Origin of the sequence: Streptococcus mitis, assembly GCF_001579045.1 — a bacterium.
GTDB lineage: Bacteria > Bacillota > Bacilli > Lactobacillales > Streptococcaceae > Streptococcus > Streptococcus mitis_D.
The window spans coordinates 504,755-562,425 of the sequence record NZ_KQ970261.1; the positions used below are offsets into that span (position 1 = coordinate 504,755).

Sequence of the window (57,671 nt, forward strand, 5' to 3'; positions counted from 1 at the left end):
AAAATCAAGTAAACTTAAGCCACTAACTCTTGAAGATAAATCCTATAATCATGTGCTATCTAAAGAGAGAATCAAGATTGAGAATATTTTTGCCAAAGTAAAAACGTTTAAAATGTTTTCAACAACCTATCGAAATCTACGTAAACGCTTTGGATTACGAATGAATTTGATTGCTGGAATTATCAATCGTGAACTAGGATTTTAGTTTCGCAGGAAGTCTATTATCAATCACTAAATCAGTATACCTAGAACAATCACTATAATGAATGTCTATTTTATCAACAATAGAGGCAAAATCTAAATCACTAACCGAGTCAAATTCGTCTGTCTCCAAGCCAGTATTTAAAACAAATCGATAATCATTAAAGTCATAAAAATCAGGTTCTGACGAAGATGTTAAATTCACCATAATTCGAGATGCTTTCGCTAATAAACAAATATACTGAAAATCCCTATCAATATAGATGGTTTGGTTGTTTGGATGAGCCATGCTAAAGTGTTGATTCGGTGTAATCATGATAAGATTTTCCAAGTAATCAGCAATTTCAGGAAATTCTGATTGCGGAAAGATATGATGCGCTTGGGTTGCTTTAACTTGTTCTGTGACCTGATGAATTTCGGAAACACCATTACGCCATTTATCGTTAAATCGTCTAACTTGGCGTTTCGCCTTATTGACCGCATATTTCGCAAGAGCCTTGGCTTGATGCTGCTCAGCAGTCAAACTATATTCTGCTCTCGTTTCGTTTTTTTCTTTACCAGATAGTTCATCTCGCCAATTTACTCGGTTATACTGCAAATCATTTAGAGTGATTATATTTTTAGAAATCATCCCTCTAATAGTTCCCTGCTTCTTTAATTTGAAAGCCAGTGGGTTTAAGATTTTAGTGAAAATTCGTCCGCACTCTACATCGCCATTTATGGGCGTATTAGCAATAGTAAACTGAATAAAGGCGTCACGAAGCCGCTTGTAAACATCCTTAGTCTGCTCCTCAAAAAATCTCTCAAATTCAGAGTAAAGTCCACTATCCAATAAGACTTTCTGGATATATAAGAAAAGGAAGTTTAAAGCATTAGTTGGTCGAAGCGCAATATACTCTAACAACTTAAAATTATTAACCTGATAAAAATAGTGAGTTCCTGCTTTTCGCACACTTAAAACATGGCTATATCCCAATAACTTAATCGGCTGACCAAAATATTTATCATATTCATTACCTGCCTTTTTGGACTCAGTGTCAGGTTTAGTGAAAATTTCTAAAACATTATCTCGAGTATAATCGTTGTGCCAAATATCAGAAACGGTAAATTCTTTAATTGTATCCTCTCTGACATACTCTAAAATACAATCTGCGATAATTGAAAGTACGTCATAGGTACATTTTTGGTCTATCCATCGAGCATCATTAGTTTTTCTAATATCATAATCAAATTGTGATAAAAATTGTTCAATAGTCATAGATTAAATCCCTCTTCAAATATCCTAATAAAGCCATCAACCTCCAATCTCTCATTCCGTAGCAAATTTTCTAAAATTCCACAGACGGTCTCTATCGACGGAGGGAGGACAAATTCACTATACCTACCTGTTTGTGAAACGCTAAAATTATAATCCGAAATCAAGTGGTTAATAAATTCATTTGAATTAATCCTTGACACCACTCCATGAGTAGAACGACCTGCTGATTTGGCAGCGCTTAAAGATTGAGATAAATTTCTTAAGCTTGATTCATCTCTGAGATAATGAATTCGACATTCTCTGGCCCATGCACCATCAACATAATTACCTTCTATTTGTATTTCTATAGATCGATCATAATTAGAATAAGGCAATCCATTATAACTTTGATAATGACGATTATTAGTCAAAAAACCTAATACATAAACATACTCTTCTAGTGTCTCAAAAGAAATCCCAGAAACTCCCCACCGTGGATTATTTGTCCTAAAATCAATTCTCATTTTAATTTCTCCTTTTATTTTTTAAAGCTCCGAACCAATAGCTACTGGTTTTATCAATATTCAATGAGCGAGTCTGATAATTTCTGGCAATTTGATAAAATTCTCTATACTCATTTGTCGAAAAATATGACCGCTGTTGCTCCGTTAATGAAATATTTTTCTTAGGAATAAGAATTGCCAACGAGCCGTTTGTTACAACACCAGTTGGCTTTTTCATAACTCTTGGTTTATAGCTCATATTAGGTGCCAAATAAACCGAATTATCATTGATATATTTAAATGTAGTCATTTGACTGACTTTTTCTTGAGAAATATAAGCATCATAGTTCGGAATATCAACAATTTCTTTCCCATCATCACTAATATTTCGAGATTTCAAAACTCTTATATCATCGTTATTATTTAACTGTAATTCGGAATTTGAATTTGTAATTTGCCTATCTCTAAAGACATCGAAAATTCCAAAATCCATCTTAGCAAAAACATCGTCAAATTGAGCATTTCGATAAATTACCCAGTATGGAAGGTCTTTTGAAAAAATATACTTCTTACTCTGATGGTAGGTTATATTTCTAGTAAGAGATCTAACTTTTACACTATCAGCTTTATCTTTAATAGTCTTAATCGCTAAATTTATCGTCTCAACCAAAACACCTTTAAATCCCTTTTCTCCAAAATCTACAATGCCATAAACGTCGTATTCCTCTAAAAACAGTCGAGTTTTATAATATTCAGGGGTGTTTAGTATATTCTTAGGCATAATCATAGAAATATAATCAGCAGAACGAACAGCTTTTTCAAGGAAGAATTCCGCAAGATTAGTTGCTTCATCATTGAAATTATTTTTTTTATAGGATGCAGATTCTTTAGCATTAAGTTTTGTAAAAGGAGGATTGCCGATAATTAAATCAACCTTATCGTGCTCAAAAACCATATAGTCCGAATGAACATAGTTAATATGAACGTTTGATGGCGTATTATCATAAAGTAATTTTAACAATTCAAGCACATCCTTATCAACATCAACAATAGTCAAATTAATTTGTTTATCTGCATATTTGTGAAAGATAAAAGGTAAAAAATTACCTGAACCTACCGATGGTTCGATAATCGAAATGTTACTTTTTTCAAAATCAGGGAGGTCTTCTAAAATCTCTTGAATGATGAATTTATTAGTAAAGTAGGCTGAATTGTTTTGACGCTTAGAGTTAGCCAATTCAATAATTGAAGACAGTGTTGAGAGCGAGAATTTATTTCTACTTTTCAATACGAATGACTTTAAAGCTTCAAAACTATCCAACCCCTTATCATTAATCAACTTTTTTACATCAGCTTCCGAAAGAGAAACTTTACTCAGAAAGTCATTTATCTTTTTAGCTATATTTTGAAAAATCACTGTAGGAACCGCTTCGCCTATACTTTGACGAATATTCATTTCTTCTTTTTTAGATAACTTCCGTTTCTCGTCATAAGTCAGACTATTTAGCTCCTCCAATTCCTTGTCAATCCATCTAAATTGGTCAGGAATTGTCATTAGTTTCATCAACTCTCTAATAGAAAATACACGGTCTTGAGTTGGGTGTACCGTATTTTGACTAGCCATTTGGTCGTTTCGAGTATGGATACAGGCAGCAACTTTATCGTAAACTTGGCGAGTATATTTATCTGAATTCTTGGACTGATTAATAACTAACTTCCCATCAACTATTTTGTGAGGTTTCTTAGTATCGTCCTCATTATCAAAAGCACTCTTCCCCTGCTCAACATCATGAATCCAAGAACGCATATGTTCAGGGTATGTCCTAAAACTATGGTAAAAATCCTGCTGACTATATTGTCCCCAATCTAATTCTTCCATATCACCAATAATATCGAATAGTGATTTTTCTTCTACATACTCTGGAAACAGCTCACTTGGGACAATTTGGTTAACTAATTGCTTATCAACACCAATCACCAATGTCCGTGGTCGTGAAGAGTTGGAACCGTAATTTTTAAAATTAAGGATGCGATGCTCGAAGATATAAGTCTCCCCTAACTCTTCAGCAATCATATCTCCAATTGCAATAACTTCTCCATTTTTCGAAAAACATCCTGTTTTCCAAAATGCTGCAACATTCTCAAAAATAAAAAATCTTGGTTTAATAGTCTTTACAATTTCAACGCTCTCATTTACGAGACTATTTCGATTGATTTCATCAGATTTCTTCTTATGGTTCGCAACACTCATTCCCTGACAAGGAGGAGTAGCAACAACAACATCAACTCGGTCATTGCCCATTTTTTTCCATCTTTTAATTTCATTGTAAATTTTTTGTTTTATATCGTTTTCTTTGATATCACCAGAAATATAACCTGTCTCAAAATGGCATTTTTGATTATTTTTCTGAATAGCTAATCGACGCTCCACAATTTCATTGGTAGCAATACATTCAAAATTTTCTAACTTAAAGCCATAGCACCCAACTCCAGCAGATGAAAATAGGCTAATATAGGTTGGTTTATTTTTTATCATTATTTTTCCTCTCGTACAAACTCAACGACGTCTTCAATTTGACAATCTAACTCTTTACAAATTTTATCAACCATCCTCAAGCTAATAAACTTATTTTTTCCCATATTAGCAAGAGTAGCTGAATTCATTCCTGTTATATTTTTCAAATCAGTCTTTGTCATACTTTTATCTATCAGTAATTTCCAAAGTTTATTGTAGGTTATTGCCATAGTATTAACATTTACTTTCTTAAAGGTTGTCTTTAATTAATTATAGCACACTACATAAGTATTTCCTAAAATAAAATTAAACAAAAAACTCTTGAATCTTTTGCTCAAGAAAGTTATCTCTCTGAGAGAATCAACTTAACTTGAAAGGAGATTTTTATGGAAAAAAGAAAAAAGCTTGAGGAACCACATATTTCCTCAGGCTTTTCTTATCCTTTAAATGTCACAATAGTCGCACCACTGCCTCCAGCATTTTGTGGGGCATAACCGAAACTCTTGACATGTTTATTTCTTTGTAGGTATTTGGTGACACCTTCACGGATAACACCAGTTCCGATACCATGGATGATGTCGACTTGGGCCATATTGTTAAGCAAGGCTTGGTCGATAAAGGCATCTAGCTCATTCATAGCCTCTTCATAGCGTTTACCTCGAAGATCCAGTCTGGCTTGAGGTCCTCGACCAGAAGTTCGTTTCACAACATTGACTTGTTTCTTCTTGACTTGCTTTTCTTGCTGGGCTTGAACAAGGTCAAATTCTTTTTCTTCCAAGGACATCTTGATCAAGCCAACTTGGGCTTCCCAGCGGCCGTCCTTGAGTTGACTAGTCAAGGTACCACGCTGTCCATAACTGAGAACCACGATATCATCTCCCACCTTTGGAGCTCGTTTTTTCTTAGCCTTTTGAAGAACCTTGTTTTTAGACAAGTCCACTTTTTCAGGAGCCAATTTTTTCAGCTTGGCCTTGGCTTCAATGATTTCATGAGGTTTGAGCTGGGACTTACTGTGGAGGTTTTTGAGAATCTGGTCACTCTCACTTAGGGCCATGTCTACAATCTCAGCAGCCTGTTCACGCGCCTTGTTAAGCTCAGTTTCCTTTTCACGATTGAGCTCGTTGTAAAGTTTTTTTAGAGCACGGTTCATCTTGAGATTTTCTTGCTCCACCTCACGGATATTGTCCAAGCGTTTGCGACTCTCTAGCGTCTGCTCTTCCAGTTGTTCAATGATTCGGTTGACGTCATTGTCCTGATCAACCTGCTGGCTTGCATCCCCTACGATAACTTCAGATAGGCCCAGACGTTTGGCAATTTCAAAGGCATTGCTTCGGCCAGGAACACCCTGCATAAAGCGATAGGTCGGGCGTAGAGTTGCAGTATCAAACTCCATGCTGGCATTCTGCACAAAGACTGTCTCAATACCGTAAGCCTTGAGTTCTGGATAGTGGGTCGTCGCCATGGTCTTGACTTGACGCAGGCGAAGGTCCTCCAGAATAGCCATAGCAAGGGCGGCTCCCTCTTGGGGATCCGTACCAGCCCCCAACTCATCCAAGAGCAAGAGTGAATGTTGGTTGACCTTGCCAAGAATATCCACAATATTGGTCATGTGGCTAGAGAAGGTAGATAAGCTCTGCTCAATAGACTGCTCATCTCCAATGTCAGCAAAGATTTCTTCAAAAATACCAACACGACTTCCCTTGTCTGCTAAAATCGGTAATCCTGACTGAGCCATCACCTGTGTCAAGCCCAGAGTCTTAAGCATGATGGTCTTCCCACCTGTATTGGGACCTGTAATGACAATCGCTGTTAAATCTTGACCAAAATGGACATCATTTGCAACGGCATTTTTGACCAGAGGATGACATACATGGAGCAGTTGAATCTCTTGATTTTCTGATAGCTGAGGAACGACTGCTTGTCTTTCTTGGATAAAGCGGACCTTGGCACGAATCAAGTCCAGATGACCGATAATCCAAGCATCATTGGCAATTTCAGTCGCATGAGGACGAACACGCTCCGAGATTTCTTGGAGAATGCGAAGCATTTCATAGCGCTCATCTGCTCGCAAACTGGCAATTTCTTCGCTCAGTTTGACCACCTCACGGGGTTCGATATAGACGGTATTTCCACTAGCAGAAATATCATGAACGACACCTGCAATCTTATTACGGTAGGTGTTTTTGACTGGTAGAACCTGACGGCCATTTCTGCTGGCAACGATTCCTTCTGTCAACATCTGCGCTTTTTGCTTGAGCAGGTCCTGTAAAACATCGCGTACCTGACTCTCGCTATCATGGATTTTTCGACGGATGCGCGCCAATTCTTCACTGGCAAAATTTTCAATGAAACCTGCATCATTAAAGGCTTGTAGATTTCCTTGTAATTGCGGAAAATCGTGTAATTTTTCAAACCAGAGGGCTAATTCTGTCAAGCTGACATTTTCCAGATTGGCGTAAAAACTTTGCAGTTCTCTGCTAGAAAGAAGCACGCGCTTCAAGAGCAGGAACTCCTCGATATTGAGGTCCGCCCCCATCTCCAATCGCTTGCAGACTCCTGCAATTTCCTTAGTTGAGAGAATAGTGAAATGCGGTTGCTCAACAAAAAGAGCCTGCATTTCCTTCATCTCAGCAAAAGCCTGTTTGATTTTATCTGCTTTGGCAGTCGGAGCCAGCTGTCTCAATTGCTCCAAGCCCTGCTCGGTCAACAGATGGGGTTCAAACAAGGCCTTGACCTTATTGAACTCTAATGTTTCTAATATTTTCTTATTCATCGTTATTTCCTTGTCTTTGAATGTCTATACTCTTCGAAAATCAAATTCAAACCACGTCAGCGTCGCCTTACCGTACTCAAGTACAGCCTGCGGCTAGCTTCCTAGTTTGCTCTTTGATTTTCATTGAGTATTATGTGTAGTAACTTTTTACATTCAGTCAAATCTGTAAACAAAGGGCTAGGAAAATTCCTGCCCTTTTTATCCGATTAAATTTGTCACCCAGATTTGTTTGAGCCAACTGGTTGTTACTGGTATGCTCTGGATGATATGTTTTGCGACGATACTCTTTTCAAGAGGATTTTGTATAGCTGCCATGGGAATGGTTGCTAGTATGGTCAAGGCCATTTGTAAGACAAATAAGGTCACCAACATGGACAAGATACCTGCTGAAACTTGGAACAACTTACCACCCAGTTTTTTACTAGGAATCAAGTGTAACAAGAGACCAAGTAAACGACCGATGCTATAGACAATCCCAAATACAAGCAAGTAGCCGATACCTGCATAAAAGACCTTATCTAACTGAAAGAGTTGATCCGATGGGAAAAAGAAAGTCCCCTGACCTTCCTGTGGATTTGCATAAGGGAGTAATAAATGGAATTGCTCTCCAAGCCCCTTATAAAACTGGCCAGCCATAAAAGCCGATGCCATGGCTGAAATCAGGTAATAAACCTGTAAGAGCAGGCCTCTCCGATAGCCGATATAAAATCCCCAAGCCAAGACCAATAGAAGAAGGAGTGAAATCATAAGGAATCCTCAATCTTGCTCTGTTCTTGCTTGCAAGTCACAAGCTTGTGACGGAGTTCTTCTAGCTCTTGCTCCTTATCGTCAAATTCAATCTCACGGCTGAGCTGAGTTGACAAACAGTTGACTGCCAACAAAAGAGCGATTGTTTCATCATCTGCGCTTGGCATTTGTTCTTTAATTGCTTGGTATTTTTCTGTCGCAACCTTGGCGATTTCCTCCATAAAGAGATTGTCATGTTCGCTTGTCAAGGTTAATGATTTTTTCCCGAATGTAAATTTGAATCGATTTAGATTTGCCATAAAATTCACCTCACGATATTATACCAAAATTCGCTAATTTTGTCAGTTTTTACAAATTTGTCTGCTTTTATGGTACAATAGAAACTATGGCAAGTATCACACTCACACCAAGCGAAAAGGAGATTCAGGCTTTTCTTGAACACTATCAAACCAGTCTGGCTCCCAGCAAGAATCCCTATATCCGCTACTTTTTGAGACTACCTCAAGCAACGGTTTCTATCTATACTTCTGGAAAGGTCTTGCTTCAGGGTGAAGGAGCTGAGAAATACTCCAGTTTCTTTGGCTATCAAATTATAGAGGAAACCAGCGGACAAAATTTCCCTTTGATTGGGACAGATGAGGTAGGGAATGGTTCCTACTTTGGTGGACTTGCAGTCGTGGCTTCTTTTGTCACACCTGACCAGCATGCCTTCTTGAGAAAACTAGGTGTGGGAGATTCTAAGACTCTGACCGACCAAAAGATCCGTCAGATTGCCCCTATCCTCAAGGAAAAAATCCAGCACCAGGAATTGCTTCTCTCACCCAGCAAGTACAACGAGGTCATCGGAGATCGCTACAATGCTGTTTCGGTTAAGGTAGCCCTCCATAACCAGGCTATCTATCTCCTCCTTCAAAAAGGCATTCAGCCTGAGAAAATTGTGATTGATGCCTTTACCAGTGCTAAAAATTATGACAAGTACTTGGCACAAGAGGCCAATCGTTTCAGCAATCCTATCAGCTTGGAAGAAAAGGCTGAGGGAAAATACTTGGCTGTCGCAGTTTCTTCTGTCATTGCGCGTGATCTCTTTCTGGAAAATCTAGAAAATCTAGGACGAGAGCTGGGCTATCAACTTCCAAGTGGAGCTGGAACGGCTTCTGACAAGGTGGCTAGTCAGATTTTACAATCCTATGGTATGCAGGGACTCAACTTCTGCGCCAAACTGCACTTTAAAAATACTGAAAAAGCGAAAAAACGCTTAGAAAGGTAAATTATGAATTCATTTAAAAATTTCCTAAAAGAGTGGGGATTATTCCTCCTGATTCTGTCATTACTAGCTTTGAGCCGTATCTTTTTTTGGAGCAATGTCCGCGTAGAAGGCCACTCCATGGATCCGACCCTAGCAGATGGCGAAATTCTCTTTGTCGTTAAGCACCTCCCTATTGACCGTTTTGATATCGTGGTGGCCCATGAGGAAGATGGCAATAAGGACATCGTCAAGCGCGTGATCGGAATGCCTGGCGACACTATCCGTTACGAAAATGATAAACTTTACATCAATGACAAAGAGACAGATGAACCTTATCTAGCTGACTATATCAAACGCTTCAAGGATGACAAACTCCAAAGCACTTACTCAGGCAAGGGATTTGAAGGAAATAAAGGCACTTTCTTTAGAAGTATCGCTCAAAAAGCTCAAGCCTTCACAGTTGATGTCAACTACAATACCAATTTTAGCTTTACTGTTCCAGAAGGAGAATACCTTCTCCTCGGAGATGACCGCCTGGTTTCGAGCGACAGCCGCCACGTAGGTACATTTAAAGCAAAAGATATCACAGGGGAAGCTAAATTCCGCTTCTGGCCAATCACCCGTATCGGAACATTTTAAGAAACCTAAGAGGCCGAGAATCAAAAATCTCAGCCTCTTCTTCTATCGTGAGACGATGATTATTCACTACCTAGTCTAACTAGGATAGAAACAACCCCAGCTCTCACCTATTCATGCAAAGGAATTTTATGGAAGTTTATTTTTCTGGAACCATTGAACGGATTATTTTTGAAAATCCCAGCAATTTTTATCGCATCCTTCTCCTAGAAATCGACGATACGGACGCAGAGGATTTTGATGATTTTGAAATCATTGTTACGGGCACCATGGCTGATGTGATTGAGGGAGAAGACTATACTTTTTGGGGACAAATTGTCCAGCACTCCAAGTATGGGGAGCAACTGCAAATCAGTCGTTATGAACGCGCAAAACCAACTAGCAAGGGCTTGGTTAAGTACTTTTCAAGTAGCCATTTCAAGGGAATTGGTCTCAAGACAGCTCAGAAAATCGTGGATACCTATGGCGACAATACCATTGACGAAATTTTGCAACACCCAGAAAAGCTAGAAAGTATCGCAGGACTATCTGCCAAAAATCGCGAGGCTTTCGTCTCCACTCTCCGTCTCAACTACGGAACGGAGATGGTTTTGGCCAAACTAGCCAACTACGGCATTCCCAATAAACTAGCCTTCCAGATTCAAGACTTTTACAAGGAAGAAACCCTTGATGTAGTTGAAAATTATCCCTACCAACTGGTTGAGGATATCAAGGGTTTGGGCTTTACCATTGCTGACCAATTAGCAGAAGAACTAGGCATCGAAAGTCAGGCTCCTGAACGCTTCCGCGCCGGTCTAGTTCACAGTCTTTTTCAGGCCTGTATGGAAACAGGGGACACCTATGTTGAAGCACGGGATTTGCTAGAACAAACCCTTACTCTCCTTGAGTCTTCCCGCCCCGTGGAACTGGACCCCAGCCAAGTAGCCCAAGAGCTCTCCTACCTGATTGAAGAAGACAAGGTTCAGCAGGTTGATACCAAGATTTTTGACAACAGCCTCTTTTTCGCTGAGGAAGGCATCCGCAGTCACTTGGTTCGTATCCTTGAAAAAGGAAAACAGAAGAGTCATGATTTAGAAACCATTCAAAAACATATCGCTACTGTCGAGGAAGAACTGGGAATTGAGTACGATAGCATTCAAAAACAGGCTATTTGTGACGCTATCCAAAATAAGATCTTTATCCTGACAGGTGGACCTGGTACTGGTAAGACAACTGTTATCAATGGTATCATCGCTGTTTATGCCCTTTTAGAAGGACTCGACCTCAGGAAGAAAAGCAACCTGCCGATTCTTCTTGCTGCTCCAACTGGACGAGCAGCTCGGCGCATGAATGAATTGACAGGTTTGCCTAGCGCGACCATACACCGCCATTTAGGAATGACAGGTGATGATGATACTAGTCATCTGGAAGATTATCTGGATGCCGACTTTATCATTGTGGATGAATTTTCCATGGTGGATACTTGGCTGGCCAATCAACTCTTCTCCAACATCTCTTCTAACAGTAAAATACTCATCGTGGGAGATAGCGATCAGCTACCGTCTGTCAGCCCTGGACAGGTTCTAGCGGACCTGCTTCATATTCCCTTGATTCCTCAGACTCGCTTGGAAAAAATTTACCGGCAAAGCGAAGAATCAACCATCGTCACCCTAGCTAGTCAGATTCGACAGGGCATCTTGCCAGCTGATTTCACCCAGAAAAAAGTAGACCGTTCCTACTTTGAAATTGCTAGCGGCCATATTCCAGCTACGATTGAAAAAATCTTAGGCGCTGCCCTAAGAAGTGGTATCCCTGCCCGTGATATCCAAGTTCTGGCTCCCATGTATCGAGGAACTGCAGGGATTGACGCTATCAATCAGCTCATGCAAGACCTGCTCAATCCACCACAAAAAGACCAACTCAGTTTTGAAGCTCCCCAGTGTCACTATCGTAAGGGAGACAAGGTCATTCACCTGGTCAACGATGCTGAAATCAATGTCTTTAATGGAGATTTGGGAGCTATCACAGACCTGATTCCTGGAAAATATACCGAATCGAAACAAGATGAGATTGTCATTGATTTTGATGGCAACGAGGTCTCCTACCCACGTAACGAATGGTACAAGATTCGCCTAGCCTATGCCATGAGTATCCATAAGTCTCAGGGAAGTGAGTTCCCTGTTGTCATCCTACCTATCACTAGTGCTAGTAGGCGTATGCTGGAGCGCAATCTCATCTACACAGCCATTACACGTGCCAAAAGCAAACTCATCTTACTAGGCGAATTACAGGCCTTCGACTATGCTACACAGCACATCGGAACTGCCCGAAAAACCTATCTGATTGAACGCTTCAGTGATTTAATTGAAAATGTTGAAGAAAAGCAACAAGCTATCTCTGAAACTGCCACATCAAGTGACTCTGAACAATCCTACATTCTAACCGAAGAAAACTGGGACAGCATCCCAGCCATGATTGGGATTACAGAAGCAGACCTCAAAGAGATTTTTGGAAAATAGTGCATTAGAAAACCCACCAATTCAGGTGGGATTTTTGTCTATTAAGATTATTTAACTGTTGCTGTGCTTGTAATCAATTCAACAGCTTTTTTGATTGTGATATCGTGTTTCAACATATCAGCTGAAAGCAAGCTTTGTACTTGAGCAACTTCCATGTTGTAGTCTGCTGCCAATTGCTCGATTTCTTTTTGGATTTCTTCGTCAGTAGCGTCAAATCCTTCAGCTTTGGCAACTGCTTCGATAACAAGGTTAGTCTTAGTACGTGACTCAGCTTCTCCCTCGTATTGTTTGTGAAGGTCTTCTTGAGTAGTTCCAGTGATTTGGAAGTACATGTCAGGGTTGATACCTTGACGTTGCAAGTTTCCAAGGAATTCGTTTACTGAACGATGAACTTCTTCGTGAATCATTTCTTCTGGAAGTTCTACGATTTCAGCGTTTTCTACAGCTTTATCAATTGCTGCACCTTCAACTGCATCTTTGTAAGCTTCTTCTTTAGCAGCAGCCAATTCTTTGCGATATTTTTCTTTCAATTCAGCAAGTGTTTCAACTTCTTCATCGATGTCTTTTGCAAGCTCATCGTCAAGAGCTGGAACTTCTTTCGCTTTTACTTCGTGGATAGTTGTCACGAATTTAGCTTCTTTACCTGCAAGGTCTTCTGCTTGGTAGTCTTCTGGGAATGTTACGATAACGTCAACAGTTTCACCAGCTGAGTGACCTACCAATTGGTCTTCAAAACCAGGGATGAATTGACCTGAACCAAGTCCAAGTGAGAAGTTTTCACCTTTTCCGCCATCAAATTCAACACCATCAATAGAACCAACGAAGTCGATGACAACAGTGTCGCCGTTTTCAGCAGCAGCTTCTTTGATAACCAATTCAGCCAAGTTGTTGCGTTCGCGTTCGATACGCTCTTCAACGTCAGCGTCAGTTACTTCTTTTTCTACATCTACTGATACTTCAAGGTTTTTGTAGTCACCCAATTTTACTTCAGGTTTTGTCACGACTTCAGCTGTGATAACCCAGTCTTGACCTTTTTCCATTGAAGTCACGTCAATTTTTGGTTGTGCAACGACTTCAAGACCAGCTTCTTTTACAGCTGTTTCATAAGCGTTTGGCAAAAGAGCGTTCATAACGTCTTGATAAAGTGACTCTTCACCAAATTTTTTGTCGAAGATAGGGCGTGGAAGGTGACCTTTACGGAAACCTGGAACATTAAGAGATTTCTTCACTGAGTTGAAGACACGGTCCAATTCTGGTTTGATTTGGTCTTGAGAGATAGTGAAAGTCAAGACACCACGGTTTGTTTCTTTGTTTTCAAATGATACAGACATTCTGTCATTTCTCCTTAAAATTTTTTAAATACAGTCTATTATAACATAAATGGACGACTTTTTTCAAGTAATGACTGCGCTTTTCAATGATGCTGGAAGTATGGTTTCTTCTTGGTTTTCTTTAGGTTTCGAATATAATTTTATAAAAGATGTTTAGTAATGGCTGATTACAGTAAAAAACGAATCGCCTGTACATCCCTCGTTAGGCGATTCGTTTTGTCTTATTTTATCACAAGAACCTTGTAATATTCATACTTATTTGGCTGTGTAATCTTAATTTTTTGACCATAGAAACCATCGATTTCTTTGTCAAAATAATCTGAAAATCCTGTTGGCAAGCGTTTCATTTTAAGAATTTCACCAGATTGGTCCGCATATACAAGGAAATGATAGTGGGTTGTAGACATACCATCATCGATCAATACAAAATAACCTGTTTTGAGCTTACCTTGTCCATTATCTAAATAGTATAATTTATTGTTATTGATTGTGAAGTTAGTAGATGGAAGTCTAAGTCGTACGCCTGGGTCTTCTAGATAAAAATCATTTCCAACTTTTTTGATTTCTGATCTAGTTGTCATCTCTGGAAGTGGTAATACTCTACGACCATCTGCTCCAAAGTAATATCGACCTGGTAGATTTTGGAAATTACGAATGACAGCTTTAGGATCAATTTCTTGTCCTTCTTCTTTATTATCTACTAAAGCTAAGGTTGTATTTGCAACCTCATCCCCGTATTTGTCGGAAAACTTCTTGAACTCAGGTTTGATATACCAAGTGTTTTTATCCACGATAACATCAGTAAAGTTATTTCCGTCAAATTTTGCTGTAATCAGATATTCATATCCATCACCTAAACGAACAATGTCACCATTTTTATAAGGGCTATTTTGTAAAGTGAACATATGGCCATCCTTACTGAGAATATAGCCTGTCCCATCACTAGAATTTACAACTCTATCAGAGGCCATTGCACCTGATTGTTCAAAATAATACCAATTACCATCTATGAACACCCAACCTGTCATCATAGAACCACTAAAATGAAGATAGTACCATGTAGACCCTTCTTTGTACCAACCTGTACGCATGGCGCCACTATCTGCGAGCGAATACCATGTATTTCCGTCTTTGAGCCAGCCTGTCTGCATGTTACCAGTGCTGTCGAAGTGATACCAAGAACCAGCATTTTGTACCCATTTATTTTTAGCTAAGCTTCCATCTTGAGAAAGATTCCAGTCAGCACCATTTTTAACCCAAGTATCTGCAGCCTGTGCTTGATTGATAGACAAAAGTAGACCAGCACCTGCAAGTAAACCAAGTGTAAGTAGTTTAGATTTTTTCATAGCTATTTCCTCCTGTTCTATAGTGAAATGAACATGATTTCCTAGAAAACGAAGCTGTTCGCTTTTTATTTTACTCTGTCAGACGTCTTATTTCACAACAGAAACATTTCCTGTCTTACTATCAATTTTAACAGCTTGACCGTAGAAACCGTCAATTTCTTTATTAAGATAATCTGAAATTCCTGTTGGCAATCGTTTCATTTTAAGAATTTCACCAGATTGGTCTGCATAAACAAGAATATGATAGTGATGATAGCTTGGTCTATCATCAATCAATGCGAGATAGCCTGTTTTTAGTTTGCCATTAGCACCCTCTAAATAGTATAGTTTATTATTATTGATTGTAAAGCTGGTAGCTCCAAGACGAAGTCGTGCACCTGGATTTTCTAAATAGACATCATTGCCAACTTTTTTAATCTCTGAATAGGTGGTCATTTCTGGTAAATTTGTGACACGACGACCATCTGCCCCAAAGTAATACCTGTTCGGTAAGTTTTGGAAATTCTTTATAACAGCTTTAGGATCAATTTCCTGTCCTTGATCTTTATTATCTATTAAAGCCAACATCGTATTGGAAACGTAATCCCCATATTTATTAGAAAACTTTTTAAACTCTGGTTTGATATACCAGGCATTCTTTTCCACAACGACCCCATCTTTTCTATAAATAAGATGATAATCATACCCATCAGACAAAGTAACAATATTTGTGATAATTGTATCATCCGCTTGAGATTGTTCAACCTGACTAGGGAGTTTGGTCAACATATAACCATCCTTACCAATGACATAACTTTCCCCATCGCTTGCTGGAACAGCTCTATCTGCGATCATTGCACCTGATTTTTCAAAGTAAGACCATTGACCATTTGCAGTTGCCCATCCTGTTGCCATAGCGCCACTGCCTTTGAGGTAGTACCAAGTAGCCCCTTCTTTATACCAACCTGTACGCATAGCACCACTATTTGCGAGTGAGTACCATGTGTTACCTTCCTTGTACCAGCCAGTACGCATGGCGCCACTATCTGCGAGCGAATACCAAGTGTTACCGTCTTTGAGCCAGCCTGTCTGCATTTTTCCAGAACCGTCAAAGTGGTACCAAGAACCAGCATTTTGTACCCATTTATTTTTAGCAAGACTGCCATCTTGAGAAAGATTCCAGTCAGAACCATTTTTAACCCAAGTATCTGCAGCCTGTGCTTGATTGATAGACAAAAGCAGACCAGCACCTGCAAGCAGACCAAATGTGAGTAGTTTAGATTTTTTCATAACTCTTTCCTCCTGTCATGAAAATTTAAAGTTGCTGTATGATTTTAACCTCCTTTTGGATTTTTTATATTTTATAATATATATGTTAATCTAAATATTTCTAACTCTATTTTACTCCCCTATAAAATGAATGTCAACAAATAACATAAAAACATTGTGAAAAAAATATTTTACCGTACTAGAACTACTTACTCACTTCTTGGTACTAAATTAAGTCATTTCTCCGATATTATTTTATATAACTACTAAAAATCCTCATGCCCCACCAAGTGGTGCTGAAAGGCATAGACCGCTGCCTGGGTACGATCGCTGACCTCAAGCTTGGCTAGGATATTTGACACGTGGGTCTTGACCGTCTTGAGAGAGATAAAAAGTTCATCAGCAATGCGCTGATTTTCGTAGCCCTTGGCAATGAGTTGAAGCACATCTCGCTCACGCGCAGTCAGATCCTCATGTAATTCTATGTGATTACGGTGGTATTCGACCTTCTTGCTGACCTCTTGCTCAATGGCCAACTCGCCATCAGCCACCTTACGAACGGCATGGAGTAGTTCGTCTGCACTAGAAGTCTTGAGCATATAGCCTTTAGCACCAGCATTCAAAACCGGCATTATTTTTTCATTGTCCAAGTAAGAGCTCACAATCAAAATCTTGGCTTCAGGCCATTCTTTGAGGATAGTCAAGGTCGCATCAATCCCATTCATCTCAGGCATGACAATATCCATGACAATGACATCTGGACGCACTTCCAAGGCCAAGTCAATACCTTGAGACCCATTGGACGCCTCACCCACAACTTCTACATCATCTTGGAGGTCAAAGTAGCTTTTCAAGCCCAATCGGACCATTTCATGGTCATCTACTAGTAAAATTCTCATCTTTACTCCTTTATCATTCCTTATCGAGCAAGGGAATACGAATATCAACTGCCAGCCCTTGCTTGGGAGCTGTTAATAACTGAACCGTACCTGCCATATCTTCAACCCGCTCTTTGATATTTCGCAGTCCATAACTCAAGTCGTCTAAGTTCCCTAACTGGAAACCAATCCCATTGTCCACCACCTTCAGCTGCAATTCAAGATCCGTCTGATAGAGATAGACATCCAAACAAGAGGCCTGGGCATGGCGAAGGGTATTGCTAATCAACTCTTGCAGGATACGGAAGATATGCTCCTCGATTTTCTTAGGCAATTTCGTCACATTTTGCTTAAGACTAACTCTGAGATCACTCTTGTCCTCAAGCTCTTTTAAGAGGATTTGGATTCCCTCAACCAGACTCTTCTGCTCCAGCTCAACTGGTCGCAAATGCAAGAGCAAGACCCGTAAATCCTTCTGGGCAGTTTCTACAATAGCTGTGACACTCTGCAACTGGATCTGCATCTTTTCTCTATCCAATTTCAAAGCCTGTTGACTGACACCTGACAAAATCATGTGAGCCGCAAACAACTCCTGACTGACTGTATCGTGCAAATCCCGAGCAATCCGCTTTCGTTCTTTCTCGATGATTTCCTCTTCCTGATCAAGACTCTGATTTTCAGCTTTTTGAAGAGCTTCTGTCAAGAGGTTAAGTTTGCCAGATAAGGACTTGAAACTGGCATCCAAATCTGGATCTGCAACCTGAACTACTTCTTGCCCTGCCAATAAACGCTTGAGATTAGCCTGCATTTTTCTTAGAGAAAACTCTTCAATACCTCGCCAAAATAGGGCTAAGAGACAGGTCATGGACATGCTGAATACTAACAACAAAAAGACAAATTTTTCTGTTTTTTCGACATCGTGCAGGAAAATAGACCAGTCAAAATCAAGAATTTCCAATAAGCTGTGAGAGAAAAATAAGACAAACAGAAAGGAGGTGAGAGCAATGATTACATAGGCTTGTTTTTTCATCCTCTGACCACCTCCACATCGCCAATCATAGTAGTCAAGAAAATCTTGACACTCTTGTTACTCTTGAGATAATCTCTCGTTTCCTGATGATAGTGTTCATTGCGGAGGGCTCGCTTGGGCTGGTTGAAAAAAGTCAAATCCCCATAGAGACAGTTAACACTGAGACTGACTTCTACATCTACAGGTACAATGATTTTAGTCGTTCCTACCATCTTTCTGAGGATAATGACATTGTCATGATTGGTTAGAATCACCCTCTCCAGATGAATGGTGTCCTTGCCCATGAAACGAAAGAGATTGATATCATCAAACTGGCAAGTCTGGTAGCTTGAAAAATGATGGAGATTTCCAAACCAACGATTTTTCTCCTTCTTAACCGTCACAACCTCTTCAAAAACCAAATTGGTCTGCTCTTTTTCCTGATTCATCATCGGATAAAGAAGAAAGAGGCTATAGATAACCGCAGCAAAAATAGCTAGAATCACAAAGGGATTGAGCATGACGATGAAAAAGAAGAGAATGCTTGCCACCACTAATAGAAGGTTATTGCCCTCTTTACCAGTGTAATAACGAATCAAAAGCAAAAAGAGGAATAAAATCAGCAGAAAACGCGAAAAATGCTCTGAAACCATCAAAATCAGAGCTCCTGTCAAAAGACAGGCTTCGATAAATAAAAAGATTTTAAATTTTCTCATAGGTTCATCCTCTGCTTTCTATTTTATCACAATTCAAAAAAGTCACCTCGGTCTGAAGATGGAAAAAAGGCGGTGGTTACGCCTTTTTCATCTGATCTTTTGCTTCTTTTAATTTTCCATAAAGAAGATAGTCTACTTTTTGCAGATCTGCTATGGTGGCACAATTAAGAGCACACATAAGCAAACGCAGATCGTCTTTCCAGCCTTGGACAATGTCAATCACTTCTTCGACGGTGTAGCTTTCAATCAATTCCAGAACTGTTCGAGACAGTCCTACAGCCTTGGCACCAAAGACCAAACACTTAATCATATCCAGCGGATTCCGAACGCCACCACTGACCAAGAGTTCGACCTTGTCTTTCCAGTCTTGGGCATTGAGAAGGGCTTGCATGGTAGACTGGCCCCATTGATTGAGATAATCACGTTGGCCACTGCGACGATTTTCAATATAGGCAAAGCTGGTACCACCACGACCTGACAGGTCAAAGGTTCGAACGCCCAATTCATAGGCTCTCTCGATGGTTTTGGCATCCATTCCAAAACCCACTTCCTTGAGGACAATCGGAACAGGGATTTGCTGGCTATAGTCTGCCAGATGCGATTGCCAGCTTCTGAACTTCCTTTCTCCCTCAGGCATGAGTAATTCCTGCATGACATTGACATGCACTTGCAATAGAACAGGATGCATCTCTTCTACAGTCTGAAGACCTAACTCGACAGACTTGTCCAATCCAATATTGGTTCCAAGGAGGAGATTTGGATGGCTGGTTTTGACAGAAAAAGAGTCGTCTGTTGGATCTTTTAGGGCTGCGCTATAAGACCCCGTTACAAACAAAATCCCACAGGCCTCCGCCACCTGAGCCAGCTTTTGATTGATTTCTCGACCTTTATCACTCCCACCTGTCATGGCATTGATATAAAAAGGAAAATCCCACTTTTGACCAGCAAATTCTGTCGACAGATCGATTTCATCCAGATCGTAAAGAGGCAAGGAAGAATGAATCAGCTCCACCTCATCAAAGCTATTATAGGAACTTTTCTGCTCAAGAGCATAGCGGATATGCTCGTCCTTACGATTTGTCGTCATGTCCTATCCTTTCTTGGTATAAGAGCTCAATCCCCAGATCGGCCCAACGATTTTTTAAGGTTTCAGTTGATTGCTCATCAAAACTCAAGGCAATCCCACAGTCACCACCACCAGCACCGCTACTCTTGGCAACGGCTTGCAAACCTTGGCTGGCTTCTTTTAGCTGTCTGAGCAAAGGCGTATAAATATCTAAACTCAAGCCTTCTAAGAGCTGACTGGCTGTTTCTACCTGCTTGATGATTTCTTCTGCATTCCCCTGCTCCAAGGCTTCTACCAAAGCAGATACCGTTGCTTTTGAGGAACTTAAAAAATTCTGGTCTATGTTTTGCTTGATTTGCTGGACCATGTGACTCGATACAGCCACTTCCTTGGTCCATCCCACTAAGAAATCACATTCTAAAGTTGGTTTCACTTGTGAAATTGAAAAGCCCCAATCACGCTCTAAAACTTTCGCCAAGTTTTCTTCTTTTAGCCAAGCAGCCACCTTCTGACGATCAAATGACTGGTAAAGAACCAAATCCTCAGCCACAATACAGGCAAGGTCTCCCATAGAACCATTGTCTCCTCGCTTGAGCAAGACAGCGCTAGCCAACTTGAACAAGAGCTCCTGATCAACTGAAACATCATACAGAGCCAGTAAAGCCTTGACAACCAAGACAACGACGCTGCCACTAGAGCCTAAACCAAACTTTTTCCCTTCTCTTTCCATTTTTCCTCGGATTTCCAAAGAAAAAGGTTGCAAGGTCTGCCCACGATCGGCGAGGAAGTCATTCATCAAAGCAATCGTTTCTTGAATCAAACTGTAGTCAGGACTTGGTGTCAAATCTACTGCGTAATCAAACATATCCGAATAGATACGGTAACTATCAGAAAAAGCAATCTCGCCCTTCATATAGATGGGAATGGCCTTTATCAAGGCCAACTGTCCGGGCTCTAAAATAGCATATTCACCTGCCCAATAGAGTTTCCCGCAAGTTTTAACAGCAATCATCTTGGCTAAAATCCTTTGTTTTTGACACAATCAAACGATAACGCTGACCGAAAATTTCTGACAAATGCTCCATGTCTTTCTCCTGACAGAGGACCTTGACATTGGGACCAGCATCCATAGTAAAATAACAAGCCTCTCCTTGCTCACGTAGCTGGCGAACAAAGTCCATGGCTTCATAGCTTGCATCTGTCAGATAAGAAAAGGCTGGTGATGCTGTTTTGGTCGTAGCGTGCATAGCAAGAGCATTTTTCTCCGTTAACTCCCCAACCTTGGCAAAATCATTTTCCTTGAGATAAACCAGCATATCCTGATAGTCTTTCTCAGACTGACGGACCCAGTCATCAAAGGTCGTCGAAGTTTCCACACAAAGTTTCATCCCGTCACGGCTAGAGATTGGTTTTTTCTTGTCCTCTAGCACCAACATCATCATAGCTAGCTTCAAGTCTGTCTCTACAGGGTAAATTTCCCCACTATCCTTGTCCCAGGCACCTAGTGGTCCATAAAAACTCCGAGAAGAAGAACCTGAGGCAAACTTAGCCTCCTGTGCCAACTGACTCCGATTCAAACCAAGCTTGAAATAAGCATTGCAAGCCTTGACCAGGGCGGACAAACCACTAGAGCTTGAAGACAATCCCGCTGCGGTAGGCATATTGTTTTGAGTATCGATACGGACAAAGCCTTCTCCAACTGGCCGGTAGCGGTCGATTATCTTGCTCATCTTGATATGCTCCGCCTCATTTTGTAACTGACCATTGATATAAAATTCATCAGAAGTCGCATCCGTCGGTAGAGATGACAAAGTCGTCTCCGTATACATATTTTCCAAAGTCAGAGAAATACTGCTAGTAGCAGGCACCATCTCTTTTTCTTTTTTCTTTCCCCAATATTTGATAATAGCAATATTTGCGTAAGAACGTACTGTTACAGGCTCTCTATCCATGTCTGAACAGCTCCTTTCTCTTCTAATCTTTCTGCTAGTTCTTGTGCTTGTGTCAAATTATCTGCCAAGGCTATGATACAGCCTCCAAGCCCACCACCGCTCATCTTGGCCCCCAGAGCACCATGGCTAAGAGCCGTTTCAACTAGAGAATCCGCCTCAGGGCTACTGACACCAATTTCTCTTAAATGTAAATGCGCTTGACTGAGGATTTGTCCCAGTCCTTCAACATCTTTTCTTGTAATTGCTTCTTCTGCCTGCTGGGTCAATTCTCCCAAGGCATGCAAAAATGGCAGGGCATCTTTTCCCTTACTTTGAACCACTTGGATGGCTTCACGAGTGTGACCATAAACGCCCGTATCGGCAATCACCAAATAGGCTGATAAATCCATCTCAAGCTCTGTAAATCCTACATTCTTGATAAAGCGAATAGGTTGGTCACTAAGACAGGTCTTGGCATCCAAACCACTAGGATTCATATGGGCAATCATCTCCGCCCGATTGACCAAGATTTCTAGTACATCATGAGGTAGTTCTGCTTTATAGTAGTCAAATACTGCACGAATGGCTGCTATGCTGATAGCTGCTGACGAACCCATTCCCCGTTTTTCAGGGATAGCCGAGTCAATCTCACAGCGAATGCAAGCCTCTTCGATAGCCAAATACTCAAGCGAGGCATAAACCGCCATAGACAAGGTATCCTCCTCATAGAGACGCCAAGGACTCGCTGCAGGAACTACCTTACAAGTCACCTCCACCTCCAAAAGAGGCAGGGAAATGGCAGGATAACCGTAAACGACCGCATGCTCCCCTATTAAAATAATCTTACTATGTGCCTGACCGACACCATTTTTTTTTGTCATTTTTTCCTTTTACTAGACGAAAAAGTCGTCTCATTTTTTCATACAAGTATTGCTTCTTTCCTATCTATTTTATTATATTTTCACAAAAAAAGCGATTGTTTCCTTCACAATCGCCTCTTTCATTATCGAACCCATTCGCCATTATAATTAACAGAATAACCATCTACAGTCGTATTCACTGCCAAAGCACCTGAGCTGTAAGCATAGTACCATTTTCCATTGACCTGGAACCAGCCTGTTGCCATAGCTCCTGATGAACGGAGATAGTACCACTTGTTACCCAGGTTTTGCCAACCTGTTTTCATATCACCATTTGACTCGTCTAAATAATACCAAGTCGAACCTTCCTGATACCAGCCAATTGCCATGGCTCCTGATGAACGGAGGTAGTACCACTTATTACCAAGGTATTTCCAACCTGTTTGCATTGCAGCACTTGTTGGATCTAGATAGTACCAAGTTGAATTATCATTGATCCAACCCGCACGTCTTTCACCCCCAAGGTAGTCTTTCCCTGAATAACCTATTTTTGCTAAGTAATACCAGTTAGACTGATCATAAAGCCAACCTGTTTTTAAAGAATGATCTTGATCAAAGTAATAATTTGCTAATTTAAGAACTTCTGGGCCTTCAAAGCCCTCACCATATTTTGTACCAACATTTAACGAATCCTTAACTTCTAATTGTTTCCATCCAACAAATTCTTGTAGCACCCCATCTTGTCCAAAGTAGTACCACTTCGGTTGAAGGGCAATTTCGAAAACTGGTCGATTATCAAATAAATCATCACGATAACCTGTCCCAGGGATTTCTAAGTATTGCCAACCGACTACCATTTCTCCACTATCACCAAAATAGTAGGTTTTACCGTCTATTTTATGCCAATAGATTGCTTTATGGTCATCTTTTATATAATATTTTCTATTATCCTTATCAACAAACTGTCCACCTGTAGTATCCGCCAATACTGCATTTGTCGCTAGCAAACCAAAGAAAAAGACTGCTAATGCGATTTGCATCAATTTTTTTATTATTTTCATTAGACCTATCCTCCATAACTGATTGTAGCAAAGACCCGACTGCATGTCAATATACAAAAATTCCTCAAAAAAAGCAGTTACAAAACTGCAACTGCTTTTCTATTCTTGCATGGTGTAACCGACACCACGAACGGTTTTAATGTAGCTTTTTTGACCTTTTACATCCAGCTTGCTACGTAGATAACGAATATAGACATCCACGATATTGGTTTCGGTTGCACTTTCGTACTTCCAAACACTTTCCAACAACTGCTCACGAGTCAGAACTTTCTTGCTTCCCATGAGAGTAGCCAGAAGGTCATACTCACGACGCGTCAGAGCAATCATTTCCTCGCCACGATAAACGGTATGATGCTCTACATCCATACGCAGATTGCGGTAAGACGTTGGAACCTTCATCTGACTACAGTGTTGGTCGATAAAGTCCCGACCTCGGAAAATCGCTGAAATACGAGCTACCAGATTCTCAATAATAACTGGCTTATAGATGTAAGAAACGGCAAAGCGTTGGATTGTCTCGAGCTGGTCTTGCAATTCTTCTCGATGGTCCAAGACCATGATGACTGAAGCTGGCTTAGTCCGACTCAGCTTGTCTGCAAAATCCTGGGCTGTCATATCCCCCAGACGAGCATTCAATAAAATCAAGTCATAGTCTGTCTGAAGAGCCATGGAGAGGGCTTTTTGCCCCTCCTCCACCTGATCAACTCGGTATTGCTCTTTTTGGAGTTCCAAACTTAAAAAGTGAGCTAGATTTCGTTCTTTCTCAAGTAATAAAATCCGTTTCCCCATGGCAGACCTACTTATTTTTCGTCATACCAAGAGTAGTGGAAGATTCCTTCTTTGTCTTTACGTTGGTAAGTGTGGGCACCAAAGTAGTCACGTTGCGCTTGGATCAAGTTAGCTGGAAGGTCAGCTGAACGGTAGCTATCAAAGTAAGTAATAGCTGCTGAGAAGGTTGGTACTGGCACACCAGCTTGAACTGCAAGAGCTACGATATCACGCACTGCTTGTTGGTACTTAGCAGTAACATCCAAGAAGTACTCATCCAAAAGAAGGTTTGCAAGGTCTGCATCACGGTTGTAAGCATCTGTAATCTTTTGCAAGAAACGAGAACGGATGATACAGCCATCACGCCAGATAGATGCGATATCTGCAAATGGCAAGTTCCAGTTGTTTTCTTTAGAAGCTACACGCAATTGTGCAAAACCTTGTGCGTATGAAATGATTTTTGAGAAGTAAAGGGCTTGACGGATCTTTTCAATCAACTCAGCCTTGTCTCCTTCAAACTTGAAGGCAGCTGGTTTTGGAAGAACCTTGCTAGCATGGACACGTTCTTCTTTATAAGTAGAGATGTAACGTGCAAATACTGACTCAGTGATGAGTGACAATGGAACACCAAGGTCAAGTGATGATTGGCTAGTCCATTTACCAGTTCCCTTGTTACCTGCAGCATCAAGGATGTAGTCTACGATTGGTCCATCTTGGCCTTCATCGTCTTTACGACTCAAGATATCAGCTGTGATTTCGATCAAGTAGCTGTCCAACTCACCCTTGTTCCACTCAGTAAAGATTTCAGCCATGTCTTCTGCAGAAAGGCCTAGCAAGTGTTGCATCAAGTCATAGCTTTCTGCGATCAATTGCATATCCCCATACTCGATACCGTTGTGAACCATTTTCACATAGTGACCAGCCCCATCAGGACCGATGTAAGTCACGCATGGTTTGCCATCTTCTGGTGCTTTAGCTGAGATTTCTTCGAGAACATCCGCAACCAATTCGTAGGCTTCTTTTTGTCCACCAGGCATGATAGAAGGACCTTCAAGGGCACCTTTTTCACCACCAGAAACTCCAGTACCGATAAAGTTGATACCTGAGTTTGCCAATTCTTCACTACGACGGATTGTATCTTTGTAGAAAGTGTTTCCGCCATCAATCAAGATATCACCTTTGTCAAGGTGTGGAAGAAGGGCTTGGATAGTAGCATCTGTACCAGGTCCAGCTTGAACCATCAGCATGATACGACGAGGTTTTTCGATTGAGTTTACAAAACTTTCAACATCATAGCTTGGCACAAAGTTCTTTTCAGGATGGCAAGCAATTACATCTTCAGTTTTTTCTTTACTACGGTTGTAGATAGCAACTGTGTAACCACGAGATTCAATATTAAGGGCAAGGTTACGACCCATTACGGCCATACCTACGACACCAAAGTTAGCTTTTGTCATTTGACACTCCTCTTGTTTGATTTGTTTTATTTTATCATTTTTACTTTTGAAAAGAAAGAATTTTGTAACGACTGCTTAGTAGTCCAAGTCATCCGCATGACCAGCGCCATTTCCGACAAAGTAGCCTGTCTTACAGTTAAGGGTAAAGAGATAGGTTCCATCTGGCTTGTAGAGGTTGTAATAACCATTACCATTAACGATATTGACACGTTCAAGGATATATTGGTTGCCAGTGATATATCCACGTGAACGTGAAGTCGCTAAAATTTGTTCCAAAACGCCATCCGCGAAATCCCAGGCAGAGTTGTTACTATCATCAATAGCAGACTGATTATAGGCAACACGACTGGCACTTCTTTGAACAGCAACTCCTGCACTTGATAGACCCATATTGACTTCACTGCGAGTACTCCTAGTTTCATTTGAGGCAGTATTTGAGCTACTTGGGCTTGTCTCACTAGTAGTATTTGAACTGGCTTGACTAGAGTTTGAACTGCTGGTTTGACTTGAACTTGAGCTAGAAGTACTTGTTTGCTGGCTCTTACCAAGGCTGATTGCCTTATCTAGCACTTTATCAAGCTCCGTATTTCCAGTTTTAATATCTGTAAATTTAGCATCAGATTTAGCTTTGGCATTGGTATCCAACACACCATCCACAATAGCTGGTTTTTCAAATTGAGCATTGACATCTTGAATAGCCTTGATTTGCGTTGCTAGACTATCATACTTCGATTTGGCAAGCGTATGTTCACGACTACCTTCCAGCTTATCAAGTAAGTTCTTGAGTTGACTCAGTTTATCAAACTGGCTATTTTTCAAAGCCGTTTTATTGCTGTCTGTGTAGAAGGCGTCATAAAGTGTATTAAAATCATCCACATCTGATTGATTGGCTGTAGCTGATTGAGAAGTTTGAATTTCCTTGGTCGAGCGATTCACTTGACGGTAAACATAGTAAGCACTGACACAGATAATCACTGATACAAGCGCCAAAGCGGTCAAAACAAAGCCTTTTTTACTTTTCTTTTCTGAGTCTTCTTGTTCCAGACGAGAAAGGTTTTGCTCCTCTTCCACTTCTTCAGTCATTTCTGTTGGATTTTCATCCTCTAGCAATAGAGGATCCAAGCCTTGCTCCTCATCATCCAGAGGCAAGGGTGGTAAGATGTCTTCAGAAGATGGAACTTCCTCCGAAGAAGCTTCTGACTCCTCTACAGCCTCACGCATCTCTTGAATTAAATCATCCAGACTCTGAGTTTCAACTAACTCCTCTTTTTTGTATTGACGAGTCGCAAACTTATCTGCTTCGATTTCATCTTTGTGTTGCTTAACATACTTGTCCAAAATGGAATCCTCAGGCAAGACTCCTGCTTCCACTTCTTCATTTTTACGAATCGCTTGACCAACTGTTAGCTCTTTTGCTTCATCAAAATCAAATTGCGGTTCTTGGTTTTCTTTTTTATGACGATTCCGTCTTTTCTTACTCATGAGTATCCCTTTCTATTTTACCTCTTGGCGTTTAACACGCTGACCAAAATATTGATACAGATCCACTTTCAAGGTTCCGTTGTATAACTTACGTTTCTTATCCGCCTGACTACCGTACTTGGTCTCAAAGGCTTCATCACTAGTTAGGATAAACTTACTCCACGTTTTCAGCGGTGCAAATACTTGCCCCATCTCAGCATAGAGCTTGGTAACTCCTGCATCATCTGATAAACGTTCTCCATAAGGCGGATTGGAGATAATCACGCCATTGATTTTATCAGAACGTAAATCCTGCACGCGCATCTGCTTAAAAGTAATGTCTTCTGCAACACCAGCTGCCTGAGCATTAGCTTTAGCAATTTCCACCATACGTGCATCGATATCACAGCCCATAATATCCAGTTCCAGCTCACGGTCTACTTTTTTAGCCGCTTCTGTACGCACTTCCTGAATCAAGCGATCGCTGACCCAGTTCCACTCCTCAAATGCAAAAGAGCGACGAAGTCCTGGTGCCATCTTTCGAGCAATCATAACTGCCTCGATACAGAAAGTTCCTGAACCACAGGTCGGATCAATCAAAGGCTTATCTGGATACCAGTTAGAGAGTTGTAAAATGGCTGCCGCCATGTTTTCCTTGATAGGAGCGCCACCCTTTTCCGTACGATAACCACGTTTAAAGAGGCTAGACCCGGTCGTATCAATCATGACAGTTGCCACATTTTTGAGAATAGAGACCTCAATCTTAAACTCTGGGCCATTCTCCATCAGAGGAACACCTTCTGGTCGAGCATAGTGTTTCTGCAATTTCTTGACAACAGCTTTCTTAGAAATAGCCTGTACACTGGGCTCATTGTGAAGTTTGGACTTAACACATTTGGCTTTTGAAATCGGGAACCGAGCTCCGAGTGGTAAATAATTTTCCCAATCTAAAGCAAAAACTCCCTGAAACAGCTCTTCAAAAGTCTTAGCTGGGAAAGTTCCTACGATGATCTTGATACGATCTGCTGCCCGAAGCCAGACGTTGGTTTCGATAATAGCTCTCACGTCTCCTTGAAAACGAACACGTCCATTTTCAACCTGACAATCGTAGCCCAACTCTCGCACTTCACGTCCTACAACAGCTTCAAGCCCTGCTGCCACAGTTGCAATTAAATTAAATTCTTTTTTCATGTTACAGTCTTGCAAGACCTTTCTATATGTCCACTTTAAAAAATGAGGTTGAGAAAATTTCTCAGCCCCAACCTATATGCAATTTTCTATAAGCCATGTTTTGTTCCAGAAGTGACTAGGACCACTTCCTTCGATAATCATCTGTCTACCACTAACAGCTCTAGCTGATAGCAGTCAGAATACTACGTTCGTTTCCGCGTACTCCATGCCCCGACCAAAATTTGGGTTGCTAGCTTGAGGGGTTTACCGCGTTCCACTCTCTCTGTTTCCAGAAAGACTCCGTCACTGTGGCACTTTCAAGTCTACTCTGACCTATCCAAAGACTTAGCCATTTCAACTGCCGTAACGATTTCTCGTCCCTAGGCTTATGGTTTCGCCTAGCACAAACACTACAGGCATCACAGCCTGTGCTAGCATGGACTTTCCTCATGAGAAGCAATTCTCCTCACGCGATTATCCAAAAATTGCATGTAACAAGACCTGAATTACAAATCAGTATTGTCTAAAATTTGTTTACCGAATACTTCTTTTTCAAGACGATTCAAGCGTTTTAAAATATCAAAATTCGTCATAGAAGATGAAGCTGCCACATCAATTGGATCTGGGTGACTAGGACTTGGAGCCGAACTCACTTGCGGTTTACGAGTTAATTCTTCCTTCAAATCCGCAATCTCCTGACGAAGTGACTTGACCAAGGCAGCATAGGTTTCATAGTCCTTGATGACATCGTCTAAAAACTCATCAACTTCTACCTTGCTATACCCACGGACTTCACGTCCAAACTCTTGTTCAAAAATATCTTTTGCTGAAAAAATAATACTTGCCATGTCTCTCTCCATTCTCGCTTGCTAGTATTATTATATAAAAAAAGGCAAACAAAAATCAAGGTCAAAGCTTCAATTTTCGGAAAAATTTTCAGCAAGTTCATTTAATTGATCAAATGTTAATCTCTTTATAAAATAGTCCTCTTGATTTTTCATCTTTTGGTAAAAATAAGCTAGTTTCGTTTCATTGTCTTCATCATAAAAAAGATAGGAACTGTTCGTGTTTTCCAGTAAAAACTGCTGGTAATCTCTTAACTGCCCCTTATGTTCATAACGAGGATAGGCATATTTGACAAAGTCTACCTGCTTAAAGCGACTCAGTTTCATCTGATTGCCTTCATTCCAATTTTCCCCATGGGTTTCAAAAGCAAAAATGGTGGCCAACTGGAAACCGTACTCGGTTTTCATCTCCTGAGCAACCTCTAAAACCCAATATTCAAAACCCAAAGTCCCTGTAAATACAAGCCAAGACACCCCATCTGCTGCCATAGCCTCTAAATCTTTACGTATCGCTTTTTTAATCAATTTAAGACGAGGATCCTTGTCAGAAAACAAACCCAAATCAAAAGCAGAATAGCCTAAAACCAAAGCTGTAGCCATTTTTAACCCTTTCTGTGCAAATTTATGGTATAATAGAGTGATGTTATTGTACCAATAAGGAGAATTATGGTCAACTATCCACATAAACTTTCATCACAAAAAAGACAAACATCTCTTTCTCAACCCAAAAATTTCGCAAATCGAGGAATGTCTTTTGAAAAGATGATCAATGCTACCAACGACTACTATTTGTCTCAAGGCTTGGCTGTTATACACAAGAAACCAACTCCTATTCAAATTGTACGAGTGGACTATCCACAACGAAGTCGTGCCAAGATTGTTGAGGCCTATTTTCGACAAGCTTCAACGACGGACTATTCTGGCGTTTATAATGGATATTACATCGACTTTGAAGCCAAGGAAACAAAACAAAAACGTGCGATTCCGATGAAAAATTTTCATCCACATCAGATTCAGCATATGGAACAAGTCCTTGCCCAACAAGGAATCTGCTTTGTCCTTCTTCACTTTTCTTCTCTGCAAGAAACCTACTTATTGCCGGCATTCGATTTGATTCGCTTCTATCATCATGATAAGGGACAAAAATCAATGCCACTTGGATATATTCGAGAATATGGATATGAAATCAAGGCTGGTGCCTTCCCTCAAATTCCCTATCTCAATGTTATCAAAGAACATTTATTAGGTGGTAAAACAAGATGAACAAACAAACTATCCTGCGAATAGCTAAATACCTCGGCATTGGTGTGATTAGCTTATTTATCGCAGCTTTCCTGCTTGGTGGCGGTGTCTTTCTTTACTATGCAAACAAGGCTCCTGAACTTTCCGAGAGTAAACTTGTTGCAACTACATCAAGTAAAATTTATGATAGCAAAAATGAACTAATCGCAGATTTGGGTGCTGAACGTCGTGTCAATGCTCAAAGTAGTGACATTCCTACTGATCTTGTCAATGCGATTGTCTCTATCGAAGATCACCGTTTCTTTAACCACAGAGGAATTGATAGCATTCGTATAGCAGGAGCATTCCTTCGTAACCTTCGAAGCAATAGTGGTCTTCAAGGTGGATCAACTTTGACTCAGCAGTTAATTAAATTAACTTACTTTTCAACATCGACAGCTGATCAAACCCTATCCCGTAAAGTTCAAGAAGCTTGGTTAGCTATCCAACTAGAGCGAACTGCAACTAAGCAAGAAATATTGACCTATTACGTCAATAAGGTTTACATGTCAAATGGTAACTATGGTATGCAGACAGCTGCGGAAAACTATTATGGTAAGGACCTCAAAGACTTATCCATTCCTCAGCTAGCACTTTTAGCAGGTATGCCACAGGCTCCAAATCAATATGATCCTTATTCTAACCCTGAAGCAGCCCTTGAAAGACGGAACCTCGTTTTGTCAGAAATGCAAAAGCAAGGCTACCTTACAGCCGAGAAATATGAAACAGCAATCAATACCCCAATCACAGATGGACTTCAAAGTCTAAAATCTGTTAATAGCTATCCACCGTACATGGATAACTATCTTAAAGAAGTTATTGACCAAGTAGAGCAAGAGACAGGTTATAATCTATTAACAACAGGTATGGAAGTCTATACAAACGTTGACCAAGAGGTACAAAAACGCCTTTGGGACGTCTATAATACTGATCAATACGTAAACTATCCTGATGATGATATCCAAGCAGCCTCTACTATCATTGATGTATCAAATGGTAAAGTTATTGCCCAACTCGGGTCTCGTCACCAAGCTAGCAATGTATCCTTTGGTACTAACCAAGCAGTGGAAACAAACCGTGACTGGGGTTCAACTATGAAACCAATTACGGACTATGCACCTGCACTTGAGTACGATATCTATGACTCAACTGCTTATATGCTTAAGGATGTACCATATAACTTCCCAGGTACTAGCACTCCACTCTACAACTGGGATAGGGGGTATTATGGTAACATCACCCTTCAAACTGCTATCCAACAATCGCGTAATGTCCCAGCCGTTGAAACTCTCGATAGAGTTGGACTCGATAAAGCAAAAGGTTTCCTAAATGGATTAGGCATTGATTATCCAACTATGGTATACGCAAATGCAATTTCAAGTAACACGACTGAGTCAAACAAAAAGTACGGAGCAAGTAGTGAGAAAATGGCTGCTGCTTATGCTGCCTTTGCTAATGGTGGTATCTACCACAAACCAATGTATATCAATAAAGTTGTCTTTAGTGACGGAACTTCGAAAGAATTCTCTGACCCAGGTTCACGCGCTATGAAAGAAACAACTGCCTACATGATGACCGAAATGATGAAAACTGTATTATACTCTGGTACAGACGCCTATATATCATGGCTTCCACAAGCAGGTAAGACTGGTACATCAAACTATACAGATGATGAAATTGAAAATTACATTAAGAGATACGATTATGTTACACCTGATGAAATGTTTGTAGGATATACCCGTAAATATTCAATGGCCGTTTGGACCGGTTATTCAAACCGTCTCACTCCAATCGTAGGAGATGGATTTAGAGTCGCTGCAAATATCTACCGCTCAATGATGGCATATCTCTCAGAGGATGATAACCCAGGTGATTGGACAATGCCTGAAGGACTTCATAGAAGTGGTGATTACATCTTCAAGAATGGGGCACGTAGCAACTGGATTCCACAGTCAACTCAAGAAAGTTCGACTACAGAGAGCTCTAGCTCAAGTTCAACTTCAACAACTGAAAGCGAAAGCTCTTCAAATGAAAATACAAATGGCACTACCAATCCAAATGCAACGCAACCAAACTCATCTGCAAATTCTCAACAACAAAATCAACCCCAACAAAATCCACGAAGACAACAATAAAATATATAAAAAACTGAGGATTTATTCTCAGTTTTTTATATGCAGTTTTTTATGGTGGAATCTTAATTTTTATAAAGCCAAACTTTTAAAATTAGGAAGAGAAACAACTTAACAGACTAAAAAACTGTCAAAGCTATCTCAATCGCAACCTTATCCCAAACACAAGTTAAATAGTCGGGAAAACTGTTTAAAAGATACCTTGTGTTTATGTAGTTTATCTATGAACTGGGACGTGACTTAAAAAGCCTGTTCTACTACTTCAATGCAGTGCTTGAACCAATAACCAAAATGTCAAACTGATGTCTCAGGAATGATATCAAAAGGCCAGACTTTTTGTCCGGCCTCTTTTTTCTTATTTGACATGATTTGCAAGTTCTTCTTGCGCTTTTTTATTGGATTCTGCTTTTTCTTTCATCCATTTTTCTTGAGCTTTTTGATATTCATCTGCAGTAACTGCCTTGTCTTGAAGTTCAAGGTATTTATACAAGACTGGGTCACTTGTACCTTTATTTCCTGACAATGCAAATGGTATTGTAAATGGTACCATCTTAGACAAGATTGGACGACCAGTTTTAGAAGTTGTTGGGATGATCAAGGCACTATCTGTCAACCAAGCTTGGGCTGCTGCGTATTTATCATATCGTTTAGCAACATCTGTAGTCTCATCACCAGCTTCAGTAACCAATTTTTCGTAGTCATATAGACCTACTTTTTTAGCAGCTACATTATCTTCCCCTGAGTCAAATCCTAAATATGTTTTAGTACTTTCTCCTACAGAAGGTTTGATAATATCAAGGTAGGTTGATGGATCGGCAAAGTCTGGACCCCAACCGACATTATCTGATAAATCCCAGTCTTCGCCAGCAGCATTTTCAGCAAATAAAGTTACATTAAGCAATTCATCTTTTTGCAATTGTTGGATATCAATAACAACATTATCAGTTCCTAAAGTTGCTTCCAAGGATTGTTTCATAGATTGGACACGTTGAACTTTTGTAGTTGCTGTCTGGTCAACTGGCATATCCAAATGAATTGGGAAAGTCACACCTTCTGCTTGTAAAGCTGATTTAGCTTTGGCAAATTCAGCCTTGGCTTTTTCTGGATTGTAAAGACCATCTTGTGAATCGGCCAGATTAACATCCTTCCATTCATCCCCGTAATTCACCAATTTCTCTTTGACTATATCGCCAAAGTTTTTCCCATCTGCTTGAACAAATGTTGGTGGCACAAAGAGATTACGCAAGATTTTGCTTGCTCCAGTTTCTCCATTCAACTGAGAGGCATAAGCTGTACGGTCAAAACCAAAGGCAATAGCCTGACGGAAATCCTTGTTTAAGAGCGCCTTTTTAGTAGATGTCTTTTGTTCTTCACTAGTCTTAGATGTGTGTTTATAAGATTGACGATCAATATTTGTTCCGACTAGATAAGTCGTAGAGTCTTGTTGAGTATAGACGATATTGTCTTTCATACTCTTCTCAAGCTCTGCGAAACTTGCACTTGTTGGATAAAGACGAGCTGCTGTAAGGCTACCATCTTTAAAGTTTTCTGCTGGTTTGCTGGTATCTTGCCCATCCCAGAATGACAATTTAACTTTGTCAATATGCACATTGTCCTTATCCCAGTAGTTCGGATTTTTCGCAAATTCAACAGAGGATTTGGTCACAATGGATTTCAGCAAATAAGGGCCGTTATACAAGAGACTACTTGGATCCGTCGCTTTGGCAAAATCGTCCCCTTTTGAATTCAAAAACTCTTCATTGACTGGCGCAAGCACACCCATGGTTGTTTTAGAATTCCAAAAAGTTTCAGGTTTGTTCAAGGTGTATTGGATTGTTTGGTCGTCAAGCGCTTTAATCCCGACTTGAGCGAAGTCTGTGATTTCACCTTTGGCATAGGCATCCAGACCTTTGATTGAATCCTGTACCAAGTAAAGGGCTTCTGCTTTCTTATCTGTTGCATATTTAAGTCCTGTTACAAAGTCCTGAGCCTTAACAGGAGCGTACTCTTCTCCCTCAGATGTATACCACTTGGCATCCTGACGAATCTTATAAGTATAAGTCAAGCCATCCTTAGAGACCGACCAGTCTTCTGCCAATGAAGGAACAAGGTTCCCGTATTTATCATTTTCAAGCAATCCATCAATCACATTACTAGTAATCTCAGAAGTTGCTGCCTTACCAGTTGTCAAATAGTTAAGATTATCTGGATGTGTCTCGTAGGTAAATGCAAAGGTTTTTTCACCTTGAGCGCCTGAACCCCCAGAACAAGCAGCTAAAACACCAGCTGCTAATAAGGTTACTCCCGCAAGAGCCAATACTTTTCTTGTTTTCATAGTATTCTCCTTTGTTTTTTTATTCATTATAGACTCTTTTTCAAGTCCTGTCAATAGAATTTTCTGAATTTTAAGAGTTATTTGTTATATTTGCTATATTCTGAAAAATAAAATTGTTCATTTATGCCAAAAAAGCCAACATAGGTTCTCTTCTGATAAGCAGAAAAGAATCTTGTTGACCTTACTTCTAAAAATCTTAAGTAGCAAAGATTCTAAAATGACAGAATCCTTGCATTATTGTCCCAACTCTTCCGCGACCACTTCCAAAGCCCGTTCGATGACCACATGCATGTCGTAGTATTTATAATCAGCCAAACGTCCACAGAAAATGACCTTATCATTCCGTGCTGCTTCTTCTTGATATTTAGCAAACAGGGCATTGTTTCTCTCATCATTGATTGGATAATAAGGCTCATCACCACGTTTCCAATCTGCTGGATATTCACGAGTAATAACCGTTTTGTCCTGAGTACCATACTCAAAGTGTTTATGCTCAATAATACGAGTATAAGGAATTTCTCGCTCTGTATAGTTGACAACAGCATTTCCTTGATAGTTTTCTTCATCAAGAACTTCATGCTCAAAACAAAGACTACGGTATTCTAACTCACCATGTTTATAATCAAAGTATTGATCAATCATCCCTGTAAAGACAACTTTTTCAGCAGAAGCTTCTAATTCCTGACGATTGGCAAAAAAGTCAAGGCCAAGTTCTACTTCCACATCCTTGAGCATATTTTCGATAATGACATTATAGCCACCGATTGGAATACCCTGGTAACGGTCATTGAAGTAGTTATTATCAAAGGTTAAACGAACTGGTAAGCGTTTGATGATAAAGGGTGGAAGGTCAGTCGCAGAACGTCCCCATTGCTTTTCAGTATATCCTTTAATCAATTTTTCATAAATATCTGGACCGATCAACTTGATAGCCTGTTCTTCCAAGTTTTTAGGTTCAACAGCCTTCATATGTGCCGTTTGCTCAGCAATCTTATCTTTCACCTCTTGAGGAGTTTTTGTCCCCCACATAGCATAGAAAGTATTCATATTGAAAGGTAGATTATAAAGGCTACCCTTGTAATTAGCTAGAGGCGAGTTGATGTAGTTGTTAAACTCAGCAAATTGATTCACATAATCCCAAACTTTTTTATTAGAAGTATGAAAGATATGGGCACCGTATTTATGAACATTAACTCCTTCTACATTCTCACAGTAGATATTCCCACCAATGTGGTCACGTTTATCAATAACTTTTACTTTTTTTCCACGCTTGGTTGCTTCATAAGCAAAAATTGCTCCCGACAAACCAGCACCAACGATTAGATAGTCGTACATAGTCTCTCCCTTATCATTTATCTTTGCATCTCCTTAACTATAGTAAAAGAGAGAATCTTAGTTTCAATCTATTTTAGCACAAAACAAATCATTTCTCAGTTTTCAATAGCCGAGTGATTTAAAAAGACAAGCACCAAAACTGATGTTTGTCTTTATGATTTTGCTTGAAAAGGCTATTTCTAACTATTTAACATGTTTTTCTGCTTCTTTTTGAGCTTTTTCGATTGCTTTTTTACTTTCTTGCTCCCATTTGATCTTAGCTTCTTCAAACTGTTTGGTTGTCACAGTATCTTTTTGCAGTTTCATGTACTTGTAGTTATTGCCATCACCCTTGATACCAACCAATGAATAGCCTCTTGTAAATGGCGTTACTTTAGTTACAGATGCTGTACCACCACTTGACATAGCTGACATGATTAGAGAATTGTCAATCATCCAAGCCTGTGCTTCAGCATATTTTTCATAGCGTTTGGCTACATCTTTATTCTCACTATCTGCATCTTTGAGCATCTTGGTGTAGGTATCCAGACCTAGGCTAGTGATTTTTTCCTTGTCTTCCTTGGCATCTAGTCCAAAAATCTTGAGATAGAAGCCATCCTCTGCATTGAAAGGATTGAGATAAGTTGACGGATCTTGGTAGTCACCTACCCAACCATCAAAGTTCAAATCGTAGTCTCGATCAGCTGGTGTCGGTGCCAAGAAAGCTACGTTATTAAAATCGTCCGTTGAAAGTTGCTGAACATCAATGACAATGTTATCAGCACCTAAAACTGACTCAAGGGTCTGCTTAGCTGAGTTCATGCCTGTCACAGCATTTTTACTTGTCTGATCAACTGCCACATCCAAGTGAATTGGGAAGGTCACACCTTGACTTGCCAATTCTTTTTTAGCTTCCGCAAATTTTGCTTGGGCTTTTTCTTTGTTAAAATAGGCATCCTGAGCATCTGCCAGGTTAATACCTGACCATTCTGTGCCATAGTTGACCAATTTAGAAGCGACTACTTCTCCAAAGATCTTGTCTCCTACTTGGACAAATGTAGGAGGCACTAGGGTGTTACGAAGGGTCTTGCTAGCTGCTTCTTCCCCATTTGACTGGGCAGAATAGGCTGTGCGGTCCAAGGCAAAGTTCACTGCTTGGCGGAAGTTCTTGTTCAAAACAGCTGTCTCAGTCGACTTCTTCTGCTCATCTGTCGTTTTAGCAGTGTGATTGTAAGCCTTACGGTTGACGTTGAAATTGAAATACCAAGAAGTCTTGTCCTGCAAGCTATAGACGATATTATCCTTATATTTCTCCTTGGTCTTGGCGAAGTTAGAACTATTTGGATAAACCCCAGCGATTGAATAAGCGCCACTTTCAAAGTTACGGATGGTCAATTCTTGGTCTGAGCCATCAAAATAAGCCAATTTCACATGTTCAATTGATACTTTATCATGATCATAGTAATGCGGATTTTTCACATACTCGATCGATGATTTTGATGTGAAATCTTTTAACAAATAAGGTCCGCTGTAGAGAATACTATCTGGAGATAGGGTACCAAAATCTTTCCCTTTTGAATTTAAAAACTCTTCATTTACCGGGAAAAGAATACTATTGGTTGTTTTTGAATTCCAGTAAGGTTCTGGGCGTGCCAAAGTATACTCAACCGTCTGGTCGTCAATGGCCTTCACCCCAACCTTAGAGAAATCAGAATCCGCTCCTGTAATATAATCATTCAAGCCCTTGATCGAGTTTTGAATCAAGTCAATAGCCTGTGATTTATTGTCCACTGCATACTTGATACCTGTCACAAAATCTTGTGCCTTGACTGGGGCGTACTCTTCACCGTCAGCCGTGAACCATTTGGCATCTTTTCTCAATTTGTAGGTATAAGTCAGACCGTCGCTTGAAACAGACCAGTCTTCTGCCAAAGACGGAACTAGATTCCCATGATTGTCATTTTCAAGCAAACCATCAACTAGGTTAGTAATAATAGCTGTATTATCAGCGTAGTAGTCTAATAGGTAGTTAAAAGTAGTTGGATTTCCACTAAAGGTTGATGAGTAAGTTTTTGTATCTGAACCTGATTGTCCGCAAGCAGCTAAAAGCAAAGCAGCCGCAAAAGTCAGGCCTGCACTAAGGACACGCTTTTTTGTATTCATCTTCTTTCTCCTTTATGTTAGTTTTTATAACATATATTTATTTTACCAAAATAGTGGGAATTTGTAAAGTTAATTGAATTTCTAGAATGAAAGTTTATAAATCTTGGTTATAAAAAAACAAAGGATTTCTGCCTTTCATACAGTCTTCCCTTGTTTTTATGCGATTTATCATTTAAATATCAATGAATTAACTGATAACCTAACGAAAGCAAGATTCTCATTCACATTATTTTATGTGCTTTTCTAAATCCTTTTGATACTGAGCATTCGATTCCAGTTTTTCCTTTTGCCACTTTTTGAAGGCCGCATCATACTCTTTAGTTGTCACAATATCATTTTGAAGTTCCATTCCTTTAAAAATAAATGGATCCCCCTTAATACCGACCTGTGAATAAGCTTTGGTAAATGGAACAGTACGACTAACCATAGGAGAGCCCCCTGAAGAAGCAACTGGAATAAGAAGTGAACTATCAGTAACCCAAGCCTGTGCTTTGGCATACTTTTCGTATCGTTTATCAAGATTACTTGTCTCAGAAGCCGCATCATCCAAGAGCTTCTTGTATTCATCCAAGCCAACTTTCGCCACAACTTCAGGATCCTTGCCCTTTGTTATACCTAGATGTTTCAAGGCAGAACCCTTCTTAGCATCTAAAATATTGAGATAAGTTGCTGGATCTTGGTAATCTGGTCCCCAACCTGTTCCGTTCAAATCATAATCTTTTTGGGTTGGAACTTTAGCTTGAGAAGTAATACTTTCCTTCTCATTATCTGTCATTTGAAGAACATCTATAATGACATTCTCCGTTCCAAGCGTTTCTTCAATTGATTGTTTTAGCGAATTGGTTTGTTGAACCGCAACTACATCAGTTTGCTCAACAGGCACATCCAAATGAATCGGGAAACTCACTCCCTTAGCTTGCAATTCTGACTTCGCTTTTTCAAATGCAGATTTAGCCTTTGTTGGATTGTAAATTGTATCCTTACCATCTGTGAGAGTCACATCTTTCCACTGTTCTCCATATTTCAGTAGTTCATCCTGTGCCAACTGTCCGAAGGTCTTCCCAGCTACTTGAACATAATTATCTGGCACTAGACTATTACGAATAATCTTATCCGCACCCTCTTCACCGTTTAATTGAGCTGTATAGGCGTGGCGATTAAATGCAAAATTAAGAGCCTGACGGAAGTTCTTATTGAGAAGAGCTTCTTTTGTTGATGTCTTTTGTGACTCATCTGTTTTAGCTGTTTTATTGTAAGACTGGCGGTTTACGTTCACAGTGAGGTAGTAGCTTGTTGCCTCTTGTGGACTATAGACAATCTTATCTCCGTACTCTTTCTTAGTTGACTCAAAGTTTGAGCTTGCTGGAAAAAGACGTGCAGTGGTATAGGCACCTTGTGTAAAGCTACGAATTAAGGATTCTTGATCTGAACCATCATAGAATGTCAATTTAACATTATCAATTTTGACATTTTCCTTATCCCAATAGTTAGGATTTTTTTCATATTCAATCACAGATTTAGAAATCAAAGATTTCAAAAAATATGGGCCATTGTAAAGAATACTTGATGGAGTTGGCGCTCCGTAATCCTTACCTGTTGCATTCAAAAATTCTTCATTTACAGGAAGCATGGTTGCTGTGGTTACTTTAGAGTTCCAAAAACTTTCCGGGTTATTAAGGGTATATTCTACCGTATAATCATCAAGAGCCTTCACACCTACAGTTGAGAAGTCGTTTGTCTCACCACTAACATAAGCCTCCAATCCTTTGATGGATTTCTCAATCAAAGAAAGACCATCTGACTTACCATCTGCTGCATGTTTCAGACCGGTAACAAAATCCTGAGCCTTAACTTCCGCATACTCCTCTCCTTCAGAAGTATACCACTTCACACCTTTACGAAGTTTGTAGGTATAAGTCAAGCCATCTTTAGAAACTGACCAATCCTCTGCTAGAGAAGGAATGAGATTCCCATATTTATCATTCTCTAAAAGACCGTCGACGACATTACCTATTACGTCAGAAGTTGAACTTTTACTTGTAAGGCTATAATCCAAGGATGATGGATCAACTGCATAAACATAAGAGAATGTTTTGGGAGCATCTGCATTCTTTTCACTTTTCCCACAAGCTGTTAAAAGAATGGCTGTGCTCAAGGTCACTCCTGCTCCTATGAGCCACTTTTTCGATTGCATAAATAATCTCCTTCAAAATAGTATTTTCACTATTATACCCTATTTTTTTATAAATGCAAGACTTCTTGTAGAATTTGTTAGAAAATTCTAACAAATGTTTTTAAAAGAGTTTTTACACAACTTTTAGCAAAAAGAGGCTGGGAAAAAAGTCTTTAAAACAAAAAACGCATAATATCAAGTCAGTACAATGAAAACCTTGGTACTATGCGTTTTATTGTGGGAAGATTTACTTCATTTTCTCCTGAAGTCGAGTTTTTGCCCAATCTCTCTCATTTTAGTCAGTCAATTCCACACAGAAAGCATCCCATGGAGCTAAGATTTGTTTTTCAAAGACTTCTTGAGCTAGGGTGTTTTCAATCAAGACAGATTTGACATTTCCTTCTACTGTCAAGTCTTGCTCTTCATTGGACAAGTTAGCCACAACTAGGAAACGACGGTCGCCATCTTTACGGATATAGGCGAAGACCTTGTCAGTTGTTTCCAAGAGTTCAAAGTCAGCTCGAATCAGCCAGCTATTCTCCTTACGGATTTGAACCAGTTTCTGATAAGTATAGAAAATAGAATCTGGATTTGCCAGTGCTTCTTGAACGTTGATTGCTTGATAGTTTGGATTCACTGCTAACCAAGGTTGACCTGTTGAGAAACCAGCGTTTTTGCTCTCATCCCATTGCATAGGGGTACGGGCATTGTCACGTCCAATGACACGGATACTGTCCATGATTTCTTCCATCGGAACACCTTTTTCAAGAGCTTCACGCGCATAGTTAAGAGATTCAATATCTTCTACTTGATCCAGCGTTTCAAAGGGATAGTTGGTCATCCCAATCTCCTCACCTTGGTAGATATAAGGTGTTCCTCTCATGAGATGAAGTAAGATTGCAAAGGCTTTGGCAGATTTTTCGCGGTATTCTTGGTCATTTCCCCAGATTGAGACGATACGAGGAAGGTCATGATTGTTCCAGAAGAGCGAATTCCAGCCATCTTCAACTCCTAACTCTGTCTGCCATTTATCGAAAATCTCTTTTAACTTAGCAATATTCAGTTCTTTTTGATAGTGCCATTTAGGCTGACCTTCCTGATACTGAAGACCGATATGTTCAAACTGGAAGACCATAGACAATTCTTGTCCCTTTGGATCTGAGTAGAGCTTGGCAATCGCTGGCGTTGCTCCCCATGTTTCCCCTACTGTTAAGAGATTCTTATCTCCAAAGGTCGCCTGATTCATCTCCTTGAGATAGGGATGGAGCATAGGACCATTATTAACTACTTTCTCGTAAGGAATTTTCCCAATCATGTCAATAACATCCATGCGGAAACCACCAATACCTTTATCAATCCAGAAGTTCATCATCTCATAAACTTTCTGGCGAAGTTTTTCATTTTCCCAGTTGAGATCAGGCTGTTTCTTGCTGAAAAAGTGGAGATAGTACTGACCCGACTTTTCATCGTATTCCCAAGCAGAACCACTAAAGATAGAATCCAAATCATTGGGTTCATCCCGCCAAATATAGTAGTCACGTTCAGGGCTGTCGGGATTTTCACAGGCCTCGACAAACCAAGCATGTTCATCTGAGGTATGATTGACCACCAAGTCCATGATGATACGAATATCACGCTTCTTAGCTTCCGCAATTAGTTGGTCCATGTCCTCCATGGTTCCGAAAATAGCTGCAATCGCTTGATAATCAGCAATATCATATCCATTATCATCCATAGGACTATCATAAACGGGAGAAAGCCAAATCGCTGTAATCCCTAACTTGGCGAGATAGTCTAACTTATTGGTAATACCTGGCAAGTCGCCAATTCCATCTCCGTTGCTATCCATAAAGCTCTTAGGATAAACTTGATAGACTACGGCATTGTGCCACCATTTTTCTTGCATCTTCTTACCTCATTATTTTAATAATCTACAATCTATGATAGCGCTTTTCAGAATTTTGTGCAAGCGTTTGCCTAATCTTTTTGATTTCTTTTTTGACTCCATAGTTTCCTAACTTCCAATTTTTTATTATAATAGAGGTCAGAGGTAAAAAAATGAAAAAACAAGCTTTTAGTTCTGAACAATATTTGAATCTACAGCGCGACCACATTTTGGAGCGCATTAACCAATTTGACGGCAAGCTCTACTTGGAGTTTGGTGGCAAAATGTTAGAAGATTTCCACGCCGCTCGTGTTCTTCCTGGTTATGAGCCTGACAACAAAATCAAGCTCTTGCAAGAATTAAAAGAGCAAGTCGAGGTTGTGATTGCCATTAACGCTAGCAACATCGAACATTCCAAAGCACGTGGTGACTTGGGCATTTCTTATGACCAAGAAGTTCTTCGTTTGATTGATAAATTCAATGAATTAGGGATTTTTGTTGGCTCGGTAGTCATCACACAGTACGCTGGTCAACCAGCTGCAGATGCTTTCCGCAATCAGTTAGAGAAAAACGGAATTGATTCTTATCTTCATTATCCAATCAAAGGATATCCAACAGATATGGATCACATCATTTCTCCAGAAGGCATGGGGAAAAATGACTACATCAAAACTAGTCGCAACTTGATCGTCGTAACCGCTCCTGGACCTGGTTCTGGAAAATTAGCAACTTGTATGTCCAATATGTACCACGACCAGATCAATGGCATCAAGTCTGGCTACGCTAAATTTGAAACCTTCCCAGTTTGGAATCTTCCCCTTCATCACCCAGTCAATTTGGCCTACGAGGCTGCTACAGCAGACCTTGATGATGTCAACATGATTGACCCCTTCCATCTCCAAACCTATGGAGAAACTACTGTCAACTATAACCGTGATATCGAGATTTTCCCAGTGCTCAAGCGCATGTTAGAACGTATCCTTGGTAAATCTCCATACGCTTCTCCGACAGATATGGGTGTCAACATGGTTGGTTTCGCTGTTACAGATGATGAAGCTGCTGTCGAAGCTTCTAAACAAGAAATCATCCGCCGTTACTATCAAACTGTTCTTGATTTTAAAGCCGAAAAAGTTGGCGAAGCAGCTGTCAAGAAAATTGAGTTGCTCATGAACGACCTCGGCATCACACCTGCAGACCGTAAGGTTGCTGTCGTTGCGCGTCAAAAAGCAGAAGAAACTGGCGGACCAGCCCTAGCCCTTGAATTGCCAAGCGGAGAAATTGTCACTGGTAAGAACTCAGAACTCTTTGGTCCTACAGCAGCTGCTCTTATCAACGCCATCAAGAAATCAGCTGACATCGCTAAAGAAGTAAAACTAATCGAACCTGAAGTTGTTAAACCAATCCAAGGTCTTAAAATCGATCATCTCGGTAGCCGCAATCCACGCCTTCATTCAAATGAAATCCTGATTGCACTTGCTATCACAGCTACAGAAAATCCTGATGCTGCTCGTGCTATGGAAGAACTTGGCAACCTCAAAGGAAGCGAAGCCCACTCAACCATCATCTTAACCGATGAAGACAAGAATGTCCTTCGTAAACTAGGTATCAACGTAACCTTTGATCCTTACTACCAATACGACCGCTTGTATCGTAAATAAAGATTTCAACCTCTCCACTCTCGGAGAGGTTTTCTCTCTGTCTCAGGAGCCAGCTTTATGTTATAATGAAATTAGAAAACTGAAAGGATTTACCATGTCAAAAGAAGTTATTGTTGAAAGTTTTGAACTTGACCACACCATTGTTAAAGCCCCCTATGTTCGCTTGATTGGGGAAGAAACTGGACCAAAGGGAGACATCATCTCCAATTATGATATTCGCTTGGTGCAACCAAACGAAGACTCTATCCCTACCGCTGGCCTGCACACTATTGAGCACCTCTTAGCCAAACTCATCCGTACCCGCATTGACGGCATGATTGACTGCTCACCATTTGGTTGTCGCACAGGCTTCCACATGATTATGTGGGGGCGCCATACCAGCGCCGAGATTGCAGCTGTTATCAAGGATTCGCTCAAGGAAATCGCTGAGACTACTACTTGGGAAGACGTCCCTGGAACAACCATCGAATCTTGCGGAAACTATAAGGACCACAGCCTCTTCTCTGCTAAAGAATGGGCGAAACTCATCTTGGAACAAGGGATTTCAGATGATGCCTTTGAGCGTCATGTGATTTAAATACAAAAGGAACCAGTTTTTTTCAGCTGGCTCCTTCTTTTTATTCTCAAAATCTTGGCTTATACTCAATGAAAATCAAAAAGCAAACTAGGAAGCTAGCCACAGACAGTACTTGAGTACGGCAAGGCGAAGCTGACGTGGTTTGAATTTGATTTTCGAAGAGTATTAAGCTTTTTCACGAATGACTAAAATGCCATCTTCCATATCTGCTTCCAGGTGTTTGGCATCTAGGTGATCCAAATGGAAGTCTGTCACCTTATCACGAATTTCTTGTTCAACCACGCGACGGAGAGGACGAACACCCATGACTTCGTCATAACCTTCTTCTGTGATATAATCTTTAGCCGCTTGACTGACTACCAAATCAATGTCTTTCTTAGCCAAGGTTTGGTTGACTTCGGCCAACATCAAGTCCACAATCTTAGAAAGATCTTCCTTAGTCAAGTGTGAGAACTCGATAACTGCGTTAAAGCGGTTAAGGAATTCTGGACGGAAGAAGGGTTTCAAACGATCCATCAATTCTGGTTTGTCCGCATCTTCTGTCAAGTTGGCTTCATAGCCAAATCCAGCATTTGAGGTCGCAATAATGACAGTATTTTTGAAGTTTACTGTGTTTCCTTGACCATCTGTCAAACGACCATCATCTAGAACTTGGAGGAGAAGGGTAATGACTTGAGGATCAGCCTTTTCAATTTCATCCAAGAGAATGATAGAGTATGGATTGCGGCGAACGCGTTCTGTCAAGGTATTGTTGTTGTCATCGTAACCAACATAACCTGCAGTTGTACCAATCAATTTAGATACGGCTGTGCGGTCACTGTATTCAGACATATCCAAACGGATAATGGCTTCCTTGGTTCCAAACATATCTAGCGCCAATTGCTTAGCAAGTTCTGTCTTACCAACCCCAGTTGGACCTACAAAGAGGAAGCTACCGATTGGGCGATTACCTTCATCAAAACCAGCACGGTTACGACGGATGGCACGGGCTACAGCTTCAACTGCCTTATCTTGACCGATTACCTTATCTTGCAGACGATGAGCCATATCTTTCAAACGTTCGATGTCTGACGCTCCCATTTGTGACACTGGAATACCGGTCATTCGTTCTACAGATTCAGCCACATCGTTGATACTTGCAGTTACCTTCATATCTTCTGTATGGTTTTCGATTTTCTTTTCCAATTCTGCGATGCGTGTTTTATAGTTTAGAGCTGCTTCAAAATCTTCTGACTCAACAGCTTTTTCTTGCTTGTCTTTTTCTACCTCAATTTCACGTTCAACAGCATGAACATCTGTTACTGGATGCTGAGCTGCCAAGTGAGCTGCCGTTACATCTACAAGGTCGATAGCCTTATCTGGCAAGCTACGTTGAGGAATATACTGAACAGAATAATCCACCGCTGCTTTCAAAACTTCGTCTGGCAAGATGACATTGTGGTGTTGCTGATAGAGGTCACGAATTCCTTGAAGAATTTTATATGTATCCTCTGCTGAAGGAGCATTGACCTTGACTTCGTTGAAACGACGAGCAAGAGCTGCATTCTTCAAGATGGTGTTACGGTATTCATCTTGAGTCGTTGCCCCAATCACTGTCAATTCTCCACGAGAGAGAGCTGGCTTAAGAATGTCTGCAAGCCCTTTAGAACCACTGTCTCCACCAGTGCTACCTGCACCGAGGATTTGGTGAATTTCATCAAAGAAGAGAATAATATTCCCTGCTTCTTTCACTTCATTGACTAGGTTTTGAACGTTTTCTTCAAAACTACCACGGTATTGAGTACCAGCCTCAAGACCTGAGATATCAATGGAAATAATTTCCTTATTCTTAATAGCAGCTGGAACATCGCCGTTCACAATGGCTTGTGCCAAGCCTTCGACAACGGCTGTCTTACCAACACCTGCATCCCCGACCAAAACAGGATTATTCTTGGTACGGCGTGAGAGAATTTCAGACGTTTCTTGAATTTCCTTGTTTCGTCCGATAACAGGATCCAACTTGCCCTCACGCGCTTCTGCAGTCAAGTTTCGACCTAGTTTAGCAAGGACACCGTCTTGTTTCATACTTGAAGCCTGTTGTTGCATTTGTCCATCAGTTTCTGCATTTCCTGGAAATTGACCCGTTGCACGATAATGAGCAAATTCCTCAGGTGTGACTTCACGTCCATTAATTAAGTAGCGACGGTTTTCAGAACTGTATCCTCGCATACCACCCATCAATTGGTTAAATAGATCATCCATGTTGTTAAAATTATTAAAGTTGTTGTTCATATTCTTTACCTCGTTTATTGTTAATTATTTGCGTCCTCTGATATTGACTATCTTTGACCTTTGTTTTAAAAAATTTAGACTAGCTAAATCGCTACTCTACGTACTATTTCTGGTTTTTCTTTTTCAAGCAGGAGTAGACTATCTTTACTTCTAAAGATTTCTAGATTAAACATAGACCCTACCTCTTTCTATTTTACTTTAAATAAATGTTCTAGTAAGGCTTTCATTTACCTTACGTTCATAATATACTACATTAGTCAGAAAAGGTCAAGGAATTTGACTTTAATTGACCAATATTTTTTAAACAGCAAAAACACCCTGAAACATCAGGGTGCCATTCTTACATCAAATATAAAATTGCTAGTGTCAAGAGACTTGCTAGAAGTCCCACTCCCCAAAAGAAGAAGTCAACCTTCCACTCACTCCAAGGATTTCCTTTACCAGACAGTCCTCCAAGCTCAAAATGATGATGCACAGGCGTCATACGGAAAATACGTTTACCACCTGTCAGTTTAAAATAACTGACTTGCATCATGACCGAAGTTGTTTCAAAGACATAAACAATTCCGATAATCAAGAGAGTCCATTCTTGGTGGAGGGCCATAGAGATAGCTGCCAACATTCCACCTAGGGCCAAACTTCCCACATCCCCCATAAAGACTTTAGCAGGCTTATGGTTAAAGACGAAGAAACCAAGCAAACCACCAATCATGGCAAGAATCACTAGAAGGATATCCATCTGACCTTGCACATAGGCAATAACTCCATAGGCAGACAAGCTAATCACAACGGAAATACTAGCTAGACCGTCAATACCATCTGTCAAGTTGACTGCGTTTGAAAAACCAACTAGCCAGAAAAGAGCGAAGATAATATAGAAAATCCCTAAATGCACTTGGTAGCCAAAGACAGAGAGCATATCGCCCCCACGCTCATAAAAAAGGTAGAAAATGACGCCACCTAGCAGCTGAAGAGCCAATTTCTGTTTGGGGTTTAGCCCCTCATTGATCTTTCGGAAGACCTTGAGAAAGTCATCTAAAAAACCAACCAAGCCATACAAGACCAAAATAAACAAAATCATACCAACATTATTGGTCAATTGTTTCGAAAAAAGAGCGACGAGGAAACTCACCACAACTGCAGCAATGAGGAAAACAAGTCCCCCCATTGTAGGAGTCCCAGCTTTTGCCTGGTGCTGTTTAACATCCTCATGCATCTGCTGGCCTGTAATTTGCGCCTTTCTATAAAATTGGATAAAGGCCGGAATTCCTACTAAAGTTAGTAAAAATGTCACAATTCCAGCACTAATAGAAATAAACATATTAGTCTCCTAAAGTTAATTTAATTTTTTTAATGTTTTTGATAGCTGTATTGGTCCGAACATCTTGCTTCTGAACAACGGAACCTGAACCTTCAAATTCCAGTTCAATATCCAACCATTTAGCAAAGGCCTCAGCAGTCTCTTTTTTCCAGCCATACATGTCTGGAATTTCTTCTACCTTATCCGATAAAAGGAGAACTTGTTGGTTTGGTGCAAGATTGGTCCCTTCTTCTACAGAAGTCTCTTTAATCTTTGTTCCAGTACCTACAACGATTGGTTGCACAATATTTCGGCGTAAGGCTTCCGCCAACTCACCAGGTGAAATATCCTTGATGCTAGGCATTGCATAAGAAGATTCTGTCGTAACTTTATCTAAATTTTTGGCTGGAGATTGAAGATTGAGAGATTCTTTCATAGCTGAAGCCCGCTCCAAGATTGGGGTGGCAAATTCTCCCAACTGGATACCTGAATAATGCTCAGGCTGTTGAACCGTTACATACAAGATAAAATCAGGATTTTCAGCAGGATTCATAGTCACAGCTGAGAAAATATAATTGGTAGAACCAACCAAGTATCCTCCATTTTTCTCATCAGCGATTTGAGCCGTACCGGATTTAACTGCTACATTTTGTCCAGGAACTGTTATAATTGGCTTTCCTGTGTAGTGATTATACATAGTTCCATATAGAGGGTCCGTCCCAACTAAGATCATGTGATTTCGAGTTGTGCTTGCTACCTCTTTGGAAACAGGATTTCCTACTATTTCTTTTTGTGACTTACGTACAGACTGATTGTTAGTATCATAAATAGCACTTATAAATTTTGGCTCCAGCATAACTCCATCATTAGCAATAGCTGTAAAGGCACGAAGCATTTGTGTTTGTGTCACTGAAATTCCTTGCCCAAATGAGCTTTGAGCAATACTAACAATATTATCAGCTGGAAGTTGACCAGCGTATTCATCTGTCAAGCCAAAGCGAGTTGGAACCCCAAATTTAAAGCGTTTTAGATAATCCAACCAAGTAGCATCTCCCATTTTTTGTTCAAGTAGACTCATTCCAACATTACTGGAGTGAGCGAAACCTTGTAAGAAAGTCATCATCCCACCAGTAGTCAAACCCTCATTAACATCCCAATCTCGAGTCGTCGCATCCGCCATTTTGAATTCACTGCTATTGAAGTATTCTCCACTTGGGAAGGTATTATTATCAATAGAAGAAGCTAACGTCATAACCTTCATGGCTGATCCTGGTTCATAGTTACTTTGATAAAGAATATCACGCCAAACAAAGTCCTCAGTGATTCCTTCTTTAGTATCTGCATTAAAGGTAGGTCGTTGGGTGGTAGCGAGGATTTCACCGGTCTTTGCACTGACCAAGGTCGCGGTCATATACTTACCTTTTAGTTTTTCTTGGAAGGCATCCATTTGACTTTCCATAAAGGACTGCAAAGGACTAGATAGGGTCGTATAGACGTCTTTCCCGTTTACGGTCTGTTGGGTGACTTGTTCTGTACCAGGAACAATATTACCTAGACGGTCTTTTTCGTATGTAATAATACCATCTGTCCCAGCAAGAATGGTATTTAAAGAACTCTCCAAACCAGAAGTCCCTAACAAACTCTTACTACCATCCTCATTTTCATGAAGTTGGGCTAAGCCAATAAAGCTAGAAGCAAATTGTCCGTTTGGGTAACTACGATTGGGACTGGTTGTGAAATCAATCCCCTTGACCTCTGCAGTTTCCAATTCTTTTTTGATAGACATCATATTGGCATAGGTAATCCCATTGCCCTTCGAACCAAAGGAAACTTGAGTCAGATTCGGTTGAGACAATTGTTCTTTAACATAAGCCTCGTCCATATCCAAATACTTATGGAAGACCTCTGCTACCTTATTAAACTGAGCATCTTCTACATAAAGAATTTTACCCGTTGCTGATTTGTATTTTTTATCAATAACAGCATAGACATTATAGGAGGTTGCGTCCTCAGCAATCGGGACTCCATTTCGGTCATAAATAGTCCCACGTTTGGCAGGGACTGTACGGGTTATTTGGTGAACCTTCTTAGCCTCTTTTACTAGATCCGTTCCAAATTTACTACCACTTCCGATAATAACAGCAAAATTGACCAAAAAGACAGCGAAAAGTACGACAGCTAACAAGCTGATGTACTTCCCCACTATTTTACGGTTTTCTGCTGGAGATTTACGGTTTCTAATCGCAAATCGGGTTATTCTTTTTGTCCACTTCATATCTTACTCCGCTATTCGAATATTTTCATTGTTTAATTGCAAATCGTGTGAATTGGCAATTTCTTTCAAACGTTCTGCACGTAATAGTTCATTGACCTCTTGCTTGGCATCGTCCAATTCGGTCTTCTTTTCCTCTATCTGCGCATTGATTTTTGTCAAATCATTCTGTACTTGCAAAAGCTTGGTCTGCATAAAAATAATACTAATTGCTACAATAAGAGTGGTTACAGCAATGGAAAAGTAAAAAGCTTTTTCCACACGCGAAAACCGTTTAAGTTGCATCTGTAGTATTTGACCTGTTTTTTCCATTCTTTCTGCCATCTTTTTTCCTCTTACTTGTGAATTTTTCTGGCCACGCGCAACTTGGCTGAGTGCGAGCGGTTATTGGCTTCTAATTCTTCTGCACTTGGCAAGATTGGCTTACGGGATACCAATTCCATCTTGGGCTTGAGATCATCCGGGATGAAAGGTAAGCCTTTTGGAACTTCAACTGTTGAAGCTTCCTTGAACAATTGCTTGGTCAAGCGGTCTTCTAAGGAATGAAAGGTAATCACTGAAATTCTACCATCTAGAGCCAACATCTCCATAGCCTGCTGGATAGATTCATCTGCTGCTCCCAGTTCATCATTGACTTCAATTCGAATAGCTTGGAAAATCTGCTTAGCAGGATGACCCTTCTTCTTGAGTTCCTTGGCAGGCTTAGCAGACTTGATAATCTCTGCCAACTCAGTTGTTGTCTCAATTGGCTTCACTTCACGTGCTTGTTCAATCTTACGCGCGATCTGTTTAGAGAATTTATCCTCGCCATACTTGAAGAAAATACGAACCAAGTCATGATAGTCATAGTGGTTCACCACCTCATAGGCTGTCAGACTAGCTTCCTGATTCATCCGCATATCCAGTGGCGCATCCTTTTTATAAGAAAAACCACGCTCACGCTGGTCCAGCTGAGGACTAGACACTCCCAAGTCATAACAAATTCCATCAATTTTCTGAACACCAGCTTCGCGCAAACGTGCCTGTAAATGACGGAAGTTATCCTTGATAAAAGTCACCATTCCCTTTTCAATGTAAGGAGCCAAGCGTTTTTGCGCGTTGTCAATGGCATTCTGGTCCTGGTCAAAGGCATAGAGATGGCCTTTTTCACTTAATTTACTTAATAAATATTCGCTATGTCCTGCTCCGCCCAAAGTCGCATCAACGTAGATACCGTCAGGCTTTACGTCGAGCATATCAATCGTTTCGTGGAGTAAGACCGTTACATGATGAAATTCTTTTGTCATATCTTATCTATTTTACCACAAATCTGACTAGCTTGCACTAGTCAGACAAATAGGCCAAAAACAAGTAAGATTTCTTTAAGAAATATGTCAAATATGCTTGACACTTTATGTTTAAAAGACTATAATATAATCAAATATATACGACATAAATCAGAAAGGAGAACAGATGAATCGTGTGAAAGAATTTCGCAAGGAACTAGGTATTTCCCAGCTCGAACTAGCCAAGGATATCGGTGTCTCGAGACAAACCATCAATATGATTGAGAACGACAAGTACAACCCAACTCTGGAACTCTGTCTCAATCTCGCCCGTAGCCTCCAAACTGACCTCAACAGTCTCTTTTGGGAGGAAGATTTTTAAAAAAGGAGCCAACTCATGAAAAAAGAAACCTTCACTGAAAAACTGATCAAACGCACATACGGTATTTCTGGTCCCCTTGACGAATACAAACGGCGTGAGGCCGATAGTATTGGGAACCAAGTCTTTATCGTCCTCTTTTATCTGATGATTTTCGGAAATCTTATTCCACTCCTTCTGGCCTATAAATACCCTCAAGAAGTGGCTCTAATCTATCCTCCTCTGATTTTAGTGATTGCCCTCATCGCTGCTGGCTATGTCACCTACCAAATGAAGAAAACAGGGATTACAGCTATTGATCCAGATATGCTGAGTGAGAAAGAAAGTAAGCAACTTCGCTACCCAGGTCTGAAAGCAGGTTTGTTCTTTGGTCTATGGATATTTTTTATAACTCCTCTTCTCGATATACTCATAGGTGAAGGTCAGGACTATTTTCAGTCTCTTCTCACTATAAGAAATGGTGTATCAAGCATTCTCGGTTCTATCTTCTTCGGAGCGAGCATACAGTTCCTCATCTCCCGTCGCATTGCAAAAACTAAGAAAAATCAAGATGAGGATTAGGAGGAAATTCATGAAAAAAGAAAAGAAACAGTTACGTTATCCTGGTCTGAAAGCAGGTTCGATTTATGGAACAGTGATATTTTTTATAATTCCACTCATTGATACCCTAACAAGTGAAAATCCAAATTTTATCACTTCTCTTCTAAATACAAAACATATTTTTAAAACTATACTGGGAGCTTTCTTTTTCGGAGTGATGATGCATATTGTCGACTCACTTCGTATCGCAAGAGCTAAAAAAGACCAGGATTAGGAGGTATCTATGAAATCACTACTAACTTTACTTACCTATCATCTTTTGTTCAGTTCTCTGCTCATCTTCATCATCGTTTCAGGGAACTTAATCAGAGATATAGTCCTCCTTCCAGTCTTTGTTCCAGCCCTCAACAAAGGATTGACTTATCTAAAGATCGACTCCCAAAAAACGCGCATACTCAACTTAGCACTGTGCTTTATGATTCTATCTTTACCACAATTGATGGTCATCTCAAGCAATTGGAAATATTATTTACTGCTCACTATCGCTATCCTTTCTTCTATCACTTATCTTTATTATCTCTATCAATTCGTAAAAGAAAGTCAGTAAAACCACTCATTTAGGAGGTTACTAGCATGAAAAAAGAAGACTTAACCACTCGCCTACTTCGAAATCTCTTTCACATTCAGGGCCCTTTTGATGAATGCAGACAAGAAATTATCTACAAGGCTTGTGCCCGTTCCATGGTCCAAATCGTTTATTCTTCCTTCTTTCTCTTCTTGTTTTATCTATTATTTGGACGCTTCATAGAGGTCGTTCGCTATGCCATGCCCTATGTTTACTCTGGACTCATTTTTTTCATTACTTTAAAAACTCAAAGAGCCGTCAAAGAACTCCACTTGGAAAAAGATGACAAGTCAGAAATCATCCTCAAAACCTACAGCAAAGCCCAAATCAAATTCCGAAGCTGGATTGTGTTTATCGGTCTTCAGATTGGCCTCTTTACCTTACTCATCTTTCATAAAGTCTTCGTTCAGCAGATGTCTCTTTCAGATTTCGGGAAGTTGCTCATGCAATTCGATAAAAGTGGTCCTTTCCTAATGTATGGCCTGATTATCGGTAGCATTTTTGGAACTCTGACCTACGGATTTCTATCCCTACAGGAGGAAAAAACTCCTAAAAATACCAAACAGAAGGAGAAAAGCAAGCAATGACTTCACTATACGATTTTTCAGTCTTGAACCAAGACAATCAAGAAACTCCACTAAATACCTATCGTGGGAAAGTTCTCTTGATTGTCAACACTGCTACTGGATGTGGTTTAACACCCCAGTATCAAGCTCTCCAAGAACTCTATGACCGTTATCAAGAACAAGGTTTTGAGATTTTAGACTTCCCTTGCAATCAGTTTATGGGACAAGCACCAGGTAGCGCAGAGGAAATCAACGCCTTCTGTAGCCTACATTATCAAACCACTTTCCCACGTTTTGCCAAGATCAAGGTCAACGGTAAGGAGGCAGATCCCCTCTATGTTTGGTTGAAAGACCAGAAATCTGGCCCACTAGGAAAACGAATCGAATGGAATTTCGCTAAGTTTCTCATCGGTCGTGATGGACAGGTCTTTGAACGCTTCGCTTCAAAAACAGACCCCAAACAAATTGAAGAGGCCATACAAACCCTACTATAATTTCACAATCTCACTATGATTAGGTTTCTTTTATCCTAATGAATAGTGAGATTTTTTGATGGGCTTTGACTTATACTCTTCGAAAATCTCTTCAAACCGCGTCAACGTTGCCTTGCCATATATATTTCGTCAGTTTCATCTACAACCTCAAAACAGTGTTTTGAGAAACCTGCGGCTAGTTTCCTAGTTTGATTTTTGATTTTCATTGAGTATTAAATAGAAAAAGTGAACAAATGTCTACTAGGAATATCAGAAACATCGTGAGTTTTAATCAAACTAAAAGGACTTAGCCCTGTACAATACAGAACTAAATCCTTTGAATAAATAATTGATCTAACTTTTAGAATCCCTACAGAAATTCCAGTGTTTCTCTATTTGATACCAGACATTAGTTTTTCAATACGTGGAACGTAGAAGAGTAAGATAATACTGAATACAATCGTAATTCCTCCAACAATTCCATAGTAAGCAACTTCAGTTTCGCTTGTATAAAATTTTACAATTTGAGCATTGATAGCTTGGGCAGCAGCATCGCTCAAGAACCAGATAGACATCATTTGTGCTTGAAAGGACTTTGGTGCTAGCTTATTAGTGACTGATAGACCAATCGGCGAAATCAACATTTCACCCACAATCACAATAGCCCAACTCATAATCAACCAGAAAGGACTGACCTTAGCATCTGTCCCAAAGAACATCCCTGGTAACATCATCCACAAGAAAGATAAACCTGCCGCAAATAAACCGTAAGCAAATTTCTTAGAAGAGGACGGTTGCTTTTTACCCATTTTCCCCCACAACCACGCAAAAATCGGCACATAAATCATAATGAAAAGTGGATTGATACTTTGGAAAAAGCTAGATGGGACATGAATCTGATTCCCAAATACATTAATGTAAAGTCGAGTTTGATCATCCGCAAATAGAGCGAGAACAACAGAACCCTGCTCCTCAATCGACCAGAAGAGTACTCCAGCGATAAATAGAGGAATGTAGGCAAATACTCGGGATCTCTCAGTAGCAGTTATTTTCTGACTAGATAAAATCTTAAAGAAATAGTAGATTGGAATGATTACCGCAATCACTGTAAAGATATTAACAATCATATCCACGTTAAACTGGTGAGTAAAGACTAAGCCTATAACCACGAGAATAACTATGACAAGTGTAATCAGCAAGCGTTTAATCAAGGTCTGCTGGTCCTTCTGTGAAAGTGGATCAGTAGGGTAAAGACTTGATTCAGGCAGGTATTTCTTCCCATCTAAAACATACTTCACCAGACCAAAGAACATCCCAACGGCAGCTAATGAGAAACCTAGATGGAAATTGACTTCCTGACCTAGATAACCCACTAGATAAGGGGCAACGAAGGCACCTAAGTTAATACCAAAGACAAAGATACTAAAACCTGCATCCCGCCTATCATCCTCTTTCTCATAGATTCCTCCAACCATATCTGAGATATTGGGTTTTAAAAATCCAGTTCCTAAGATAATCAAGGCAATAGAAAGATAGAGAGCCACTTGTCCAAAAGGTGTTGCCAAAGCAATATGCCCTAGCATAATCAGAATCCCACCGTAAAAGACGGTCTTACGGCTTCCTAAAATACGGTCACTGACAAAACCACCGATAACCGCGGACAAAAATACCAGCGAGCCATAAATCGCCATAATCGATGCAGCCGTGGTCTTATCCATCCCCAACCCACCATCTTGCACACTATAGTACATGTAGTAAAGTAGGATAGCTCGCATCCCATAGTAAGAAAAGCGCTCCCACATCTCTGTGAAGAAGAGGGTGGATAAGCCAATAGGATGTCCAAAAAATGTTTTCTGTTTTTCCATATATATTCTCCTTTAACGATATAATAATTCATTTTACAGAATTTTCAAATAAATGTCAAACAAATCCTGTTTCTTTTAGAAAATTTCTGAAAAAATCACACGTCTCATACTTAATTCCATCATAAAACTCCATTTCAGACTAACTTCCACTTCGGTCAGGCAAGCGAAAGTTACTTTGAAAAATCACCTTTAAAAATTTGCTCTTGTTTAGTTTAAAAATGTTTCAAACCTTGAAACATACTTATCTTATCCTTTCCTCTTCAATAAACAAAAAAATCCCTATGCCAAACTTGTAATTACTAAAATACAAGTCAATAAGCATAGAGATGTAAAACTGTTACACATTAAAAAATAAATAATTAGTAATTAAATAATAGAAATTGTGTACGAAATGTCTCAATTAGTTTTCGCTAGTAAATATCATTTCCAACAAACGCCCTCTCAATTCCTTATCCTGATGATGTAAGATATTCATTAACTCATGAGAATTTTTGGCATTGATGAATTGATTTAACAATCTATCTTTTAATTCATATGGAAGAGAAGCCGTCTTTAGTAGTCTAAAAACTTCGTCATTTAGGGATGCCCTTTTATGATTTTTCCATTCAAATCTAGCTGTATCATTCTTATTTGGTAATTCAATCATAGACACACTCGTTCCTTTAAAATGAATTCTATGTTTTCTATTGCTTGGAACGATACTGGAATCTCCTTGTAATGCTAACTCTACCATTCCCATTTCCCAATCGATTGATAATCTTGTTTTATATCTTTGACCATTTTGATCTTCAATCATTTCAAAAGAATGTTGTTTACCTGGGAATACATACCAATCTACAACTTCAGGTAACTCAACACCCATATCTATCTCTGAACCAACCAAGGGAATAATTGCACCACTTTTTGCAAACACAGGTATAGTCGAGATGTCTCTATAAACACTCAACTTCACACCACCTGTGTAGTTTTTCTCTGAAAAGAAGTCATACCATACACCTTCAGGGAACCATACGTCTACTTTTGCAGATTGGAATGCCAAATCCATCTTTTCTACAATGGGAGCCACCATCAGTTCTGTTCCAAAAAAGTATTGA

50 protein-coding genes and 1 other RNA gene (1 of these 51 cut by a window edge) are annotated in these 57,671 nt (G+C 40.0%); 14 read left to right on the plus strand and 37 right to left on the minus strand.

What is annotated here, in order from left to right; translation table 11 throughout:
• Window positions 1–205, plus strand: a 205-nt coding sequence (locus tag SMIDD28_RS02290) for an IS5/IS1182 family transposase (RefSeq protein ID WP_061424584.1), incomplete at its 5' end; no start/stop codon positions are given.
• Here the strand turns inward: SMIDD28_RS02290 and SMIDD28_RS02295 are convergent.
• The 7 genes from SMIDD28_RS02295 to zapA form a co-directional block, all read right to left on the minus strand.
• A complete protein-coding gene (locus SMIDD28_RS02295) occupies window positions 194–1,459 on the minus strand; it encodes a hypothetical protein (RefSeq protein ID WP_061424400.1) in 1,266 nt (421 codons plus the stop codon). The two genes, SMIDD28_RS02290 and SMIDD28_RS02295, sit on opposite strands and share 12 nt — an antisense overlap.
• A complete protein-coding gene (locus SMIDD28_RS02300; protein ID WP_061424401.1) occupies window positions 1,456–1,962 on the minus strand; it encodes a hypothetical protein in 507 nt (168 codons plus the stop codon). The genes SMIDD28_RS02295 and SMIDD28_RS02300 overlap by 4 nt, the downstream gene beginning before the upstream one ends.
• Before the next feature lies 1 nt (window position 1,963).
• Window positions 1,964–4,477 (minus strand): DNA cytosine methyltransferase, encoded by a 2,514-nt coding sequence (locus tag SMIDD28_RS02305; RefSeq protein ID WP_061424403.1) that lies wholly within the window; start codon window positions 4,475–4,477, stop codon window positions 1,964–1,966.
• Window positions 4,477–4,686: a helix-turn-helix domain-containing protein gene (locus SMIDD28_RS02310; RefSeq protein WP_049493008.1), complete on the minus strand. Its 210-nt coding sequence runs from the start codon at window positions 4,684–4,686 to the stop codon at window positions 4,477–4,479. Before SMIDD28_RS02310 ends, SMIDD28_RS02305 begins: the two co-directional genes overlap by 1 nt.
• Before the next feature lie 206 nt (window positions 4,687–4,892).
• Complete coding sequence (locus SMIDD28_RS02315) at window positions 4,893–7,229, minus strand: endonuclease MutS2 (RefSeq protein ID WP_061424404.1); 2,337 nt, start codon at window positions 7,227–7,229, stop codon at window positions 4,893–4,895.
• Window positions 7,230–7,427: 198 nt separating this feature from the next.
• A complete protein-coding gene (locus SMIDD28_RS02320) occupies window positions 7,428–7,976 on the minus strand; it encodes a CvpA family protein (RefSeq protein ID WP_000624509.1) in 549 nt (182 codons plus the stop codon).
• The gene (gene zapA / locus SMIDD28_RS02325) at window positions 7,973–8,275 is read right to left on the minus strand and encodes a cell division protein ZapA (protein WP_000002019.1); all 303 of its coding nucleotides are present in this window, start codon (window positions 8,273–8,275) and stop codon (window positions 7,973–7,975) included. The genes SMIDD28_RS02320 and zapA overlap by 4 nt, the downstream gene beginning before the upstream one ends.
• A gap of 86 nt (window positions 8,276–8,361) precedes the next feature.
• Here zapA and rnhC point away from each other — a divergent pair, with 86 nt between their 5' ends.
• The 3 genes from rnhC (at window position 8,362) to SMIDD28_RS02340 (ending at window position 12,356) form a co-directional block, all read left to right on the plus strand.
• Window positions 8,362–9,243: a ribonuclease HIII gene (rnhC, locus tag SMIDD28_RS02330; RefSeq protein WP_061424406.1), complete on the plus strand. Its 882-nt coding sequence runs from the start codon at window positions 8,362–8,364 to the stop codon at window positions 9,241–9,243.
• A gap of 3 nt (window positions 9,244–9,246) precedes the next feature.
• Complete coding sequence (gene lepB, locus SMIDD28_RS02335; protein WP_001083986.1) at window positions 9,247–9,861, plus strand: signal peptidase I; 615 nt, start codon at window positions 9,247–9,249, stop codon at window positions 9,859–9,861.
• A 128-nt stretch (window positions 9,862–9,989) separates the two neighbouring features.
• Window positions 9,990–12,356: an SF1B family DNA helicase RecD2 gene (locus SMIDD28_RS02340; RefSeq protein ID WP_061424407.1), complete on the plus strand. Its 2,367-nt coding sequence runs from the start codon at window positions 9,990–9,992 to the stop codon at window positions 12,354–12,356.
• A gap of 47 nt (window positions 12,357–12,403) precedes the next feature.
• On the opposite strand, the gene tig is transcribed toward SMIDD28_RS02340, so the two are convergent.
• From tig to SMIDD28_RS02430, 18 genes are all read right to left on the minus strand, one after another.
• The gene (gene tig / locus SMIDD28_RS02345; RefSeq protein WP_061424408.1) at window positions 12,404–13,687 is read right to left on the minus strand and encodes a trigger factor; all 1,284 of its coding nucleotides are present in this window, start codon (window positions 13,685–13,687) and stop codon (window positions 12,404–12,406) included.
• A 221-nt stretch (window positions 13,688–13,908) separates the two neighbouring features.
• A complete protein-coding gene (locus SMIDD28_RS02350; protein WP_061424409.1) occupies window positions 13,909–15,033 on the minus strand; it encodes a PspC-like choline-binding domain-containing protein in 1,125 nt (374 codons plus the stop codon).
• 87 nt (window positions 15,034–15,120) lie between these two features.
• Complete coding sequence (locus tag SMIDD28_RS02355; protein WP_061424410.1) at window positions 15,121–16,302, minus strand: N-acetylmuramoyl-L-alanine amidase family protein; 1,182 nt, start codon at window positions 16,300–16,302, stop codon at window positions 15,121–15,123.
• 245 nt (window positions 16,303–16,547) lie between these two features.
• Window positions 16,548–17,180, minus strand: a complete 633-nt coding sequence (locus SMIDD28_RS02360; protein WP_061424411.1) for a response regulator transcription factor — start codon at window positions 17,178–17,180, stop codon at window positions 16,548–16,550.
• A gap of 13 nt (window positions 17,181–17,193) precedes the next feature.
• Window positions 17,194–18,189 (minus strand): envelope stress sensor histidine kinase LiaS, encoded by a 996-nt coding sequence (locus SMIDD28_RS02365; protein WP_061424413.1) that lies wholly within the window; start codon window positions 18,187–18,189, stop codon window positions 17,194–17,196.
• A complete protein-coding gene (gene liaF, locus SMIDD28_RS02370) occupies window positions 18,186–18,884 on the minus strand; it encodes a cell wall-active antibiotics response protein LiaF (RefSeq protein WP_061424415.1) in 699 nt (232 codons plus the stop codon). Before liaF ends, SMIDD28_RS02365 begins: the two co-directional genes overlap by 4 nt.
• Window positions 18,885–18,960: 76 nt before the next feature.
• Window positions 18,961–19,971 carry a type 2 isopentenyl-diphosphate Delta-isomerase gene (gene fni, locus SMIDD28_RS02375; protein ID WP_061424417.1) on the minus strand — a complete coding sequence of 337 codons (1,011 nt, stop codon included), beginning with the start codon at window positions 19,969–19,971 and terminating at the stop codon, window positions 18,961–18,963.
• Window positions 19,955–20,962: a phosphomevalonate kinase gene (locus SMIDD28_RS02380; protein WP_061424419.1), complete on the minus strand. Its 1,008-nt coding sequence runs from the start codon at window positions 20,960–20,962 to the stop codon at window positions 19,955–19,957. Before SMIDD28_RS02380 ends, fni begins: the two co-directional genes overlap by 17 nt.
• Window positions 20,949–21,902 (minus strand): diphosphomevalonate decarboxylase, encoded by a 954-nt coding sequence (gene mvaD, locus SMIDD28_RS02385; protein ID WP_061424421.1) that lies wholly within the window; start codon window positions 21,900–21,902, stop codon window positions 20,949–20,951. Before mvaD ends, SMIDD28_RS02380 begins: the two co-directional genes overlap by 14 nt.
• Complete coding sequence (gene mvk / locus SMIDD28_RS02390; protein WP_061424422.1) at window positions 21,884–22,762, minus strand: mevalonate kinase; 879 nt, start codon at window positions 22,760–22,762, stop codon at window positions 21,884–21,886. The genes mvaD and mvk overlap by 19 nt, the downstream gene beginning before the upstream one ends.
• 122 nt (window positions 22,763–22,884) lie before the next feature.
• Complete coding sequence (locus SMIDD28_RS02395; RefSeq protein WP_061424423.1) at window positions 22,885–23,802, minus strand: PspC-like choline-binding domain-containing protein; 918 nt, start codon at window positions 23,800–23,802, stop codon at window positions 22,885–22,887.
• Window positions 23,803–23,901: 99 nt separating this feature from the next.
• The gene (locus tag SMIDD28_RS02400; RefSeq protein WP_061424425.1) at window positions 23,902–24,591 is read right to left on the minus strand and encodes a response regulator transcription factor; all 690 of its coding nucleotides are present in this window, start codon (window positions 24,589–24,591) and stop codon (window positions 23,902–23,904) included.
• 11 nt (window positions 24,592–24,602) lie between these two features.
• A complete protein-coding gene (gene gndA, locus SMIDD28_RS02405) occupies window positions 24,603–26,027 on the minus strand; it encodes an NADP-dependent phosphogluconate dehydrogenase (RefSeq protein WP_061424427.1) in 1,425 nt (474 codons plus the stop codon).
• Between the two features lie 75 nt (window positions 26,028–26,102).
• Window positions 26,103–27,509: a cell division site-positioning protein MapZ gene (gene mapZ, locus SMIDD28_RS02410; protein WP_061424429.1), complete on the minus strand. Its 1,407-nt coding sequence runs from the start codon at window positions 27,507–27,509 to the stop codon at window positions 26,103–26,105.
• A 12-nt stretch (window positions 27,510–27,521) separates the two neighbouring features.
• Window positions 27,522–28,679, minus strand: coding sequence for a THUMP domain-containing class I SAM-dependent RNA methyltransferase (locus SMIDD28_RS02415; RefSeq protein ID WP_061424431.1), 1,158 nt, complete (start codon window positions 28,677–28,679; stop codon window positions 27,522–27,524).
• Window positions 28,680–28,763: 84 nt separating this feature from the next.
• Window positions 28,764–29,144, minus strand: an RNA gene (rnpB, locus tag SMIDD28_RS02420) — RNase P RNA component class B.
• Window positions 29,145–29,164: 20 nt separating this feature from the next.
• A complete protein-coding gene (gene gpsB, locus SMIDD28_RS02425) occupies window positions 29,165–29,506 on the minus strand; it encodes a cell division regulator GpsB (RefSeq protein ID WP_000146532.1) in 342 nt (113 codons plus the stop codon).
• Window positions 29,507–29,575: 69 nt separating this feature from the next.
• Complete coding sequence (locus SMIDD28_RS02430) at window positions 29,576–30,103, minus strand: SLOG family protein (protein ID WP_061424434.1); 528 nt, start codon at window positions 30,101–30,103, stop codon at window positions 29,576–29,578.
• A 66-nt stretch (window positions 30,104–30,169) separates the two neighbouring features.
• Between SMIDD28_RS02430 and recU the strand changes: the two genes are divergently transcribed.
• Window positions 30,170–30,766 (plus strand): Holliday junction resolvase RecU, encoded by a 597-nt coding sequence (recU, locus tag SMIDD28_RS02435; protein WP_061424436.1) that lies wholly within the window; start codon window positions 30,170–30,172, stop codon window positions 30,764–30,766.
• Window positions 30,763–32,919 (plus strand): penicillin-binding protein PBP1A, encoded by a 2,157-nt coding sequence (pbp1a, locus tag SMIDD28_RS02440; protein ID WP_061424438.1) that lies wholly within the window; start codon window positions 30,763–30,765, stop codon window positions 32,917–32,919. The genes recU and pbp1a overlap by 4 nt, the downstream gene beginning before the upstream one ends.
• Window positions 32,920–33,271: 352 nt before the next feature.
• Here pbp1a and SMIDD28_RS02445 read toward each other — a convergent pair whose 3' ends face one another.
• The 5 genes from SMIDD28_RS02445 to SMIDD28_RS02465 form a co-directional block, all read right to left on the minus strand.
• Complete coding sequence (locus SMIDD28_RS02445; protein ID WP_061424586.1) at window positions 33,272–35,251, minus strand: peptide ABC transporter substrate-binding protein; 1,980 nt, start codon at window positions 35,249–35,251, stop codon at window positions 33,272–33,274.
• 234 nt (window positions 35,252–35,485) lie between these two features.
• Window positions 35,486–36,586, minus strand: a complete 1,101-nt coding sequence (glf, locus tag SMIDD28_RS02450; protein ID WP_061424440.1) for a UDP-galactopyranose mutase — start codon at window positions 36,584–36,586, stop codon at window positions 35,486–35,488.
• Between the two features lie 183 nt (window positions 36,587–36,769).
• On the minus strand, window positions 36,770–38,728 hold the full coding sequence (locus tag SMIDD28_RS02455; RefSeq protein WP_061424442.1) for a peptide ABC transporter substrate-binding protein: 1,959 nt from the start codon (window positions 38,726–38,728) through the stop codon (window positions 36,770–36,772).
• Between the two features lie 226 nt (window positions 38,729–38,954).
• Window positions 38,955–40,922, minus strand: coding sequence for a peptide ABC transporter substrate-binding protein (locus SMIDD28_RS02460; RefSeq protein ID WP_061424444.1), 1,968 nt, complete (start codon window positions 40,920–40,922; stop codon window positions 38,955–38,957).
• 274 nt (window positions 40,923–41,196) lie between these two features.
• The gene (locus SMIDD28_RS02465) at window positions 41,197–42,807 is read right to left on the minus strand and encodes a glycoside hydrolase family 13 protein (protein ID WP_061424446.1); all 1,611 of its coding nucleotides are present in this window, start codon (window positions 42,805–42,807) and stop codon (window positions 41,197–41,199) included.
• Window positions 42,808–42,959: 152 nt separating this feature from the next.
• Here SMIDD28_RS02465 and SMIDD28_RS02470 point away from each other — a divergent pair, with 152 nt between their 5' ends.
• Both SMIDD28_RS02470 and SMIDD28_RS02475 read left to right on the plus strand, forming a co-directional pair.
• Entirely contained in the window at window positions 42,960–44,444 is a 1,485-nt protein-coding gene (locus SMIDD28_RS02470; protein WP_061424448.1) for a DUF1846 domain-containing protein, read from the plus strand.
• A 94-nt stretch (window positions 44,445–44,538) separates the two neighbouring features.
• Complete coding sequence (locus SMIDD28_RS02475) at window positions 44,539–45,021, plus strand: S-ribosylhomocysteine lyase (protein WP_000032547.1); 483 nt, start codon at window positions 44,539–44,541, stop codon at window positions 45,019–45,021.
• A 165-nt stretch (window positions 45,022–45,186) separates the two neighbouring features.
• On the opposite strand, the gene SMIDD28_RS02480 is transcribed toward SMIDD28_RS02475, so the two are convergent.
• The 5 genes from SMIDD28_RS02480 to rsmH form a co-directional block, all read right to left on the minus strand.
• A complete protein-coding gene (locus tag SMIDD28_RS02480; RefSeq protein ID WP_061424450.1) occupies window positions 45,187–47,292 on the minus strand; it encodes an ATP-dependent Clp protease ATP-binding subunit in 2,106 nt (701 codons plus the stop codon).
• Window positions 47,293–47,632: 340 nt separating this feature from the next.
• Complete coding sequence (gene mraY, locus SMIDD28_RS02485; protein WP_050075762.1) at window positions 47,633–48,613, minus strand: phospho-N-acetylmuramoyl-pentapeptide-transferase; 981 nt, start codon at window positions 48,611–48,613, stop codon at window positions 47,633–47,635.
• Between the two features lies 1 nt (window position 48,614).
• Window positions 48,615–50,867 carry a penicillin-binding protein PBP2X gene (gene pbp2X / locus SMIDD28_RS02490; RefSeq protein WP_061424451.1) on the minus strand — a complete coding sequence of 751 codons (2,253 nt, stop codon included), beginning with the start codon at window positions 50,865–50,867 and terminating at the stop codon, window positions 48,615–48,617.
• Window positions 50,868–50,870: 3 nt separating this feature from the next.
• Entirely contained in the window at window positions 50,871–51,188 is a 318-nt protein-coding gene (ftsL, locus tag SMIDD28_RS02495; RefSeq protein WP_000840840.1) for a cell division protein FtsL, read from the minus strand.
• A gap of 11 nt (window positions 51,189–51,199) precedes the next feature.
• The gene (gene rsmH, locus SMIDD28_RS02500; protein ID WP_061424453.1) at window positions 51,200–52,150 is read right to left on the minus strand and encodes a 16S rRNA (cytosine(1402)-N(4))-methyltransferase RsmH; all 951 of its coding nucleotides are present in this window, start codon (window positions 52,148–52,150) and stop codon (window positions 51,200–51,202) included.
• 166 nt (window positions 52,151–52,316) lie between these two features.
• On the opposite strand from rsmH, the gene SMIDD28_RS02505 reads away from it, so the two are divergent.
• From SMIDD28_RS02505 to SMIDD28_RS02530, 6 genes are read left to right on the plus strand one after another with little or no spacing between them, the layout of a single operon-like run.
• Complete coding sequence (locus SMIDD28_RS02505; RefSeq protein ID WP_001082472.1) at window positions 52,317–52,511, plus strand: helix-turn-helix transcriptional regulator; 195 nt, start codon at window positions 52,317–52,319, stop codon at window positions 52,509–52,511.
• A 15-nt stretch (window positions 52,512–52,526) separates the two neighbouring features.
• A complete protein-coding gene (locus SMIDD28_RS02510) occupies window positions 52,527–53,069 on the plus strand; it encodes a DUF3278 domain-containing protein (protein WP_061424454.1) in 543 nt (180 codons plus the stop codon).
• A gap of 10 nt (window positions 53,070–53,079) precedes the next feature.
• Entirely contained in the window at window positions 53,080–53,322 is a 243-nt protein-coding gene (locus SMIDD28_RS02515; protein WP_000711746.1) for a hypothetical protein, read from the plus strand.
• A gap of 9 nt (window positions 53,323–53,331) precedes the next feature.
• The gene (locus tag SMIDD28_RS02520) at window positions 53,332–53,655 is read left to right on the plus strand and encodes a hypothetical protein (protein ID WP_061424456.1); all 324 of its coding nucleotides are present in this window, start codon (window positions 53,332–53,334) and stop codon (window positions 53,653–53,655) included.
• Between the two features lie 26 nt (window positions 53,656–53,681).
• Window positions 53,682–54,260: a DUF3278 domain-containing protein gene (locus tag SMIDD28_RS02525; RefSeq protein ID WP_061424457.1), complete on the plus strand. Its 579-nt coding sequence runs from the start codon at window positions 53,682–53,684 to the stop codon at window positions 54,258–54,260.
• Window positions 54,257–54,733 carry a glutathione peroxidase gene (locus SMIDD28_RS02530; RefSeq protein WP_061424459.1) on the plus strand — a complete coding sequence of 159 codons (477 nt, stop codon included), beginning with the start codon at window positions 54,257–54,259 and terminating at the stop codon, window positions 54,731–54,733. Before SMIDD28_RS02525 ends, SMIDD28_RS02530 begins: the two co-directional genes overlap by 4 nt.
• 371 nt (window positions 54,734–55,104) lie before the next feature.
• Here the strand turns inward: SMIDD28_RS02530 and SMIDD28_RS02535 are convergent, their stop codons facing one another.
• Complete coding sequence (locus SMIDD28_RS02535) at window positions 55,105–56,577, minus strand: peptide MFS transporter (protein WP_061424460.1); 1,473 nt, start codon at window positions 56,575–56,577, stop codon at window positions 55,105–55,107.
• Between the two features lie 400 nt (window positions 56,578–56,977).
• Window positions 56,978–57,671 carry the 3' portion of a glycoside hydrolase family 31 protein gene (locus SMIDD28_RS02540; protein ID WP_061424462.1) on the minus strand. 1,520 nt of this gene lie beyond the right edge of the window, so only the last 694 of its 2,214 coding nucleotides appear in the window; its start codon lies beyond the right edge, outside the window; its stop codon occupies window positions 56,978–56,980.

Coding starts and splice junctions, on each gene's coding strand:
- SMIDD28_RS02380 (WP_061424419.1), bottom strand. CDS start 20,962: ATGATTGCTGTTAAAACTTGCGGGAAACTCTATTGGGCAGGTGAATAT.
- SMIDD28_RS02310 (WP_049493008.1), bottom strand. CDS start 4,686: ATGGCAATAACCTACAATAAACTTTGGAAATTACTGATAGATAAAAGT.
- SMIDD28_RS02295 (WP_061424400.1), bottom strand. CDS start 1,459: ATGACTATTGAACAATTTTTATCACAATTTGATTATGATATTAGAAAA.
- mapZ (WP_061424429.1), bottom strand. CDS start 27,509: ATGAGTAAGAAAAGACGGAATCGTCATAAAAAAGAAAACCAAGAACCG.
- lepB (WP_001083986.1), top strand. CDS start 9,247: ATGAATTCATTTAAAAATTTCCTAAAAGAGTGGGGATTATTCCTCCTG.
- pbp1a (WP_061424438.1), top strand. CDS start 30,763: ATGAACAAACAAACTATCCTGCGAATAGCTAAATACCTCGGCATTGGT.
- tig (WP_061424408.1), bottom strand. CDS start 13,687: ATGTCTGTATCATTTGAAAACAAAGAAACAAACCGTGGTGTCTTGACT.
- SMIDD28_RS02455 (WP_061424442.1), bottom strand. CDS start 38,728: ATGAATACAAAAAAGCGTGTCCTTAGTGCAGGCCTGACTTTTGCGGCT.
- SMIDD28_RS02505 (WP_001082472.1), top strand. CDS start 52,317: ATGAATCGTGTGAAAGAATTTCGCAAGGAACTAGGTATTTCCCAGCTC.
- ftsL (WP_000840840.1), bottom strand. CDS start 51,188: ATGGCAGAAAGAATGGAAAAAACAGGTCAAATACTACAGATGCAACTT.
- SMIDD28_RS02395 (WP_061424423.1), bottom strand. CDS start 23,802: ATGAAAATAATAAAAAAATTGATGCAAATCGCATTAGCAGTCTTTTTC.
- SMIDD28_RS02315 (WP_061424404.1), bottom strand. CDS start 7,229: ATGAATAAGAAAATATTAGAAACATTAGAGTTCAATAAGGTCAAGGCC.
- SMIDD28_RS02360 (WP_061424411.1), bottom strand. CDS start 17,180: ATGAGAATTTTACTAGTAGATGACCATGAAATGGTCCGATTGGGCTTG.
- SMIDD28_RS02445 (WP_061424586.1), bottom strand. CDS start 35,251: ATGAAAACAAGAAAAGTATTGGCTCTTGCGGGAGTAACCTTATTAGCA.
- SMIDD28_RS02320 (WP_000624509.1), bottom strand. CDS start 7,976: ATGATTTCACTCCTTCTTCTATTGGTCTTGGCTTGGGGATTTTATATC.
- SMIDD28_RS02415 (WP_061424431.1), bottom strand. CDS start 28,679: ATGAAAAAAGAATTTAATTTAATTGCAACTGTGGCAGCAGGGCTTGAA.
- SMIDD28_RS02535 (WP_061424460.1), bottom strand. CDS start 56,577: ATGGAAAAACAGAAAACATTTTTTGGACATCCTATTGGCTTATCCACC.
- mvk (WP_061424422.1), bottom strand. CDS start 22,762: ATGACAAAAAAAAATGGTGTCGGTCAGGCACATAGTAAGATTATTTTA.
- SMIDD28_RS02510 (WP_061424454.1), top strand. CDS start 52,527: ATGAAAAAAGAAACCTTCACTGAAAAACTGATCAAACGCACATACGGT.
- SMIDD28_RS02300 (WP_061424401.1), bottom strand. CDS start 1,962: ATGAGAATTGATTTTAGGACAAATAATCCACGGTGGGGAGTTTCTGGG.
- zapA (WP_000002019.1), bottom strand. CDS start 8,275: ATGGCAAATCTAAATCGATTCAAATTTACATTCGGGAAAAAATCATTA.
- SMIDD28_RS02400 (WP_061424425.1), bottom strand. CDS start 24,591: ATGGGGAAACGGATTTTATTACTTGAGAAAGAACGAAATCTAGCTCAC.
- SMIDD28_RS02525 (WP_061424457.1), top strand. CDS start 53,682: ATGAAAAAAGAAGACTTAACCACTCGCCTACTTCGAAATCTCTTTCAC.
- SMIDD28_RS02355 (WP_061424410.1), bottom strand. CDS start 16,302: ATGAAAAAATCTAAACTACTCACATTTGGTCTGCTTGCAGGTGCTGGT.
- SMIDD28_RS02520 (WP_061424456.1), top strand. CDS start 53,332: ATGAAATCACTACTAACTTTACTTACCTATCATCTTTTGTTCAGTTCT.
- recU (WP_061424436.1), top strand. CDS start 30,170: ATGGTCAACTATCCACATAAACTTTCATCACAAAAAAGACAAACATCT.
- gndA (WP_061424427.1), bottom strand. CDS start 26,027: ATGACAAAAGCTAACTTTGGTGTCGTAGGTATGGCCGTAATGGGTCGT.
- fni (WP_061424417.1), bottom strand. CDS start 19,971: ATGACGACAAATCGTAAGGACGAGCATATCCGCTATGCTCTTGAGCAG.
- SMIDD28_RS02480 (WP_061424450.1), bottom strand. CDS start 47,292: ATGAACAACAACTTTAATAATTTTAACAACATGGATGATCTATTTAAC.
- SMIDD28_RS02470 (WP_061424448.1), top strand. CDS start 42,960: ATGAAAAAACAAGCTTTTAGTTCTGAACAATATTTGAATCTACAGCGC.
- glf (WP_061424440.1), bottom strand. CDS start 36,586: ATGTACGACTATCTAATCGTTGGTGCTGGTTTGTCGGGAGCAATTTTT.
- gpsB (WP_000146532.1), bottom strand. CDS start 29,506: ATGGCAAGTATTATTTTTTCAGCAAAAGATATTTTTGAACAAGAGTTT.
- mraY (WP_050075762.1), bottom strand. CDS start 48,613: ATGTTTATTTCTATTAGTGCTGGAATTGTGACATTTTTACTAACTTTA.
- SMIDD28_RS02305 (WP_061424403.1), bottom strand. CDS start 4,477: ATGATAAAAAATAAACCAACCTATATTAGCCTATTTTCATCTGCTGGA.
- SMIDD28_RS02475 (WP_000032547.1), top strand. CDS start 44,539: ATGTCAAAAGAAGTTATTGTTGAAAGTTTTGAACTTGACCACACCATT.
- SMIDD28_RS02460 (WP_061424444.1), bottom strand. CDS start 40,922: ATGCAATCGAAAAAGTGGCTCATAGGAGCAGGAGTGACCTTGAGCACA.
- SMIDD28_RS02430 (WP_061424434.1), bottom strand. CDS start 30,103: ATGGCTACAGCTTTGGTTTTAGGCTATTCTGCTTTTGATTTGGGTTTG.
- SMIDD28_RS02365 (WP_061424413.1), bottom strand. CDS start 18,189: ATGAAAAAACAAGCCTATGTAATCATTGCTCTCACCTCCTTTCTGTTT.
- SMIDD28_RS02340 (WP_061424407.1), top strand. CDS start 9,990: ATGGAAGTTTATTTTTCTGGAACCATTGAACGGATTATTTTTGAAAAT.
- rnhC (WP_061424406.1), top strand. CDS start 8,362: ATGGCAAGTATCACACTCACACCAAGCGAAAAGGAGATTCAGGCTTTT.
- mvaD (WP_061424421.1), bottom strand. CDS start 21,902: ATGGATAGAGAGCCTGTAACAGTACGTTCTTACGCAAATATTGCTATT.
- liaF (WP_061424415.1), bottom strand. CDS start 18,884: ATGAGAAAATTTAAAATCTTTTTATTTATCGAAGCCTGTCTTTTGACA.
- rsmH (WP_061424453.1), bottom strand. CDS start 52,150: ATGACAAAAGAATTTCATCATGTAACGGTCTTACTCCACGAAACGATT.
- pbp2X (WP_061424451.1), bottom strand. CDS start 50,867: ATGAAGTGGACAAAAAGAATAACCCGATTTGCGATTAGAAACCGTAAA.
- SMIDD28_RS02515 (WP_000711746.1), top strand. CDS start 53,080: ATGAAAAAAGAAAAGAAACAGTTACGTTATCCTGGTCTGAAAGCAGGT.
- SMIDD28_RS02530 (WP_061424459.1), top strand. CDS start 54,257: ATGACTTCACTATACGATTTTTCAGTCTTGAACCAAGACAATCAAGAA.
- SMIDD28_RS02350 (WP_061424409.1), bottom strand. CDS start 15,033: ATGAAAAAATCTAAACTACTTACACTTGGTTTACTTGCAGGTGCTGGT.
- SMIDD28_RS02465 (WP_061424446.1), bottom strand. CDS start 42,807: ATGCAAGAAAAATGGTGGCACAATGCCGTAGTCTATCAAGTTTATCCT.